Consider the following 55,655-nt stretch of genomic DNA (forward strand, 5'->3'; position numbering starts at 1 on the left):
TCTGCTCAGAGTGCGTGCAACCCTGGACGAATGGTTGCCGCCGGCCCCCGTGCGGCCTGGCCGCACCGATGACTTATTGCGGATGTTGCGGCCTACCGATAGGGCACCCAACACGACCTTCATAAGCTTCCAGGGCGCTGCGCCGGGCTTGACCCGTATTGACTTCCTGCCACCTGTGAGGCCGCCACGCACCCTGCGTCGCGGTGGCAAGGCAGTCGCGAGCGAAAGAAATACCGCCCAATATGCAGCGGTCAGTACGTTGCTTGAGGAACAGGGCTTCACCCTCAGGCATGTCAATGTGCGGCGTTACGGGACGATCCGGCGGGAGACGCTGGCCACCCACCCCAACTCACCATCTCGGCTTTATTACGTGTCATACCTGTGGGCGGAAAGGCCGTCTTTGCGCCTTTTTTCGACGTTAAGCGACAATTGGCTTGTGACCGGGCTCAGGACCTATACCAACGTGGCGTTAGCTGACGAAGTCAGCAGTGCCATGCGTCAACAGCGCCTGGTACGGATCCTGGCGGGTATTCAGTGGCCGACCGGGAGCGATGTCTCGCCCACGGTTTACTTCATCAAACTGAACCCCTGACCTTCATCAGCGAGGCCAGGCCGGCGCAACCGAACAGGGCCGCACTGACGCGGTTGAACCAGCTCTGGCCGGCGCCGCTGCGCAAATACCGCGCTGCGCCATGGGCGCCGAGGCCGTAAGCCAGCTTGCACAGCAGGTCGAGCACCGTCCAGGTGGCGATCATGATCAGCAGTTGCGGTAAAAAGGCTTGCTGGGCGCTGAGAAATTGCGGCAGGAAGGCGGCGAAAAACAGAATGTCCTTGGGGTTACTGGCGCCCAGTACAAAGGCACGGCCAAACAAGGCGCGAAAGCGCGGCACGGCCGGGGTCTGCGGTACTTGTGCACCCTGGCTTGGCTGGCGCGACTGTTGCCAGCTTTGCCAGGCGAGGTAGAACAGGTACAGCGCGCCGACGATCTTCAATGCGCTGAACAATTGCTCAGAAGCCAGCAACAGCGCGCCAAGGCCCAGGGCCGAGGCGCTCAACAGGCAGATCGAGGCGAACACGCCGCCCAGAAACGCAGGGTAGGAGCGGCGCAGGCCGTAGTTGAGGCTGTTGCTGATCATCAACAGCGACAGCGGGCCAGGAATCAGGATCACCACCAGTGCAGCGCCACTGAACAGCAGCCAGGTTTCCAAGGTCATTTACAGTCCTCCCTTCATGCAAAAGCCCCACCCGAAGGTGAGGCGGTTTTTCAGCCGTTCCCGAACTACAGGAAGATGAACTTGGCGATAAAGATCGCGCACAGTACCCACAGGCTGATGGAAATCTCGCGGTATTTACCGGTGCCGGCCTTCAACGCCACATACGTGATAAAGCCCAGGGCGATGCCGTCGGCGACCGAAAACGTCAGCGGCATCATGATCGCGGTGACGATCGCCGGAATGCTGTCGGTGGCCTCATCCCAATTGATATGGGCCATGCTCGCCATCATCAGCATCGCTACATAAATCAGCGCGCCCGCCGTTGCGTAGGCGGGAATCATGCCGGCCAGCGGCGCAAAAAACATCGCCGCCACGAACAGCACGCCCACGGTCACTGCGGTCAAACCCGTACGGCCGCCAGCAGCCACACCGGCGGCGCTTTCTACATAGCTGGTCACCGGCGGTACACCGACCATGGCGCCGAACACGCTGGACGCACTGTCAGCCTTCAACGCGCGAGACAGGTTGTCGATCTTGCCATCGGCATTCACCAGGCCTGCGCGTTGCGCAACGCCCATCAGTGTACCGGCAGTGTCGAACATGTGTACAAAAAGAAAGGCAAATACCACGCTGATCATGCTCACATTGAACACACCCATCACGTCCATTGCCATCCAGGTCGGTGCCAGGCTCGGTGGGGTGGCGAGAATGCCGTTGTAGTGCACTAGGCCCAGGCCCCAGCCGGCCAGGGTTACGGCGATGATGCTGATCAGGATGGCGCCGAAGACGCGGTGATAACTGAGGATGGCAATCAGCAGGAAACACACGGCCGCCAGCAGCGGTGCCGGCTCGTGCAGGGAACCGAGCTTGATCAGCGTGGCCGGGCTGTCGACGATGATGCCGGCGGTTTTCAGGCCGATCACCCCTAGGAACAAGCCCACGCCGGCGCCCATGGCATGGCGCAGGCTGACCGGAATGCTGTTGAGCAGCCATTCGCGGATGCGCGACAGCGTGAGGATCATGAACAGCACGCCGGAAATAAACACCGCGCCGAGGGCGGTCTCCCAGGTGTAGCCCATGGTGCCGACCACGGTGTAGGTGAAGAATGCGTTCAAGCCCATGCCCGGCGCCAGGCCCACGGGCCAGTTGGCGTACAGGCCCATCAGCAGGCAACCCAGCGCGGCCGCTATGCAGGTGGCGACGAAGGCCGCGCCGTGATCGATACCGGCATCGGCCATGATATTGGGGTTGACGAAGATGATGTAGGCCATGGTGATAAAGGTGGTGAGGCCGGCGATCAGCTCGGTCTTCACTGTGGTGCCATGCAAGCGCAGTTTGAACAGGCGTTCCAGCCAACTGCCTCGGGGCGCGGCCAGGTCCAACGTAGGGGCTTCGGTTTTGCGGCTATCCACAGCGATTACTCCTCAATCGTTTTATTGTTATTTCCAGCGCCGGTTACATGAGTGGGCAACGGCGCTTTGAGGTGCTGGCGGGTTTGTTGACCGAAAGGTCAGGAACTCGCACGAAGCGAATTATGCTTTTGTATACAAATAAAGCAAATAATGTTTTCGATTATCTGGGCGAAAAGGGATGAAAGGCCCACGCCAGGGGATTTATTCTGCGCGACGCCTTGAAACAAGCCCTCGATACCCGCACCTTGTGGGCGCAAGCATTCGGTCAGCGCGGCGAAAAGGGGAGCCCCATGTACAAGGTTTATGGCGATTACAAGTCGGGCAATTGCTACAAGGTCAAATTGATGCTCACTCTGTTGGGCATCCCGTATGAATGGATCGATATTGATATTCTCAAGGGCGATACCCAGACCCCTGAGTTCCTGGCCAAGAACCCCAATGGCAAGGTCCCGGTATTGGAGCTCGAAGACGGCACCTGCCTGTGGGAGTCCAACGCGATCCTCAACTTCCTCGCCGATGGCAGCGAATTCTTGCCCACCGAACCGCGCCTGCGTACCCAGGTATTGCAGTGGCAGTTTTTCGAGCAGTACAGCCATGAGCCTTACATTGCGGTGGCGCGGTTTATTCAGTTTTACCTGAACATGCCCGAGGATCGGCTGGAAGAATATAAAACCACCCATAAGGGCGGTTACAAGGCCTTGAAGGTGATGGAGCGTCAGCTTCAAGCCACGCCTTATTTAGTGGGCGAGCAGTTTTCAATTGCCGATATCGCATTGTATGCCTACACCCATGTGGCCCATGAAGGCGGCTTTGACCTGGCGCCGTATCCGGCGGTGCAGGCATGGTTGCAGCGGGTGGCCAGTCATCCTCGGTATGTGCCGATGCTCGACTGATTCACTCGGTCCAATGTGGGAGCTGGCTTGCCTGCGATAGCGTCACCCTGGTGCTCCGGCTAAACCGAGGTGTCTGCATCGCAGGCAAGCCAGTTCCCACATTCAGCGCGGCGGCGCGTCAGGCAGTGCTTTGTTGAGCAGTTCAAAGCAGCGCTGCGCCGCCGGGCTCAAGCCCATGCCGCTACGGCTGATCAAGCCGATCTCCCGATTCACGCCGGGATGATCGATGTTGATCCGCTGCAAACCCTTCAGGCTATCCGCCGCCGACTCCGGCAGCACACTGATGCCTAACCCCTGGCGCACCAGGGCCAATACGGTCGACATGTAGTTGGCCTCCATGCCGGCGTTCAACGTTAGCCGTGTCTCATCGAACAGCGTATCCACTTGCTCACGCACACTGCTGTCGCGCCCGGTCAGGATGATCGGCTGGTCTGCCAGTTGCTCCAGGGTCAATTGGCGGTGATGGGCGAGCGCATGACCCGATGGCACAAACGCGCACAGCCGATCATTGAGCACCGGCACGAAGTCCAGGCCGTGGCTCAGGCGGGCGCGCACGCCGATGCCGAAATCCACTTCGCCGTTGCGAACCTTTGCATGAATGCGCTGGGCCACCAGGTCATGCAGGCGCACTTCGATGCCGGCGAAGCGTTCGCGAAACAGGCGCAAGGCCGGGGGCAGGGCGCCGGCGCAGACTGAGGGCAGGGCGGCAATGGTCACCACGCCGCGGCGCAAGGCGGCGAGGTCGCGGGAGCCGGTGACGATGTTGTCCAGGTCCAACAGCAGTTTTTCCATAGGCCCGCGCGCGTCCTGGCCTGCGGCGGTAATGCTCACGTGGCGCGGGCTGCGGTCGAGCAGGGCGACGCCGAGCCAGTCTTCCAGTTGTTGCACCTGCACGGTGAGGGCTGACGGCGACAGATGCAATTCGTTGGCCGCCTTGGTGAAGCTGCCTGTGCGGGCAACCGCAAGGAAGGCTTGAATGTGCTGGATGCTGTTTTTCATAAGCGCCGCTTCATTTTGTTTTTCCGAACGCTGATGGCTGAATATTGCAATTTACAAAGCCTAGCGCGATTCCAATACTCCAGGGAAAACAATAACCGGCCAACGAGGCCGCCCTGGAGTAACCCATGCTCGCAACCCTGGGTGTCATCACCATCCTGTGCCTGCTCGCTGCCGTCATGAGCAAGCGCCTCTCGCCGCTGGTGGCCTTGATCGCCTTGCCGATCATTGCCGCGCTGATCGGTGGATTCGGCCTGCAAACCAGCGCCTTCATCATTACCGGTATCAAGAACGTCGCCCCTGTGGTGGGCATGTTTGTGTTCGCGATCCTGTTTTTCGGGATCATGACCGATGCGGGCATGCTCGATCCTATTATTGATCGCATCCTGCGTACGGTCGGGACGCGTCCTACACGAATTGTGGTGGGTACTGCGACCCTGGCGTTGCTGGTGCACCTGGACGGCTCTGGCGCGGTGACCTTTCTGGTGACGGTGCCGGCGATGCTGCCGCTGTATACGCGCCTCGGCATTGATAAACGCATCCTCGCCTGCGTGTGTGCGATGGCCGCCGGCGTCAACTTCCTGCCCTGGACCGGCCCGGTGCTGCGTTCGTCGGCGGCGCTGCATGTGCCGGTGGCCGACCTGTTCCAGCCGCTGATCCCGGTGCAGATCGTCGGGCTGATCTTTGTCTTCGCCTGCGCCTGGTGGCTGGGCCATCGCGAAGAAAAGCGCCTGGGCCTGGGCGCCGGTTCCAGCGTGGAGGCGGTGCCGCAACGAGTGCTCAGCGATGACGACATCACGCTGCGTCGTCCACGGTTGTTCTGGGTCAACCTGATGCTGACCGTGCTGGTGATGGTGGTGATGATCGCCGGCTGGGTCGACCCGGTGGTAATGTTCATGCTCGGCACCGTGGTTGCGTTGTGCATCAACTATCCCAACGTGGACGCCCAGCGTGCGCGCATCGACGCCCATGCGAAAACCGCCCTGACCATGGCCAGTATCCTGCTCGCCGCCGGGGTATTTACCGGCATCATGCAAGGCACCGGCATGCTCAAGGCCATCGCCGAAGTGGCGGTGGCGCAGATTCCGGCGGGCCACGGCAAGTTGATCCCGGCCGTCGTGGGCTTTTTGTCCATGCCCCTGAGCATGTTGTTTGACCCCGATTCCTACTATTTCGGCGTGATGCCGGTGATCGCCGAAGTCGGCAAGGCCTTGGGCGTCGACCCGCTTCAGGTGGCCCAGGCTTCGCTGCTGGGCGTGCACACCACCGGCTTCCCGGTCAGCCCGCTGACGCCTGCGACCTTCCTGCTGGTGGGCCTGTGCAAGATCGAACTGGCCGATCACCAGCGCTTCACCATTCCTTTCCTGTTTGCCGCCTCGGTGTTGATGACCCTGACGGCGTTGCTCCTGGGAGTGATTTGAGATGAACACCTTGCGCATCGGCTCCGGCGCCGGCTACTCCGGCGACCGTATAGAACCTGCCGTGGAACTGGCCGAACACGGCGACCTGGATTACCTGGTCTTCGAATGCCTGGCCGAACGCACCATCGCCCTGGCGCAACAGGCGCGTATCAGCAACCCGCAGGGCGGTTATGACCCGCTGCTGGCTGAGCGCATGCGCCGTGTCTTGCCCTTTGTGGGGCAGCGGGCGGGGCGTCGACGCCTGCGGGTGATCACCAATATGGGCGCGGCCAACCCGCTGGCGGCGGCCAGGGAAGTACGGCGTATTGCGGGCGAGCTGGGCCTGGGCCTCAAGGTTTTGGCCGTGGTCGGCGATGACGTGCTGCACGCCTTGCCTGCCGAGCAGTTGCTGGATAACGGCAAGACCGTGGGGGCATTGGGTGAGCGGCTGATTTCCGCGAATGCCTACTTGGGTGTGGAGGGCATTATTGAAGCGTTGCGTGCCGACGCCGATGTGGTGATCACCGGGCGCGTGGCCGACCCTTCGCTATTCCTGGCGCCGCAGATGTTCGAGTTCGGCTGGGCCTTCGATGATTGGCCGCGACTGGGCCGAGGCACGTTGGTGGGGCATTTACTTGAGTGCGCGGGGCAGGTCAGTGGCGGTTACTTCGCCGATCCCGGCTTCAAGGATGTTGAGGATCTGGCACGCCTGGGCTTTCCCCTGGCCGAGGTCGACGCCGACGGCAATGCAGTGATCACCAAGGTGGCAGGCTCCGGTGGACGGGTCAGCCGCGCGACCTGCGCCGAACAACTGATTTATGAAGTTCACGACCCGGCAGCCTACTTGACCCCGGATGTGACGGCCGACTTTTCCCAGGTGGGGTTTGTCGAGGAGGGCGTGGACCGGGTGCGTGCCCAGGGAGCTAGTGGGCGTGCCCGGCCTGATCAACTGAAGGTCAGCGTCGGTTATCTGGACGGTTGGATCGGTGAGGGGCAGATGTCCTACGGCGGTCCAGGTGCTGTCGCACGGGCCGAGTTGGCGCGGGACGTGGTACTCAAGCGTCTCGCGTTGATCGGCGTAAAGATGCAGGACCTGCGCGCCGAGTTGATTGGCATGGATTCACTGCACGGCCCACGCAGCAGCGTCGAGCCTTGGGAAGTGCGCCTGCGGGTCGCCGCCCGGTGTGAGGAGCGTGGCGACGCGGTGCGGATCGGCAATGAAGTGGAGACCCTCTACACCAACGGCCCGGCCGGCGGCGGTGGGGCGAGCAAGGGCGTACGCCAGGTGGTGGCGGTCGCGTCGTTGCTGTTGCCCCGTGAAGCGGTCAAACCGAGGATTGAAGAATGAAACTGCATACGCTGGCCCATTCCCGCACCGGGGATAAGGGCGACACGTCAAACATCTCGATCATTGCCTACCGCGCGCAGGACTACCCGTTGCTGTGTGAACAGCTGACGGCGGAGCGCGTGGCAGCGTTCTTCGCGGATTTACTGGAACCCGGTGCTGAGCCGGTTCGGCGTTATGAATTGCCGAATGTGCAGGCGCTGAACTTCGTGTTGCCGGGCATCCTGCGTGGCGGCGTGACCCGCTCACTGGCGCTGGATGCCCACGGCAAGTGCCTGGGCTCGGCACTGCTGGATCTTGAACTGGCAATACAGACTTAAGAACACCGCAGAGCAAATGTGGGAGCTGGCTTGCCTGCGATTGCATCACCTCGGTACATCTGCTGCACCGCGGTGCCCGTATCGCAGGCAAGCCAGCTCCTACATTGACCGCAGCGGGCTTCAGATTGCGGCGAAGCGCTTGTCCAGGTACTCGATGATCACCTTGGAGTCATACATCCAGGTGGTCTGGCCGTTCTCTTCGATGCGCAGGCACGGCACTTTGATCTTGCCGCCTTGCTCCAGCAGGGTCTGGCGGTCCTGTTCGTTGTTCTTCGCGTCCTTCAAGGCCACCGGCACATTCAGGCGGTGCAGGGTGCGGCGGGTCTTCACGCAGAACGGGCAGGCGTGGAACTGATACAGGGTCAGGTCTTTGGCGGCAGCATTGACCTTGGCCTGTTGCTCGGCAGGGCGTTGTTTTTTGCGTGGGCGGGTAAGAAAGTCGCCCGCGATGATGACGTGGCCGAGGCCCACTCTAAGTGCTTTGACGAACATGGCTGAAACCTCTTGCCCATGACTGAGGGGGCGCAGCTTACCTGATTTCTACAGGCGAAAAAAAACCGGCGATGAACGCCGGTTTTTTCCTGCCTGGCCGGTTACTTGATCAGGCTGAGAAATTCGCTGCGGGTAGCCGCGTTCTCACGGAACTCGCCCAGCATCACCGAGGTGATCATCGACGAATTCTGTTTCTCGACACCGCGCATCATCATGCACATGTGCTTGGCCTCGATCACCACGGCCACGCCCAGGGCGCCTGTCACTTCCAACACGGCGTCGGCGATCTGGCGGCTGAGGTTTTCCTGGATCTGCAGGCGGCGCGCATACATATCGACAATGCGGGCGACCTTCGACAGGCCCAGCACTTTGCCGCTCGGGATATACGCCACATGGGCCTTGCCGATAAACGGCAACAGGTGGTGCTCGCACAACGAGTACAGCTCGATGTCCTTGACCAGCACCATTTCGCTATTGTCAGAGCTGAACAAGGCACCATTGGTGACTTCTTCGAGTGTCTGTTCATAACCGCGGCAGAGGTACTGCATTGCCTTGGCGGCACGCTTTGGCGTGTCGAGCAGGCCCTCGCGGGACACGTCCTCGCCGAGTTGGCCGAGAATCTCTGTGTAATTCTGTTCCAGGGACATGAAACTACCTGTGGGATTTTCGCAAAGCGCAAGGTTACGGTGGCGGACACATCGCTGCAAGCCTGACGAAGGCACTTGTTACTCGTCGCGCCCTTCCATCATGGTGCGCTTGAGCATCACATACACCGCGCCGGCACCGCCGTGGCGGGCCTGGCAGGAGGTAAAACCGAGCACCTGGGCATGCTGGCGCAGCCAGGTGTTGACGTGGCTCTTGATCATCGGCCGCTTGCCGTCCAGCCGCACAGCCTTGCCATGGGTGACGCGCACGCAGCGAATTTCGAATTTGGTCGCTTCAGCCAGGAAAGCCCAGAGGGTTTCCCGGGCTTTTTCCACGGTCATACCGTGCAGGTCGAGGCTGCCTTCGAACGGGATCTGGCCGGCCTTGAGCTTGCGCATCTGGCTTTCCTGCACGCCGTCGCGGGCCCACATCAGCTCATCTTCGGGGCCGACGTCGATCACGAACTGGTCCGACAGGCCATCCACGGTGGTGGCATCGGTGCGCACGGTCGCGGCCTGGCGCAGCTTGGCGATCTGCGCCCGGTCGGTCTTGGGTTTGCCGGTGTCGGCGCGGTCGTGCTTGATCGGCTTGACGCCGCGCAGCTCGTTTTTGAACAGGGAAAAATCGTCGTCTTGCATGTCAGCCTCCGCGAAGGGCGGGCAGTTTACCTAAATCGCGGCGGCTAGGGCGCAGGAAACGCTATCCAAGCGCCATCAGTCGTGCTTTTTCATCAGGTGAGAGGCGATATTCAACGACAACGGTTGGCGCATTTTCCGACGGCTGCGACGCCACAGCCACACACCCAACCACAGCACCAGCAAGCCGACACCCAGCAGGAGTGCCGAGCCACCCGGGCTGGCATTCAGTTCGCCGAGTGCCGGCGAATGCCCAAACAGGCCGGCGCCACCAGCGCCCGCCAACAACAAACCTACTATCGCCAGTAACGCGGCAATGCACGCTACCAGGCGCAGACGCCAATTGCTCGGGCCTTTGGGGCGCAAGCGACGAGCATCAAAACCATCGGATATCTTCATTCCGACCTTTCCTCCAGGGTATCGGCCCTTCGACCGGAAGATACACAGGTTGTTCCGGGGGGAGGGGTAAATGCGCCAAATGAAAGGGCTTTGCGGATGAGCGGAGCAATAAACACGCCGCTCACCGCCAGCAGGGTCAGATCAGATCTTTGGCCAGCGCCAGGGTGGCGAAGTTGTCGGCCATGATGGCCATTTCGGTTTGCTGCACGTGCTCGGCGCTCAGGATGCCACCCTTGTACGGCAGGTCGCGGGTGGCGCAGGCGTCTTCCACCAGGGTGCAGCGAAAGCCCAGGTTCTTGGCCGCGCGCACGGTGGTGCTGACGCTGGAGTGGCTCATGAAACCGCAGACGATCAGGTCCAGGGAGCCCAGGTCTTGCAGGTGTTTTTCCAGGCCGGTGCCATGGAAGGCGCTGGGCAGCAGTTTGCCGATGATGGTTTCGTCACCTTCAGGCTCAAGGCCCGGAATGAATTCGCCGCGCTCGCCCTGGGGGTCAAACAGGCCGCCCACCGTGCCCAGGTGGCGCACGTGCACAATCGGGCGCCCGGCACTGCGCGCTGCGGTCACCAGTTGCTTGATGTTCTGCACCGCCGCGTCCATGCCCGAGAGGGCGAGCGGGCCGCTGAGGTATTCTTTCTGGGCGTCGATGATCACCAGGGTCGCATGATTGAGGTTGGCTGCTGCGTAACCGCGACCGCTGAGTTGAAACATCGTCTTTGGAACGGACATTCTGGGGCTCCTGTGAGTGGGGCTTTTGCGACATTGTCCACTGGCTGAGCGCTTCTGTGAATCGCTACTATCGTAAGGTACGCCGTTGCTGGCGTGCAGCCATGTCAAGAGGCAGGCCTGTTTAACACAATGCGGGCAAATTGGATGAAATCCGACGTACGGTGCCAGGTGTTTCGTACATCGTCGGTACAGGTGAAGGCTGTTAGAATCGCCAGTCGTTTTTTCCAGGAGCTTGCCCCGTGATCACTTCCCGCCTGCGCACCTTGCGCGACCATATCCGTTGGGCTGTCAGCCGTTTCCATGGGGAAGACCTGTTTTTTGGCCATGGCACCGACAATGCCTGGGACGAAGCCCGGCAATTGGTGCTGGGCGCCTTGCACCTGCCGTGGGAAATCGCCGACAGCTATTTGGATTGCAACCTGGAAGAAGAGGAAATCTCCCACGTGCAGCGCTTGCTGCATCGCCGTATCCATGAGCGAGTGCCTACCGCGTACCTGTTGAACGAAGCCTGGTTTTGCGGCATGTCGTTTATCGTCGATGAGCGCGTATTGATCCCGCGTTCACCCATAGGCGAGCTGATTGAAGACCGCTTCGAACCCTGGCTGGCCCAGCCGCCGGCACGCATCCTCGACCTGTGCACCGGCTCCGGTTGCATCGGCATCGCCTGTGCCTATGAATTCCCCGAGGCCGAAGTGGTGCTGGGAGACTTGTCCTTCGAAGCCCTGGAAGTGGCGAACCAGAACATCGAGCGCCATGGCGTCGACGAGCGCGTCTACACCGTGCAGGGCGATGGTTTTGACGGTTTGCCCGGCCAGCGTTTCGACCTCATTGTGTCGAACCCGCCCTACGTGGATGCCGAAGATTTCGCCGACATGCCCGACGAATACCAACACGAACCGGAACTGGGCCTGGCCTGCGGTGACGACGGCCTGAACCTGGTACGCCGGATGCTGGCTGAAGCGGCGGACCACCTGACCGAGAAGGGCTTGCTGATTGTCGAAGTGGGCAACAGCCAGGTGCATGTCGAGGCGCTGTATCCGGAAGTGGACTTTGCCTGGCTGGACTTCAAGCGCGGTGGGCATGGGGTGTTTATGTTGACGGCTGAGCAGTGCCGCCAACACCAGGCCGTTTTCGCTGCCCGGATATAACTGCAGAAACTCGGTCAATGTGGGAGCTGGCTTGCCTGCGATAGCGGTGGGTCAGCTTGCACTTGTGCTACTGATACATCGCTATCGCAGGCAAGCCAGCTCCCACATTTTGATTGCATTTCAATCTATCAGCGGTGCGTGGCAATCCAGATCAACAACCCCGCCTGAAACACCGTAAACGCCACCAGGCAGGTGATGGTAAAGCGCAGCCCACTGTCCTCACGCTTGAACTTGGTGACTTTCTCCTCTTCCTTGCGCAGTTTCACTTCCTGCTCCGCCAGGTTCTGGTCGGCCTGTTGCAGCATCTGCGCGGCTTCGAGGATCTCCACAAACTGCACTTTCTCGGTATTCCAGCTGTCCAGCACGTCGCCGACCTTGCCTGGTTGCACATTGCCTTTGAGGTGCTGCACATCGGCGTAGGCCACATCGAAACCCTGGATACGCAGGAAGTGATCGCGGCGCAGGCGCGTGGCTTCGTTGAGGGCGTCCTTGTTGGCCAGGTCCACGCCGTCGACGCGGTAGTGTGACCACTTCTTCTTCGCCCAGGCGGCGCCTTGGGCCACCAGGAAGCGCCCGATACCGCGGTTGGCCGGCTCGATTTCCAGGCTGTTGCCGGGGCCGAAGTGCACGCGGTGTTTATCGTGATCGACCCAGATATCCAGATGATTCTGCTCGCGCCGTACTCGCTGGCCCGGTAACTGGATGACCATGCGCAACAGGCTGTGGTGTTTGTCATGACGCTCGGCATAGCCGAACTGCACAAAGCGCAATGGCCGTGCGCCGGTGGCGCGGTCGGTGGCCAGTGGGGCCAGGCGCAGCATCTTGAAGTGTTCGGCGTGAACGTCGGCCCACGGCAGGGCTGCTGCCGCGGCAGCTTCGGTTGCGGCCGGGGTCTCGGCGGTAGATTCGGGTGTTGTTTCGGTGGTTGTCATGCGGCGCGATCCTGTCCAAGCCCTGCGAGCCGACAGTCTTTTTACTGTCGACTCTGGACTTATCGGCCGTTTTTTCCAGGACTGGAGGCCAATTGCCGCTTAACGGGGTTGAAGTCCTTCGATAAAGCTGACGATACGTTGGCCCAACTCCGCAGCCAGCGGTAGTTTCGGGTCGTTGTAGGAGGCCAGTTGCTGCTTCACGTTATTGGGCACGATGCGCATCACGTGGTTCATACCTTCGATTACCGTCAACTGCGCGTCGGGTTTGGCCTTCTTCAGTTGCTGGGCGTCGCCTACACCCACTTGGATATCGTTGGTGCCCTGGATAATCAGCGCCGGCATATCCAAGCGTGCAAAAGCGGCCGACGGATCGGCGCGGAACAGGCTGATCAGATACGGCTGCACGCTGGGCCGGAAAATACCCTCCAGCGGGCGCGGCACATCGGCGTCCACCTGGCCGGCCTTGAGGTGATCGAGGATTTCATTGCTGCGCAGCAACAGGGCAGGGGGCAAGTGATCGGCCAGTTGCTGACGGATAACTTGGTCCACCGGGCGGGCGCTGCCTGACAAGGAAATGACTCCGGCCGGTTCAAGTTGCGGCGCGGCGAGGGCGGCGACCAGCGCGCCCTCACTGTGGCCCAGCACAATCAGCGGGCCCATGCGCTTGTCGGCCTTGAGCAACTTGCCCCAGGCCACGGCGTCGGCCACATACGCCTCCAGGGTCAGGTTGCGCTCATCCGGCGTGGCCGCCAGGCTTGCAGCCACGCCGCGCTTGTCGTAGCGCACGCTGGCGATGTTATGCCGGGCCAGTACCCAGGCCAGGCGCTTGAGGCTGTCGTTGCGCGCGCCGTCGGCGCTGTTGCCGTTGCGGTCGGTGGGGCCGGAGCCGGCGATGATCAGCACCACCGGCACCGGTTTATCCGATTGCGGCAACAGCAGCGAGCCAAAGAGTTGGCCGCTGCCGGTGTCCAGGCTGATCGGGCGTTGCAAGACGACAGGGGAGGCGGCCTGGGCCACGGCGGTGAACAGGGTGAGGGTGAACAGCAGAACTCGCAGCATCATAGCGCCATCATTGGAGAGGTGCCGGTTGGACCAACGTCTACCGGTAAGGTTTCGAGGATGAACTAGTCGGTTAGCCTGCGTATACTGGCCGCCTTAAGTTATTACGGTTGACTTGATTCAACTGATTTCACGGAGCGCCCTGCATGTCCGGCAATACCTTCGGCAAGCTGTTCACTGTCACCACCGCGGGCGAAAGCCATGGGCCGGCGTTGGTCGCCATTGTCGACGGCTGCCCACCAGGCCTCGAGCTGAGCCTGGACGACCTGCAGCGCGACCTTGACCGCCGCAAGCCCGGCACCAGCCGCCATACCACTCAGCGCCAGGAACCGGACGAAGTCGAAATCCTCTCCGGAGTGTTCGAAGGCCGCACCACGGGCTGTGCCATTGGCCTGTTGATTCGCAACACCGACCAGAAGTCCAAGGACTACTCGGCGATCAAGGACCTGTTCCGCCCGGCCCATGCCGACTACACCTACCATCACAAATACGGCGAACGCGACTATCGTGGCGGTGGCCGCAGCTCGGCGCGTGAAACCGCCATGCGCGTGGCCGCCGGCGCCATCGCCAAGAAATACCTGGCCACCCAGGGCATCGTCATCCGTGGCTACATGAGCCAATTGGGCCCGATTGAAATCCCGTTCAAGACCTGGGACAGCGTCGAAGACAACGCCTTCTTCTGCCCCGACCCGGACAAGGTGCCGGAGCTGGAAGCCTACATGGACCAGTTGCGCCGCGACCAGGACTCGGTCGGCGCGAAGATCACCGTCGTGGCCGAAGGGGTGAAGCCGGGCCTGGGCGAGCCGATCTTTGATCGCCTCGACGCCGAACTGGCCCATGCGCTGATGAGCATCAACGCGGTGAAAGGCGTGGAAATCGGCGCTGGTTTCGCCTGCGTCTCCCAGCGCGGTACCGAGCATCGCGATGAGATGACCCCTGAAGGTTTCCTCAGCAACAACGCGGGCGGCATCCTTGGCGGTATTTCTTCCGGCCAGCCGATCGTGGCGCACCTGGCGCTCAAGGCCACGTCGAGCATCACCACACCAGGCCGTTCGATCGATGTGCACGGCAACCCGGTGGACGTGATCACCAAGGGCCGCCACGACCCGTGCGTCGGCATCCGCGCCACACCGATTGCCGAAGCCATGATGGCCATCGTGCTGATGGACCACCTCTTGCGTAACCGTGGGCAAAATGCCGATGTGCGCGTGAGTACCCCGATACTGGGCCAGCTGTGATCGCCTGGGGCAATGAGCGCGCTTGCTGTGGCGAGCGAGCTTGCTCGCGCTGGGCTGCGAAGCAGCCCCAATAGCATGCCCCAACCACTGCCATACTGGCGCCTCTCCAGCTTCTACCTCTTTTACTTCGCCCTGCTGGGGGCGACAGCGCCGTTCCTGGCGCTTTACTTCGATCACCTGGGTTTTTCCAGCGCACGCATCGGTGAACTGGTGGCCATCCCCATGCTGATGCGCTGCGTGGCCCCCAACCTGTGGGGCTGGATCGGCGATTACACCGGCCGGCGCCTGGCCATCGTGCGGTTCGGCGCGGTGTGCACCCTGGCCAGCTTCTGCCTGATTTTCGTCAGCAAGACCTACGCCTGGCTGGCGCTGGTGATGGCCCTGCACGCGTTCTTCTGGCACGCAGTGCTGCCGCAGTTCGAAGTCATCACCCTGGCCCACCTGCACACGCAAACCTCACGCTACAGCCAGATCCGTCTGTGGGGCTCCATTGGTTTTATCCTCACCGTGGTGGTCATGGGGCGGCTGTTCGATTGGCTGAGCCTGGATATTTACCCGGTGGCGGTCGTGGTGATCATGGCCGGCATCATCGGCGCCAGCCTTTGGGTACCGAACGCGCAGCCTGTCAGCCACGGCAACCGCTTGGCCGGTGAGGGTTTCCTCAAGCAATTGCGCAGCCCTGGCGTGCTGGCGTTTTATGCCTGCGTGGCGCTGATGCAAATGAGCCATGGCCCGTATTACACCTTCCTCACCTTGCACCTGGAGCACTTGGGCTACAGCCGTGGCGTGATTGGCCTGCTGTGGGCGCTGGGGGTGGTGGCGGAAGTGCTGATGTTCCTGGCCATGAGCCGTATCCTTGCGCGCTTTTCGGTGCGCCGGGTGCTGCTCGCCAGTTTCCTGCTGGCCGCGCTGCGCTGGTGGCTGCTGGGTTCATTTGCCGAGGTTTTCTGGCTGCTGCTGGTGGCGCAACTGATGCACGCCGCCACGTTTGGCAGCTTCCATGCAGCGGCGATTGCCTTTGTGCAACGCAGCTTCGGCGACCGCCAGCAAGGCCAGGGCCAGGCCCTTTATGCCGCGCTGGCCGGCACCGGCGGCGCGCTCGGCGCCCTGTATTCCGGCTACAGCTGGAACCTGCTGGGGCCAACCTTCACGTTCAGTATCGCCAGCCTCGCGGCCCTGGCCGCCGCCATTATCATTGGCCTTCGATTGCAAGAGCCGAACCAAGGAACCGTGCAATGAGCTATGTAGCCGTCTACTCCATCGCCACCCCGGACACCCCAAACAAAGTGTTGACCCATGCCGAGGATATCCAGTCGACCCTGGCCGAGCACGGTGTGCGGTTCGAACGCTGGCAGCCCGGCCCAATCGAAAAGGGCGCCACGGATGCTGAAATGATTGCCGCCTACCAGGCTCAGATCAAAGCCCTCGGCTACGCCGCTGTGGAAGTGGTGCGCGTGACCCAAGACCATCCACAGAAGGACGAGTTACGCGCACAGTTCCTGGATGAACGTACCTACAGTGAAGACGAGGTGCGTTTCTTCATCGCAGGCCAGGCGCTGTTTACGCTGCACATAGGCGACTATGTGTACAGCTTGCGCTGTGAGAAGAATGACTTGCTGATCATCCCTGCCGGTGTACCGCACTGGTTCGACATGGGCGAAAACCCGCACTGTGTGACACTGCGTTTGTTCAACACAGCCCAGGGCGCTGTGCCCTCGTTGACCTGTGATGCGATTGCCACACGCTTTCCAGGACTCGATGACTAAGCACAAATAACTGAATGTTCAACCCTGGCAAGTTGGAAGTTGCTGTGGGAAGAAGCTTAATTATTTGTAGGGCAAAGCTGTTTGTTCTGCACTGTGCGCTTTGATTCCACTCGTTATGTAACTCTCTGTTCAGCGCCAATGTTTATGCCATCTGTCAATAGGAGGAATCCGAAAGGTGGCAGCGCATCAGCAGACATAAAGGAGAGAACAATGAGTGGCCCCGAGGAGACGTATCGCCCGTTAGTTATTGTACCGACGGCTATCAGAAAACGCCTGAGCTTGTGCGGCAAGCCCCTGACTGCCACGGAGCTGGAAATCCTGCGATGGGCCTCCGAGGGCAAGACGGTCTGGGAAATCAGCCAGATTCGCGCCACCTCTGAAGCCACGGTGAAATTTCATCTGCGCAACATCTACGGCAAGTTGGATGTCACCAACCGCGTACAGGCAAAGAATGAGGCCGCCCGCCAGGGCTTATGTTAACGGCATGAAAAAGGGCCGCGACGCTGAGTAGCGTCGCGGCCCTTTTTCAGATTTCCAGCTTAGGCCGAGTGATAGGTCGGCAGTGCAAAGCGGTTCTGGCTTTGCAGCATCGAAATCTGCGGCAGTTCGCTGGCTTGTTCAGCCAAGTCACGACGAATGGCGCTGATGACCCAGGTCAGTTGGTCGGCAGTGTGCAGCTGCTGATAAGAGATCGAGCGCTTGACCTGCTTACCTTCGCTGTTGCGCAGGGTCAACAGGATGCCGCCGTCCGGACGTGGCTGGGTGGTGACGTCGTAGTTGGAGAATACCGAAGCGAATTTATCTTGGATCAGGCTCATGTCTATCAGCTCCATTGGCTCAAGTTGGCAAGCATGGAGTGATAGGTGCAGTGATTGTGCCAGTATTGGATTTTTTAGAAAATCGTTATAAATCAGCAACTTATAAATTTACAGGATTTTCATTTTCGTGCAATTTGCATGAAGGGCCATCGTGCATCCTGCATTTTGCGCTATCTGCTCGGTGATTTTTTCGGGAGGAGGGGGAGGGCTGTACTGATACTGACCGCCTTTTGCTCGGAAAAATCCCGCTCGGCTGGCAGGCTGTTATCGCAGCGATGCGGTGGCCCGACAAGCCAGCTCCCGCATTTGGAGGGTGGAGTGTCCGGGAGATAAGCATCGGCCGGCCGCCACGAGATACAAAACTTTTCAAATCCCGCGTGTACAGCCAAAGAACCGCTGACGTATTTTCCGCTACACCAGTCGATGTACCTGGACCAGACCAAGAATAAGAAAAGGGACGTCCCGCCATGACTCATCAGCAAGTCGACATGATCACCTGGCGCATGATGCTGCGAAAGGTGCCTGCCATCGTTCGGGCCCTCCCACGGGTGGTGCGCGGCATGCGCGCGGCCAACGTCACCGACCCGGGCCAACCCTGCGGCCTGGGCTGGCATTTCGAACAAGCCGCCTTGCGCAACCCGGACGGTGCTGCCCTGCTTTATGGGGACAGCGTGATCAGCTACCGCGACGCCAATCAGCGCGCCAACCGTCTTGCCCACCACCTGCAAGCCCAGGGCATCGGCAAGGGTGACGTGGTGGCGCTGTTTATCGAAAATCGCCCCGAGTTGCTGCTCAACGTGCTGGCCGTGGCCAAGCTGGGCGGCATCTGCGCCATGCTCAACACGGCGCAAACTCAAGGGGCGTTGGTACACAGCCTGACCCTAGTCAACCCGGTTGCCATTGTGGTCGGTGCCGAATTGCTGGGCGCTTACGCGGCGGTGCGCGAACACGTGCAGATCCCGGCCGAGCGCACCTGGTTCGTGGCCGATCAACCCGGCAGTGCAGTGCCCGATGGCTATATCGACCTGATGGCCGCCAGCGCCGAAAGCCCGGTGGACAACCCGGTGAGTTCCGCGCAGGTGTTCTTTAATGACCCCTGCTTCTATATCTACACCTCCGGCACCACCGGCTTGCCCAAGGCCGGCATCATGAAGCACGGGCGCTGGACCAAAACCGCCGTGAGCTTCGGCAGTATCGCCCTGGACATGGGCCCGCAGGACGTCCTCTATTGCACCTTGCCGCTGTACCACGCCACCGGGCTGTGCGTGTGCTGGGGGGCGGCGATTATCGGCGCGTCGGGCTTTGCCATCCGGCGCAAATTCAGTGCCAGCCAGTTCTGGGACGATGCACGCAAGTTCAAGGCGACCACCCTGGGTTATGTCGGTGAGCTGTGCCGCTATCTGCTCGACCAGCCTGCCAGTGCGCAGGACCGCGATAATCAGGTGACCAAGATGGTCGGCAACGGCTTGCGCCCTGGTGTGTGGGCGCAGTTCAAGCAGCGTTATGGTGTGGAGCATATCTGCGAGCTGTATGCCGCCAGCGACGGCAATATCGGCTTTACCAACATACTGAATTTTGACAACACCATCGGCTTTTGCCTGCAGCATTGGGCGCTGGTGGATTACGCCCATGACACTGGTGAACCGCTGCGCGGCAGCGATGGGTTCATGGTCAAGGTGCCCACCGGCGGGCAGGGCCTGTTATTGGCGCGCATTGATGATAAGTCGCCCTTCGACGGCTATACCGATCCGGAAAAAAACCGCAAGGTGGTACTGACCGACGTATTCGAAAAAGGCGATCGCTATTTCAACACCGGTGACCTGGTGCGCAGTATCGGTTTCGGCCATGCGCAATTTGTCGATCGCCTGGGGGATACCTATCGCTGGAAGGGCGAAAACGTCTCGACCACCGAGGTGGAAAACGTCCTGCTCAAACACCCGCAGATCGCTGAAGTGGTGGCCTATGGCGTCGAGATCGACAACACCAACGGCCGCGCCGGCATGGTCGCCATCACCCCCAGCGAATCCCTGGCCAGCCTGGACATGCGCGAACTGCTGCAATTTGCCCACGGCCAGCTGCCCCCTTATGCGGTGCCGTTGTTTTTGCGGATCAAGGTGAAGATGGAAACCACCGGCACGTTCAAGTACCAGAAAGTGAAGCTCAAGGAGCAAGGGTTCGACCCGGACAAGGCTGGCAATGACCCGGTCTACGCCTGGTTGCCGGGTTCGGACAGCTATGTGCCGGTGACCGGGCAATTGCTGGCGCAGATCCAGGGCGGCCAATTCCGTTATTGATTCTGGCTATGGCGGCTTTTGACAAAAAAGCCATGACACCGGGGAACTCCCTCGCGACACTGGGCGCCTTAAACAGTTATATCAGTCGCCTCAGCAAGGAGCCCCCATGTCAGAACAGCCTAAACAAATGACCGAAGACGAAGCCGCCGAATTTGCCGAGCAAGTCTTCGACGTGGCCCGTCGCGGCGATGCCGCGATGCTCGCCGCCCTGTTGGCCAAAGGCCTGCCGGCCAACTTTCGTAATCACAATGGCGACACCTTGTTGATGCTCGCGGCTTACCACGGCCATGCCGAGGCGGTTAAAGTGCTGCTGGAGTTCAAGGCTGACCCCCTGATCGCCAACGACAAGAACCAGTTGCCGATTGCCGGTGCGGCGTTCAAAGGCAACCTGCCGGTGGTCCAGGCGTTGATCGAAGGCGGCACGCCGATTGACGCGGCCTCCTCGGACGGGCGTACGGCGTTGATGATGGCGGCGATGTTCAACCGCGTTGACATGGTTGATTACCTGCTCGGTAAAGGCGCAAATCCCAAGGCCACCGATGCACAAGGCGCGACAGCGCTGGCGGCGGCGCAGACCATGGGCGCGGTGGATACGGCGGCGCAGTTGCAGAAACTGGTGTAGGCTACGCGCCCTTCAAAACTTGCCCGTTACAGGATCGCCCCATGAAAACCGCCCTCGTCGAACTCATCAGTAAAATCAGCGCCGGCGTCATGGGTGAGGACGAAGTAGCGCGTATCGCCGACGAAGCGGCCCAGGCCTACGCGGCCCCGGCGGCGTTCCTGGCGGCCAACCCGGATATCAACTACGACGACAGCTTCCCGATCCCGCTGGGGGAGTGGGTGGTAGTGGGTAGCCTACCGGACACGGTGTTGTTCCAGGCCGATACCTATGGCGACCTGTTTGCCCAGATCGTCGCGTCGTTCGGTCCGGGTGTGGCGTTCAACCTCAAGCCCAAGCAACTGGCCAAGACCGAAGACCTGACCGCGCTGAACCGCATCCAGATCCAGATGAGCGCCCTGAGCCCGGAAGACGGCGGTTATGTGCTGGTGAATTTCAGCCAGTTGCTGGACGACGAGATCCAGGCGGTGCTGGTGTTCGGCAACGACCTGCCGCGGGTGCTGGAACTGTGTGCCGAAGTCGGCATCAAGGCCGAGCCCTCGCTTGAAGCCTTGAAGATTGCCGTACACGTCTGAAATAAAACGGAACCCCAGCCAAGGCTGACTATCCTACAAGGGCATGCCCTCACTTAGGAGCGACACCATGGGTTCCACGTTTAATAGCCTGATTGGCCTGATTATCCTCGCGCTGGATATCTGGGCGATCATCAACGTGTTCAAAAGCGGCGCCAGCACCGGCGCCAAAGTGCTGTGGATCCTGTTGATCCTGCTGTTGCCCGTGCTGGGCCTGATCATCTGGGCTATCGCCGGGCCGCGCGGTAACGTGCGGATCTGACGACCTACTCGATTTGGAGTGGGCACAGTCAATGTGGGAGCTGGCTTGCCTGCGATTGCGGTGTGTCAATCAAAACGATGCAAGCTGACCCACCGCTATCGCAGGCAAGCCAGCTCCCACAGGGGGCACTGTATTAACCATATTTGTGTGTCGAAACTATTCGCCGCACGAAATTTTCACATCCCATCCAAGACAATTCGCCGGCTTTAACCGGCTGCCAGGGCTCTATCTCCAGTGCCCTTAAAGGCAGGGCCGTGCCTTACGTTCAGTAATTAATAGCCTTGCCGGCCTTGATCGGGCACCATTTGTGCCACCGCGTTAACCGCCTAACCCAGCCAGCCTGGGCGAGGGACGGACGCCACTGCATTATTTCGCAACTTAAACTTCCAATGGGTCCTAAAACGACATGGCAAACCCGGACGCCCTGAATCAGCAGCGAGCTTCAAATCGCCTGCTGCAACCGACCGTCAAATCCCATCTGGCGTACACGCTGCTCTGCGCACTGGTCATGATGGTGATGTTCTCCCTGCTGCGCCTGGCGTTGCTGGTCTACAACCGCGAGATGATCCTGGATACGCCGGCTTCGACGTTCCTGGAAGCGTTCGTCAACGGCACCCGCTTCGACATTCGTTTTGTGACATACGCGCTGATCCCGCTGCTGCTGGCTGTGTTCAGCGTACGGGCCATGGCGGCACGAGGCTTCTTCCGTTTGTGGCTGACCGTTGTGTCCAGCATTGCGCTGTTCCTCGGTCTTATGGAGATGGATTTCTACCGCGAATTCCACCAGCGCCTCAACGGCCTGGTCTTTCAGTATGTGAAGGAAGACCCGAAAACCGTGATGAGCATGCTGTGGTACGGTTTCCCGGTGGTGCGCTACCTGCTGGCCTGGGCCGTGGGCACGCTGATCCTGAGCATGGCCTTCAAGGGCGCTGACCGCGCAACGCGCCCCCGTGGCCCGTTCAGCGGCGGCACGATCAGCACGCGCCAGGTGGCGCCGTGGTACGGCCGCACCGCGGTGTTCATGGTCTGCCTGCTGGTTGCCGTGGTCGCCATCCGTGGCACCCTGCGCCAGGGGCCACCGCTGCGTTGGGGTGATGTCTACACCACCGATTCGAACTTCGCCAACCAGTTGGGCCTCAATGGCACCTTGTCGCTGATCGCGGCGGCCAAGGCGCGCTTCGGTGAAGACCGCGCCAACATCTGGAAGGCCACTCTGGAACAACCGCTGGCCACCCAGACCGTGCGCGACATGCTGGTGCTGCCGCAAGAGAAGCTGGTAGACACCGACACCGCTGCGGTACGCCGTGACTTCACGCCACCGGCCGAGAAAACCCTGCCGATCAAGAACGTCGTGGTCATCCTGATGGAAAGCTTCGCCGGTCACTCGGTGGGCGCATTGGGACGTCCGGGCAATATCACCCCGTACTTCGACAAGCTGACCCAAGAGGGCCTGCTGTTCGACCGCTTCTTCTCCAACGGCACCCACACCCACCAGGGTATGTTCGCCACCATGGCCTGCTTCCCGAACCTGCCGGGTTTCGAATACCTGATGCAGACCCCGGAAGGCAGCCACAAGCTGTCGGGCCTGCCGCAGCTGCTCAGTGCGCGTGATTTCGACGATGTGTATGTCTACAACGGCGATTTCGCCTGGGACAACCAATCGGGCTTCTTCAGCAACCAGGGCATGACCAACTTCATCGGCCGCAATGACTTCGTCAACCCGGTGTTCTCCGACCCGACCTGGGGCGTGTCCGACCAGGACATGTTCAACCGTGGCCTGGAAGAACTGAAGGCACGCGAAGGCGGCAAGCCGTTCTACGCGCTGCTGCAAACCCTGTCCAACCACACGCCGTACGCGTTGCCGACCCCATTGCCGGTCGAGAAAGTCACCGACCGTGGCAGCCTCAACGAGCATTTGACGGCCATGCGCTACTCCGACTGGGCCCTGGGCCAGTTCTTTGAAAAGGCCCGCAAGGAGCCGTACTTCAAGGAAACCCTGTTCGTGATTGTCGGTGACCACGGTTTCGGTAACGAGCAGCAGATCACCGAGATGGACCTGGGCCGCTTCAACGTGCCGATGCTGATGATTGCACCGGGCATGCGCGAGAAGTTCGGTGAGCGTGACCACACTGTGGGCACCCAGATCGACATCGTGCCCACCATCATGGGCCGCCTGGGCGGCGATACCTTGCACCAGTGCTGGGGCCGTGACCTGCTGAACCTGCCGGAAGGTGATAAAGGTTTCGGCGTGATCAAGCCATCGGGCAGCGACCAGACCGTGGCCTTGCTCACCGGCGACCGCGTACTGGTATTGCCCAAGGAAATGCCACCCAAGTTGTGGGAATACACCCTGGGCGCCGAGCCGAATGGCAAGGTGATTCCAGAGTCGCCGGACGAAGCCGCACTCAAGCAGAAACTCGAGTCGTTCCTGCAAACCGCGACCAAGAGCCTGCTGGATAACACCGCAGGTGTGGTGGACGGTAAGCCGGACTAACTGACCGGCAATAAAAAAGAGGCCTTCTAGAAGGCCTCTTTTTTTTGCTTCTCAATTGTAGGAGCGAGCTTGCTCGCGAAAAACATCAACGAAAACGCGTGCGTTCTGAATAAACGCGGCGCCTGTGAGTGTTTCGCGAGCAAGCTCGCTCCTACAAAAACGCGGCGTTTATATCTTGCCGAGCAACAACAGCACCAGCAGAACAACCAGTACCACACCCAGGATACCCGACGGTCCATAACCCCAGTTACGCGAGTGCGGGAACACCGGCAGGCCACCGACCAGCAGGAGGATCAGGATAATAATCAGAATGAGGCTCATGGTTTTATTCCTTATAGGTTCTTTGCAAAAACCGGCTGTTTAACCGTTGGTTCGTCCATGTACAGTGGGACGCCTTACCCATTCCGACTCTGCCACTTCGCAGAAAATTCATTGTTTTTATAAAACATTTTGATGGGTCGCTTATTTCTTTTAACGCGTGCGCAACTTGAACTAATCAGTTGAAAAAAATTGAACTTAGTCTATGCGCGCAGCTGCTACCGAGCCCGCGGTTTGCCTGGGGCATTCATCACCCTGATGGTGCGTGGGTGGAGCAAAAACCTTCGCTACACTGCCGGTCACTTCTTCGTGAACCACAAGGCTACCTCCTATGCAAAACCGCATGATGATCACTGGCGCCGGGTCTGGCCTGGGTCGCGAAATCGCTCTGCGCTGGGCTCGTGAAGGCTGGCAGTTGGGGTTGTCCGATGTCAGCGAGCCCGGTTTGCAGGAAACCCTCAAGCAGGTTCGCGAGGCGGGCGGTGATGGTTTTACCCAGCGTTGTGACGTGCGTGACTACAGCCAGCTAACGGCCTTTGCCCAGGCCTGTGAGGTGAAGCTCGGCGGCATCGATGTGATCGTCAACAACGCCGGTGTGGCCTCGGGCGGGTTCTTCGCTGAATTGTCCCTGGAGGATTGGGACTGGCAGATCGCAATCAACCTGATGGGCGTCGTCAAAGGCTGCAAGGCGTTCCTGCCGCTGCTGGAAAAGAGCAAGGGGCGCATCATCAACATCGCCTCAATGGCCGCGCTGATGCAAGGCCCGGCCATGAGCAACTACAACGTGGCCAAGGCGGGCGTGGTGGCGTTGTCCGAGAGCCTGCTGGTGGAGCTCAAGCAACAGGAAGTGGGCGTTCATGTGGTGTGCCCGTCGTTTTTCCAGACTAACCTGCTCGACTCCTTCCGTGGGCCAACCCCAGCCATGAAGGTCCAGGTGGGCAAACTGCTTGAGAGTTCGCCCATCTCGGCGGCGGATATCGCCGACTACATTTACCAGCGCGTGGCCGCAGGCGAGTTCATGATCCTGCCCCACGAGCAAGGCCGCATGGCTTGGGCGTTGAAACAGAAAAATCCGCAACTGCTGTATGACGAAATGACACTGATGGCCGACAAGATGCGCGCCAAGGCGCAGGCCGTGAAGGGCTGATTCGGCTGCGGTCTGTCAGACAAATTACCTGCCTGCGTAGGCAGTGCCTGATTTTCCCGCAAGCCATTGCCGGCCCAGCGCCAAGGGGGCATGGTCGGGGTCCTGCTACTGGAAAAGGACAACCGCCATGCTGGTCTTAAGCCGTGCCACAGGCGAAGCCATCGCCATTGGCGATGACATCACCGTGCATATCCTGGAAGTGAACGGTACTCATGTGAAATTCGGCATCGAGGCGCCGGTGGGCGTCAACGTGTACCGCGCCGAGGTGTACCGCAAGATACTCAAAGGCGAGGGCCAAGCTACCCATCCCGTGCCGGCGCCCAACCCTTAGGCGCCGCTGTTCAGTCGAACAGGTGCTTGGGCACATCGTGCTTGAGCATCAACTGGCATTGCTCGCTCTCGGGGTCGAAGACGATCAGCGCCTGGCCTTTGGTCAGCGCCTGGCGCACGCGCAGCACGCGGGTTTCCAAGGGCGTGTCGTCGCCATTGTCGGTACCGTCGCGGGTGACGAAGTCTTCGATGAGGCGGGTGAGGGTGTCGACTTCAAGTGCATCGTAGGGAATCAGCATACAAGCCTCAGGTATCAGGTCCCGGCGATGCTACTGCGCCGGGACCTTTGTTGCCAGTATCAACTCACACAGCGTCAGGACTTCTGGCCGACCAAGCTGTCCACCGACGGCACACGGGTGTCGCTCTCCATTTGCGTTTCATGCTCGATCTGATGACTGAACCGGTCCAGGGAACCCTGGGCCGGTTGCGCATCGCTGGCAAACACCGGCGGGCTGAGGATGTAAGCGCCCAGCAAGCGGCTCAGGGCGGCGAGGCTGTCGATGTGGGTACGCTCATAGCCATGGGTGGCATCGCAACCGAAGGCCAGCAGCGCGGTGCGAATATCATGGCCGGCGGTGACCGCCGAGTGGGCATCGCTGAAGTAATAGCGGAACAGATCGCGGCGCACCGGCAGCTCGTTGTCTGACGCCAGGCGCAGCAAGTGGCGGGACAGGTGATAGTCATAGGGGCCGCCGGAGTCCTGCATGGCCACGCTCACCGCATGTTCGCTGGACTGCTGGCCAGGGGCGACCGGGGCGATATCGATGCCGACAAACTCACTCACATCCCAGGGCAGGGCGGCCGCTGCGCCACTGCCGGTTTCCTCGGTGATGGTGAACAGCGGGTGGCAGTCGATCAGCAAGGGTTCGCCACTGTCAACGATGGCCTTGAGCGCAGCGAGCAGTGCGGCGACGCCGGCCTTGTCGTCCAAGTGGCGGGCGCTGATATGCCCGCTTTCGGTGAACTCGGGCAGCGGGTCGAACGCCACGTAGTCACCGACGCTGATTCCCAGGGAATCGCAGTCGGCGCGCGTGGCGCAGTAGGCGTCCAGGCGCAGTTCCACATGGTCCCAGCTCACCGGCATTTCATCCACGGCGGTGTTGAACGCGTGCCCGGAAGCCATCAGCGGCAACACGCTGCCGCGAATCACGCCGTTATCGGTGAACAGGCTGACACGGCTGCCTTCGGCAAAGCGGCTCGACCAGCAGCCCACTGGCGCCAGGGTCAGACGGCCGTTGTCCTTGATCGCGCGCACGGCGGCGCCGATGGTGTCCAGGTGCGCGGAGACGGCGCGGTCAGGGCTGTTTTTCTGGCCCTTGAGGGTGGCGCGAATCGTGCCGCGCCGGGTCATTTCAAACGGGATGCCGAGTTCTTCCAGGCGCTCGGCGACGTAGCGCACGATGGTGTCGGTAAAACCGGTGGGGCTGGGAATGGCGAGCATTTCCAGCAGCACTTTTTGCAGATACGCGAGATCGGGTTCGGGAATGGTTCGGGTCATGGAAACTCCTGATGAGTTGAGGGCGATCGACGCTCTGCGATCGTGTGGTCGTTCCCACGCTCTGCGTGGGAATGCCTCAGGGACGCTCTGCGTCCGCTGTGGTGACGCAGAGCGTCACAGGCTGCATTCCCACGCGGAGCGTGGGAACGATCGCGGAGCGTGGGAACGATCGGTAGTCAGGTAGCTGGCTGACTGTGTGGAAACAACAAATCCACAAACTTCTCAGCCGTAGGTTGCGGTTCATGGTTGGCCAAGCCGGCCCGTTCGTTGGCTTCGATAAAGACATACTCTGGCTGGTCGGCCGCAGGCACCATCAGGTCCAGGCCGACCATGGGAATATCCAGGGCACGGGCCGCGCGGACAGCCGCGTCCACCAGCGTCGGATGCAAGATCGCCGTGACATCTTCCAGGCAACCCCCGGTGTGCAGGTTGGCGGTGCGTCGCACGGCCAGTTGCACGCCACGGGGCAGGATGCTGTTGTAGTCGTAACCTGCGGCTTTGAGGGTGCGCTCGGTTTCTGCATCCAGCGGGATTTTGCTCTCGCCATCGGTGGCCGCCTGGCGACGACGGCTTTGTGCCTGGATCAACGCGCGAATCGAATGTTGACCGTCGCCGATCACTTCGGCAGGGCGGCGAATCGCAGCCGCGACCACTTCAAAACCGATCACCAGGATGCGCAGGTCCAGGCCTTCGTGGAAGCTTTCCAGCAACACGCGGCTGTCGAACTGGCGCGCCGCTTCAACCGCCTGCTGCACCTCCTCGATGCTCTGCAAATCCACGGCGACGCCATGGCCTTGCTCGCCGTCCAGCGGCTTGACCACGATGCGCTGGTGTTCGTCGAGAAACTCCAGGTTGTCGTCGGCACTGCCGGCCAACTGTTGCACCGGCACCTGCAGGCCTGCGGCCTTGAGCACCTTGTGGGTCAGGCTCTTGTCCTGGCACAGGGTCATGCTGATGGCGCTGGTCAGGTCGCTCAGGGATTCACGGCAACGCACCCGACGCCCGCCGTGGCTGAGGGTGAACAGGCCCGCATCGGCATCGTCCACTTGCACATCAATACCGCGCCGATGGGCTTCTTCGACAATGATGCGCGCGTAAGGGTTGAACTCCGCCTGGGGCCCCGGGCCCAGGAATAGCGGTTGATTGATGCCGTTCTTGCGCTTGATTGCAAAGGTGGTCAACGCCCGAAAGCCGAGCTTGGCGTAAAGGCTCTTGGCCTGGCGATTATCGTGCAGCACCGACAGGTCCAGGTAGCTCAAGCCTCGGCTCATGAAGTGCTCCACCAAGTGGCGCACCAACACTTCACCGACGCCAGGGCGCGTGCATTGAGGGTCGACGGCCAGGCACCAGAGGCTGCAACCATTCTCTGGGTCGTGGAAGGCCTTGTGATGGTTGAGGCCCATCACGCTGCCAATCACCGCGCCGCTGTCTTCATCTTCGGCCAGCCAGTACACCGGGCCGCCTTGATGGCGTGGGGTAAGGCGCTCCGGGTCGACGGGTAGCATCCCGCGCCCCTGGTACAAGTGGTTGACCGCTTGCCAGTCGGCCTCGCTCTGCACCCGGCGAATGCGGAAGCCGCGAAACACCCGGGTGGCCGGGCGGTAGTCGGTGAACCACAGGCGCAGGGTGTCGGACGGGTCGAGGAACAGTTGCTGCGGGTCAATGCCCAGGATCTGCTGGGGTGCGGCCACGTACAGTGCGATATCGCGCTCGCCGGGCTGCTCGTTGAGCAGTTCCTGGGCCAGGCTTGCCGGGTCGGGAAAGGTGTGGCCGATCAACAACCGGCCCCAGCCGCAATGCACGGCAATCGGGTCGGCGGCCAGCGCGCTGCCATCTTCGGCCAGGCGCGCTTGCAGGCGCTCGTAGGTCGGCGCCTGGCCTTTGAGTAAGCGTTGGCTGTAAGCCGCGGCATTCGGTTTCATCGATCAGATTCCTTGTTCGCTCAGCCACAGGTTCAGCGCCGCCAACTGCCACAATTTGGAGCCGCGCAGTGGGGTCAGTTGGCCTTGCGGGTCGGTGAGCAAGCGGTCGAGCATGGCCGGGTTGAACAGCCCGCGATCCTGGCTCGGGTCCAGCAGCAACTCGCGCACCCAGTTCAAGGTATCGCCCTGCAGGTGCTTGAGGCCGGGTACGGGGAAGTAGCCTTTCTTGCGGTCGATGACTTCGCTGGGGATCACCCGGCGCGCCGCCTCCTTGAGCACCTGTTTGCCGCCATCGGGTAGCTTGAACTGGGCCGGCACACGGGCCGAGAGTTCTACCAGGCGGTAATCGAGGAACGGCGTGCGCGCCTCCAGACCCCAGGCCATGGTCATGTTGTCGACGCGTTTGACCGGATCGTCTACCAGCATCACGGTGCTGTCCAGGCGTAGGGCCTTGTCCACGGCCGCGTCGGCGCCGGGCATTGCGAAATGCTCGCGCACGAAGTCGCCGGCAGCGTCGTTGGCGGTCAGCCATTTGGGCGCGACGGTGGCCGCGTAGTCGTCGTAGCTGCGGTCGAAAAACGCCTCGCGATAGGCCGCATAAGGGTCGCTGGCGCCGTCCACTTGCGGGTACCAGTGGTAACCGGCGAACAACTCATCGGCGCCCTGGCCGCTCTGTACCACTTTGCAATGCTTGGCCACTTCCCGCGACAGCAGGTAGAAGGCGATGCAGTCATGGCTGACCATCGGCTCGCTCATGGCGCGGAAGGCTGCCGGCAGCTGCTCGATGATCTCGCTTTCGGCGATGCGCAGTTGGTGGTGATGGGTGCCGTAGTGTTTGGCGATCAGGTCTGAATACTGAAACTCATCGCCACGCTCGCCGCCGGCGTCTTCAAAGCCGATGGAGAAGGTCGACAAATCCTCCACGCCCACTTCGCGCAGCAGGCCGACGAGCATGCTCGAGTCGACGCCGCCTGACAGCAACACACCCACATCCACCGCCGCACGTTGGCGGATGGCCACGGCTTCGCGGGTGCTGTCGAGCACGCGGTCGGTCCAGTCTTCCAGGGTCAGGTGTTTTTCATCTTCATGGGGGCCATAGGGCAGGGTCCACCAGGTTTTCTGTTCGGTTTTGCCGCTGGCGTCGATGCGCATCCAACTGGCAGGCGGCAGTTTTTCAATTCCCGCCAACAGCGTGCGCGGCGCGGGGACCACTGCGTGGAAATTCAGGTAGTGGTTGAGGGCGACCGGATCCAGGATCGGGTTGATATCCCCACCTTTGAGCAACGCTGGCAACGCCGAGGCAAAGCGCAGGCGTTGGCCGGTGCGCGACAGGTAAAGAGGTTTGACCCCCAGACGGTCGCGGGCGATGAACAGGCGCTGGGCATCACGCTCCCAAATGACAAAGGCGAACATACCGTTGAGCTTGGGCAGCAACGCTTCGCCCCAGGCGTGGTAGCCCTTGAGCAGCACTTCGGTGTCGCCGCCGGAATAGAAGGCGTAACCCAGGGCTTCCAGCTCTTGGCGCAGCTCCGGGAAATTATAGATAGCGCCATTGAAGGCCAGGGACAGCCCCAGATGGGCGTCGACCATCGGTTGGGCGGAGCCGTCCGACAGGTCCATGATTTTCAGGCGGCGGTGGCCCAGGGCAATCGGCCCTTGGGCATGAAAACCCCAGGCGTCGGGGCCTCGGGGGGCGAGGTGATGGGTGATGCGTTCTACGGCTGCCAGATCGGCAGGTTGAAGATCAAAGCGTAACTCGCCAGCTAGTCCACACATAAATTCCTTACCGGTTTTTCCGTTGGGGAGGGGTCAGCACTCAATACGCCCAAACGGGCGCGTACCCAGAAACTGACCCAGTGCTATGCGTGGAGTTTTAGACCGATAAGTTATAAGGCCGCTAACCACTTTGCCATCAATCGGTCTCTTTGCGGGGCGCGGCTTGGCCTCGAACCAGAGCCCGCAGGGCAAAGCGGTTGGGATGGCAAGCCTCGGCTACGCTGGTTGGCACTGGCAGGGGCTCATCACTCAGCCAAGCAGCCAGCAGTTCGCCGCACAACGGCGCAGTGATCAGGCCGCGCGAGCCATGGCCGCTGTTCAGATAGAGCCCCGGCAACCACGGGCATGGCGTTTGCGGCACTTGCCGGGCGTCTTTGCCCAGTACCGCATAAGCCTGCTCAAACGCCGCATGGTCAGCCAGTGGCCCAACGATGGGCAGATAGTCAGGGCTGGTACAACGAAACGCGGCACGGCCCTCCAGCTGTTCGGGCGCCAAGCGATCAGCACCCAGGCGCTGCAGCAGGTCGGTAGAAATCTCACCCAGCATCTGCAGGTTGCCGTGGTGTTCGGCGGGCGTGGGCGTGAGGTCCTGATTGGTGAAGTCAAAACTGGCGCCCAGGGTGTGTTCGCCAAGCCGAGCCGGTGCGACGTAGCCCTCGGCACAGACGACAGTGGCCAGGGCCTTACTTGCCGGGGTTTGCGCCAGCCGCGTGATCTGCCCACGGATGCGCTTGAGCGGCATGTCGGCACTGAAGGGGAAACGCTTGATCTCCGCAGCCCCGGCGAGCACCACGACACTGGCGCTGGCCAGCACGCGGTCACCGGCGCGGGCTTGCCACTGGTCGTCGAGCCGGTGCAGTTCCAGTGCCTCGTGGTGGGTGAGCACTTCAATCAGGGGATGTTTCGCCTGCCACTGGCACAGCGCGGGTGGATGCACCCAACCGCCCTGTGGAAAAAACAACCCGCCGTGGGCCAGTTCGATTCCCGCCTTTTGCTGCGCCTGCTCGCGGTCCAGCAGGTGCAGCAGGTCTGGAGCGAAGGCGTGTGCCAATTGAGCCTGACGCTGGCTCTCTTTGGCATCAAACGCCAGTTGCAACACGCCACAGCCGTCCCAATCGACGCCTCGGTGCAAGTGTTCCAGCAGACGCCGGGTGTGGCCAAAACCGCTGAGTATCAGTTGGGACAAGGCCGTGCCATGGGCCGAAAGCTTGAGGTACAACACACCCTGTGGGTTGCCCGAAGCTTCCTGTGCCAGGCCGGCGTGGCGCTCCAGCAGGCTGACACGCCAGCCACGGGCGGCGAGGCTGGCGGCGGTCGCACAGCCGGCCAAGCCGCCGCCGATGACCAGGGCGTGACGTTCACCCTCGATGGCGGGAGGCCGGGCGAACCAGGGTTTACGTGGGGCTGGCGCGGGAGCGTCCTCGGGCCAGCCGAGAAACTCCCCACGCAGGATCTCCCATTTATGCCCGATGCCCGGCGTGCGTTTCATCTTGAACCCGGCGGCATTGATCAACCGCCTTACCCAGCCGGTGCTGGTGAAGGTGCTGATGGTCGAACCTGGAGCCGCCAGGCGTGCCAGTTGGGCGAACAGCTCGGCGGTCCACATGTCGGGGTTTTTCGCCGGAGCGAACCCGTCGAGAAACCACGCATCGATTTGGGCGTCCAGTTGCGGCAATTGTTCCAGCGCATCGCCGATCAGCAGGGTCAGGGTCACGCGGCCGTTGTCCAGTACCAGGCGTTGGAAGCCCTGGTGGATGGCAATGTAGTGCGCCAGCAGTTGCTCGGCCAAGGGTTGCAGCTCGGGCCAGAGGGCGAGGGCGCGTTGCAGGTCGGCATGGCTGAGCGGGTATTTTTCCACGCTGACAAAGTGCAGTCGCGCACCGGCCACCGCGTGCTGTTGGAACAACTGCCAGGCGCAGAGGAAATTCAAGCCGGTGCCGAAGCCAGTCTCACCAATCACCAGGCGCCCACCTGCCGGCAAGGCGGCGAAGCGTTCCTGCAAGCGGTTCTGCTCCAGGAACACGTAGCGGGTTTCTTCCAGGCCCGACTGGTCGGAGAAATACACATCGTCGAACACCCGCGAATGCGGGCGGCCTTGATCATCCCAGTCGAGCTGGGCGTGGGTGATGGGGTTCATGGCGGCTCAGAAAAATGAAAGCGGGCAAAGGCAAGGCGGCCATTCTAGCCGATCAGGAGGCGTTGAATTGATCCATGGCAAGGCTGGGTTGTATTTCCTTGCGCGTGTCTTGGCCCAATCCGCTAGTCTTGAGCCATCTTGAAACGGAGCTGCCCATGTTCGAATCCGCCGAAATCGGTCACGCCATCGACAAAGACACCTACGACGCCGAAGTGCCGGCCCTGCGGGAAGCCTTGCTGGAGGTTCAGTATGAGCTGCAACAGCAGAAGCGCTTCCCGGTGATCATCCTGATCAACGGCATCGAGGGCGCGGGCAAGGGTGAAACCGTCAAGCTGCTCAATGAATGGATGGACCCGCGCCTGATCGAAGTGCGCACCTTCGACCAGCAGACCGACGAAGAACTGGCGCGCCCACCGGCCTGGCGCTACTGGCGGCAACTGCCGGCCAAGGGCCGCATGGGCATTTTCTTCGGCAACTGGTACAGCCAGATGCTGCAAGGCCGCGTGCATGGGCAGATCAAGGATGCGCGCCTGGACCAGGCCATCGCCGGCGCCGAGCGTCTGGAAAAGATGCTCTGCGATGAAGGTGCGCTGATCTTCAAGTTCTGGTTCCACCTGTCCAAAAAACAGATGAAGGCGCGCCTCAAGGCCCTGGCCGACGACCCGCTGCACAGCTGGCGCATCAGCCCATTGGACTGGCAGCAGTCCAAGACCTACGACAAGTTCGTGCATTTCGGTGAGCGCGTGCTGCGCCGTACCAGCCGCGATTACGCGCCGTGGCATGTGATCGAAGGTGTCGACCCGCATTACCGTGGGCTGACCGTGGGCAAGATCCTGCTGGATGGGCTGCAAAGTGCCCTGAAGCAGGCCAAGGTCAAGGCCAGCGGCATGAACCCGGCGCCGTTGCTGGCCTCGGTGGACCAAAAGAGCCTGCTCGACAGCCTCGACATGACCCTGCGCCTGGACAAGGACGATTACGAAGAACAACTGATTACCGAGCAGGCACGCTTCTCTGGCCTGATGCGCGACAAACGCATGCGCAAGCACGCCCTGGTGAGCGTGTTCGAGGGCAACGACGCGGCGGGCAAGGGCGGGGCGATCCGCCGTGTGGCGGCGGCGCTGGACCCGCGTCAGTACCATATCGTACCGATTGCCGCGCCCAGCGAAGACGAACGCGCCCAGCCTTATCTATGGCGGTTCTGGCAGAAGATCCCGGCGCGCGGCATGTTCACCGTGTTTGACCGCTCCTGGTACGGCCGCGTACTGGTGGAGCGTATCGAAGGCTTCTGCACCCCGGCGGACTGGATGCGCGCCTATGGGGAGATCAATGACTTCGAAGAGCAACTGCGCGATGCGGGGGTGATCGTGGTCAAGTTCTGGCTGGCCATCGACAAGGAGACGCAGCTGGAGCGCTTCCAGGCCCGTGAAGAAATCCCCTTCAAACGCTTCAAGATCACCGAAGACGACTGGCGCAACCGCGACAAGTGGGACGACTATCGCGCGGCGGTGGGCGACATGGTTGACCGCACCAGCACCGAGGTGGCGCCCTGGACGCTGGTGGAAGCCAACGACAAGCGCTGGGCGCGGGTCAAGGTGCTGCGCACCATCAACCGTGCGCTGGAAGAGGCGTTTGATAAAAGCGATAAGCACGACAAAAAGAAAAAGAAATAGCCCATGCTTTTGCATCCACGCAGTGAATGATCATCGCGGTCGGCCCGGCCCGGCTCTATCCTCGATCAACAACCACAAGATCGAGGTAGCCCATGCGTGAAGTAGTGATCGTCGACAGCGTGCGAACCGGCCTGGCCAAATCCTTTCGCGGCAAGTTCAACCAGACCCGTCCCGATGACATGGCGGCCCATTGTGTCAATGCGCTGCTGGCCCGCAACGGTATCGACCCGGCGACGGTGGAAGATTGCATTGTCGGTGCCGGCTCCAACGAAGGCGCCCAGGGCTATAACATCGGGCGTAACGTGGCGGTGCTTTCGCAACTGGGTACCGGTACGGCGGGCATGACCCTTAACCGTTTCTGTTCCTCGGGCTTGCAGGCGATTGCCATTGCCGCCAACCAGATCGCTTCGGGCTGCAGCGACATCATTGTCGCCGGTGGCGTGGAGTCCATCAGCCTGACCATGAAGAGCGTCAACACCGATAACCTGATCAATCCGCTGCTTAAAGAACAGGTGCCGGGCATTTACTTCCCCATGGGCCAGACCGCCGAAATCGTTGCGCGGCGCTATCACGTCAGCCGCGAAGACCAGGACCTTTACGCGCTGCAAAGCCAGCAGCGCACTGCCCAGGCCCAGGCTGATGGCTTGTTCAATGATGAAATCGTGCCGATGGCGGTCAAGTACAAGGTCGAGGATAAGAACACTGGCGCGGTGCAGATCCTGGACGGCGTGGTCGACCGGGATGACTGCAACCGCCCGGACACCACCCTGGCGAGCCTCAGCGGCTTGAAGCCGGTATTTGCCGAGGATGGCTCGGTAACGGCAGGTAACTCCTCGCAGCTTTCCGACGGTGCGTCGATGACCCTGGTGATGAGCCTGGAAAAAGCCTTGGAACTGGGGCTCAAGCCTAAGGCCTTTTTCCGGGGTTTTACCGTGGCCGGTTGCGAGCCGGATGAAATGGGCATTGGCCCGGTGTTCTCGGTGCCCAAGTTGCTCAAGGCCAAGGGCTTGCAGGTGGCGGACATCGACCTGTGGGAACTCAATGAGGCCTTTGCTTCTCAGTGCCTCTACGCGCGTAATCGCCTGGAGATTGATAATGCCAAGTACAACGTCAACGGTGGCTCGATTTCCATTGGGCATCCGTTTGGCATGACCGGTTCGCGGCAGGTGGGGCACCTGGTGCGCGAGTTGCAACGGCGCAATTTGCGTTATGGGATTGTCACCATGTGCGTGGGGGGCGGGATGGGGGCCACCGGGCTTTTCGAAGCCGTGCGCTGACTGCGGTTGGAACAGCGCCAGTGTGGGAGGGCCAATGTGGGAGCTGGCTTGCCTGCGATGACGGCCTACTAGCCGATACTTCTCTCCCTGACACCCCACAACCCAACTGTGGGAGCGGGCCTGCTCGAGAAGGCGGCCTGGCAGGCGACACTGTAATAGCGAGTACATATCCATTTCTGCGGTAACGGCCACCTAGGGTTCCGCCTGACGGCGGGTCACTTTGGAAAAGCCCCAAAGTAACCAAAGGGCTCTTGCCCCACCACTCGGCACCTCGCCTAGGCTCGGTGTGCCCGAACGCAGGCTTGAATCCGTGGGCCGCCGCCACGCGCCGTCCATGGCGCGGGGCGGCTAACCCGGCGTCCTGCCGGGTTACCCACGAATTCAAACCTGCGTTCGGCCAGCGTGGTTTAACGGGGCGCTTAAGATCAAAATCAAAAGCAGATCAAGAGCCAGATCAAGAGCGGCTCGCTTCGCATCGTGGTTACCGTTGGCTGCAACAACCTATGAAATTTATATAGATGCCTATGGCCATCGCTTGCAAGCCAGCTCCCCCATTCAAGACTGTGACGTATCCGAACTCAGTGACTTGCCCCTAGAATGCCTGCTCCACTTCCTCTGGCATCTGGGGCACTCATGCACATCTCTTCCGGCCGCTGGGTCTACGGTTTTTTCCTGACCCTGCTGACCGCGTTTCTGTGGGGCATTCTTCCGATCAAGCTCAAGCAAGTATTGCAGGTGATGGATCCGATCACTGTGACTTGGTTTCGCCTCATGGTAGCGGGCACGTGCCTGTTCGTTTACCTGGCCGCCACCAAACGCCTGCCCAGCCGCAAAGTGCTTGGCCCCAAGGGTGGGTGGCTGGTGGGCATGGCGGTGTGTGGCCTGGTGGGCAACTACGTGTTGTACCTGGTGGGCCTGAAAATGCTCAGCCCGGGCACGGCGCAGTTGGTGGTGCAGATGGGGCCGATCTTTCTGATGGTAGCCAGTGTGTTTGTGTTCAAGGAGCGCTTCAGCCTGGGGCAGGGGGTGGGGCTGGTGGTGCTGATCGCAGGCTTTGGCCTGTTCTTCAACCAACGTCTGGTGGAGTTGCTGACGTCCATGGGCACCTACACCGCCGGTGTGCTGACGATCCTGCTCGCCACCACCATTTGGGTGTTCTATGCACTGGGTCAGAAGCAGTTGCTGACGGTGTGGAATTCGCTGCAGGTGATGATGGTGATCTACCTGTCGTGTGCGCTGTTGCTCACGCCGTGGGCGCATCCGCTGGAGGCGTTGCAGTTGAGTCCGCTGCAAGGCTGGCTGTTGTTGGCGTGCTGCATGAATACCTTGGTGGCCTACGGGGCATTTGCCGAAGCCTTGGCGCATTGGGAGGCCTCGCGGGTCAGTGCGACGCTGGCGTTGACGCCCTTGGTGACTTTTGTGGCGGTGGCCGTGGCGGCGTGGTTATGGCCGGAGTATGTGCAGGCTGAGCAGATCAATGCCCTGGGGTATTTCGGCGCCTTTGTGGTAGTGCTGGGGTCGGCGACCGTGGCGCTGGCACCCTCGCTGCTCGCCGGGCTCAAGGCCCGGCGGCTGCGTACGGCGGTGTAGTCAGCTACCCAGCATGTTTTCCGGGCGTACCCACTGGTCGAACTCGGCATCCGTGAGGTAGCCCAGTTCCAGCGCGGCCTCGCGCAGTGTCAGCCCTTCGGCGTAAGCCTTCTTGGCGATCTCGGCCGACTTGTCGTAGCCGATATGCGGGTTGAGGGCGGTGACCAGCATCAGCCCGCGTTCCAAGTGTTGGGCCATTTGCTCGGCGTCGGGTTCGAGGCCAGCAATGCAATGCTCCTGGAAGTTGTTGCAGCCGTCGGCCAGCAGGCGGATCGACTCCAGCAGGTTGTGGATGATTACCGGCTTGTACACGTTCAACTGCAAGTGCCCCTGGCTGGCGGCCATGCCGATGGTCACGTCGTTGCCCAGCACCTGGCAGGCCAGCATCGACAGCGCTTCGCATTGGGTGGGGTTGACCTTGCCCGGCATGATCGAACTGCCCGGTTCGTTGGCCGGCAACTTGACTTCGGCCAGCCCGGCGCGAGGGCCGGAGCCCAGCAGGCGCAGGTCGTTGGCGATCTTCATCAGCGCCACGGCCAGGGTTTTCAGCGCGCCGTGCAGGGTCACCAGCGGCTCATGGCCGGAGAGGGCGGCGAATTTGTTCGGCGCGGTCACAAAAGGCAAGCCCGACAACGCCGCCAGTTCGGAGGCAATCGCCTCGCCAAAACCATGGGGCGCATTGAGGCCGGTGCCGACGGCGGTGCCGCCCTGAGCCAGCTCGCACACCGCGGGCAGGGCGCTGCGGATCGCACGCTCGGCATAATCGAGCTGGGCGATAAACGCCGACAGCTCCTGGCCGAAGGTGATCGGCGTGGCGTCCATCATGTGGGTGCGGCCGGTCTTGACCAGCTTCATATGCCGAGCGGCCAATTCCGCCAGGCCGCCGGACAAAGTGGCGATCGCCGGCAGCAGTTGCCTGTTCACCGCTTGCACCGCGGCAATGCTCATGGCGGTGGGGAAGCAGTCGTTGGAGCTCTGGGAACGGTTGACGTGATCGTTAGGGTGCACCGGGCTCTTGCCGCCGCGGTTGTTGCCAGCCAGTTCGTTGGCGCGGCCAGCGATCACTTCGTTGGCGTTCATGTTGCTTTGGGTGCCACTGCCGGTCTGCCAGACCACCAGCGGGAACTGGTCGTCATGCTGGCCGTCCAGGATCTCGTCGGCAGCCTGCTCGATCAGGCGGGCGATGTCGGCGGGCAGGTCGCCGTTACGGTCGTTGACCCGTGCCGCAGCCTTCTTGATCAAGGCCAGTGCATGCAATACCGCCAGCGGCATGCGCTGCTCGCCAATCGCGAAATTGACCAGCGAACGTTGGGTTTGCGCGCCCCAATAGGCGTCATCAGGGACCTGTACTTCCCCCAGGCTGTCGGTTTCGATACGGCTCATCGGTCACCCTCCTTATCCAGTCGTGATTGGTCAGTTTAGGCCCTGGCGGCCAGCGTGGGTTCCCTAAAAGCGCTTTTGTGTCACCGCGCCCCGTGAAACCGGGGCTTGCCATGGGGTGGGGTTGAGCCGCGAGGTTTTTTAGGCGCAGAATGGTCGCCCTTGGGGTCTTACCTCGCCTGCTAGAAAAGGAAACTCGATGACTCGTCTTCGTGCCATCTGTACCGCGGTTGCTCTGGTTTGCGCCAGCGGCCAGGTTCTTGCCGATACCGCCAGCCACAACGCCAGTGCCGAAGCCTTCCTTACCCTGGCCCATGCTGACAAGCTGGGGACCCCGGTGTACATGCAAGTGCAGCAAATGTTCGCCCAGCGTTTCGAACAGACCAAGGCACCTGCCGCCAAGCAGTCCGTACTGGACAGCTACCAGGCCAAGGCCAACGCCGCTCTGGACCAGGCCATCGGCTGGCCGAAGCTCAAGCCAGACATGGTCAAGCTCTACACCACCAACTTCAGCGAATCCGAGCTCAAGGACCTGGTAGCGTTCTACCAGTCGCCACTTGGCAAGAAAGTCCTGGAAAAAATGCCGCAGCTGACCCAGCAGTCGGCCCAGATGACCCAGGCCAAGCTGGAAAGCGCCGTACCGGTGGTGAACAAGCTGTTGGAAGACATGACCAACGAGCTGGCGCCAAAAGCCGCCGCACCGGCCAAGAAGAAGTAAGCAGGAATGACCATGCAACAGCGTATCGAAACTGCCCTTGCCGACCTGGCCCCGGAACATCTGAGCGTGCTGGATGAAAGCCACATGCACAGCCGTGGGTTGCAGACCCACTTCAAGGCCGTGCTGGTCAGCCAGCAGTTCGAGGGGCTTAATCGCGTCAAGCGCCACCAGAAGGTCTACGCCACCCTGGGTAGCCTGATGAGCGAATTTCATGCGCTTGCGCTGCATACCTATACGCCCGAAGAATGGGCGACAATCGACGCAGCCCCGGCCTCGCCGACCTGCGCCGGCGGACATTGACGGGGTAACCCTGATAGAATCCGCAACGCGCCGCTTAGCCGGCGCGTTTTTTTTGCATCCGGTTCACCCCTTACGAGGGTGGCCACCTGGAGAGAACACCCATGACTCAACCGATTGTCGTGGCGGCACTGTATAAGTTCGTCACCCTCGAAGATTACGTCGCCCTGCGCGAGCCCCTGTTGCAGGCGATGGTCGATAACGGCATCAAAGGCACCTTGCTGATCGCTGAAGAAGGCATCAACGGCACCGTTTCCGGCAGCCGCGAAGGCATTGACGGCCTGATGGCGTGGCTGAAAAAAGACCCGCGCATGGTCGATATCGACCACAAGGAATCCTACTGCGACGACCAGCCGTTCTATCGCACCAAGGTCAAACTCAAGAAAGAGATCGTGACCCTGGGCGTTGAAGGCGTCGACCCGAACAAAAAAGTCGGTACCTACGTCGACCCGCAGGATTGGAACGCGCTGATCAGCGACCCGGAAGTATTGTTGATCGACACCCGTAACGACTACGAAGTGTCCATTGGCACCTTTGAAGGCGCAATCGACCCGAAAACCACCAGTTTTCGCGAATTTCCCGACTATATCAAAGCCAACTTTGACCCGGCCAAGCACAAGAAGGTCGCCATGTTCTGCACCGGCGGCATCCGCTGTGAGAAGGCCTCGAGCTACATGCTCAGCGAAGGCTTCGATGAGGTCTACCACCTCAAGGGCGGTATCCTGAAGTACCTCGAAGAAGTGCCCCAGGAAGAAACCAAATGGCAGGGCGACTGCTTTGTGTTCGACAATCGCGTGACCGTGCGCCACGACTTGAGCGAAGGCGACTACGATCAATGTCATGCCTGCCGCACACCGGTGAGCGTAGAAGACCGCGCTTCCGAGCATTATGTGGCCGGCATCAGTTGCCCCCATTGCTGGGATAAGCTGCCGGAGAAGACCCGTCGCAGTGCGATCGACCGCCAGAAGCAGATCGAACTGGCCAAGGCCCGCAATATGCCGCACCCGATTGGTTACAACTACAAGCAAACCCCTTCCGAGGTCTGAGCCATGTCTGCGCGCCTGCTCTATGTAATGGACCCGATGTGTTCCTGGTGCTGGGGCTTTGCCCCGGTGGCACAAGCGCTGGTAGAGCAGGCCCAGGCGGCCGGCGTGGACGTGCACCTGGTGGTGGGCGGCTTGCGCACCGGCAGCGGCGCGGCGCTGGAGCCGACTACCCGGCGCTACATCCTTGAACACTGGCAAGCCGTCACCGACGCCACCGGCCAGCCGTTCAAGCGTGAGGGCGCGTTGCCCGACGGGTTTGTCTACGACACTGAGCCTGCGTGCCGCGCTATCGTCACCGCACGCAGCTTGGCGCCGGATTGCGCCTGGACGCTGCTGGGGCTGATCCAGCGCGCGTTCTATGTCGAAGGGCGGGACGTGACCCTCGCCCCTGTGCTGGTGGAACTGGCCGAGCAGGCCGGTATTCCACGCATCGAGTTTGCCGGCGAGTTCGACCGTGCCGATCAGCACGCGGCCACGGCGGCCGATTTTACTTGGGTGCAGGACCTGGGCATTGCCGGGTTCCCGACCCTGCTGGCCGAGCGCAATGGCCAGTTGGCCTTGCTGACCAATGGTTACCAGCCGCTGTCCGAGCTGTCGCCGTTACTGGGTCGATGGCTGGAGCGAGCTGCCTGTGTATGAACAGCCTCCACGCACCGACCGCCTGACCTGGGCAGAAATTCGCCGCCTGGCCCTGCGCCACAAGAAATCCCTGTGGGTCGCCAACGGCGTCGCCGTGCTCGCCACCCTGTGCAGCGTGCCTATCCCGCTGTTGTTGCCGTTGCTGGTGGACGAAGTGCTGCTGGGCCATGGCGATGCCGCCCTCAAGGTAATGAACCACGCGCTGCCCCTGGGTTGGCAAAAAGCCGCTGGCTATATCGGCCTGATGCTCTTGGTTACCCTGGCCCTGCGTTGCGGCGCGTTGGTGTTCAACGTGGTGCAGGCGCGGCTGTTTGCGCGCTTGGCCAAGGACATCGTGTACCGCATCCGCGTGCGCCTGATCGAGCGTCTCAAGCGTATCTCCCTGGGTGAGTACGAAAGCCTGGGCAGTGGTACGGTCACCACCCACCTGGTGACCGACCTGGACACCCTGGACAAATTCGTCGGCGAAACCCTCAGCCGTTTCCTGGTAGCGATGCTGACCCTGGTCGGCACCTCGGTGATCCTGGTGTGGATGCATTGGCAACTGGCGTTGTTGATCCTGTTGTTCAACCCGCTGGTGATCTACGCCACGGTGCAGTTGGGCAAGCGCGTCAAGCACCTCAAGAAGCTGGAAAACGACAGTACTTCGCGCTTTACCCAGGCGCTGACCGAAACCCTGGATGCCATCCAGGAAGTGCGCGCCGGCAACCGCCAAGGCTTTTTCCTCGGGCGCCTGGGCCAGCGTGCCCAGGAAGTGCGTGACTACGCCATCCATTCCCAGTGGAAAACCGACGCGTCGAGCCGCGCCAGTGGCTTGCTGTTCCAGTTTGGTATCGACATCTTCCGCGCTGCAGCCATGCTCACCGTGCTGTTTTCCGACCTGTCCATCGGCCAGATGCTCGCGGTATTCAGTTACCTGTGGTTCATGATCGGCCCGGTGGAACAACTGTTGAACCTGCAATACGCCTATTACGCGGCGGGGGGCGCGCTGTCGCGGATCAACGAGCTGTTGGCGCGTGCCGATGAACCGCAATACCCAGGCGGCGCAGACCCGTTCAGCGGGCGCGAGACCGTCGGCATCGAAGTGCGTGGCCTCGACTTTGGCTACGGCGAAGACCTGGTGCTCAACCAGTTGAACCTGGCCATCGCACCGGGTGAGAAGGTGGCGATTGTCGGTGCCAGCGGCGGCGGTAAAAGCACCCTGGTGCAACTGTTGCTGGGGCTCTATACGCCCCAGGCCGGCAGTATTCGTTTTGGCGCTGCCACCCAGCAGGAGATCGGCCTGGAAACCATCCGCGAGAACGTCGCGGTGGTGCTGCAACACCCGGCGCTGTTCAACGACACCGTGCGCGCCAACCTGACCATGGGCCGTACCCGCACCGATCAAGCCTGCTGGCAGGCGCTGGAAATCGCCCAACTGGATGCTACCGTCAAAGCACTGCCTTTTGGCCTGGACAGCGTGGTCGGGCGTTCGGGCGTGCGCTTTTCCGGTGGCCAGCGGCAACGCCTGGCCATTGCCCGCATGGTGCTCGCCGAGCCTAAAGTGGTGATTCTGGACGAGGCCACGTCTGCATTGGATGCAGCGACCGAGTACAACCTGCACCAGGCACTGGCGCGGTTTCTCAGCGGGCGTACTACACTGATCATCGCCCACCGGCTGTCTGCGGTGAAGCAGGCTGACCGAGTGTTGGTGTTCGATGGCGGGCACATTGCCGAAGATGGCGACCACCAGCAGTTAATTGCCGATGGCGGGCTGTACGCCAAACTGTACGGACACTTGCAACAAGTGCGTTGATTTAGCTTAGGCTGTGCTATCGGGAGCGGATTTTCGCGTGCGTATCAAGCTGTGCATGTGTAAGGGACTTCATGAAGCAAAAGCGGACTCTCGGAACGCCACGCCTGCTGGGTATTGTCTGGCCCTTTATCGCCGTCGTGTTGTTCCAGGCATTGTTAGGCTGCGTCAGTCTCTACGTGCTTTCGGCAGTGCGGGGCTATGTGGCGGGCGAAAGCCTGTGGTCCAAGGGCCAGAAAGACGCCATTTACTACCTGACCCTCTACGCCGATAACCGCAACGACGCCACCTACCTCAAATACCAGCAGGCCATTGCCGTGCCCCAGGGCGGGCATGAATTGCGCATTGCCCTGGACCGTCCCAATCCCGACATGGAGGCCGCGCGCCTGGGGATTCTCAAGGGCGGCAACCATCCGGATGACGTTTCCAGCCTGATCTGGCTGTACCTCAACTTCCGCCATTTCAGTTACCTGGAAAAAGCCATTGAGCTGTGGACAGTGGGCTACGGCTACCTGGTGCAGTTGGATGAGCTGGCCCAGGAGATGCACGGCGCCATTACCTCCGGCTACGTCAGCGATGATGATGTCCATAGTTGGAAGGCGCGCATCACGGCCATCAATGAAGGGGTGACACCCGCTGCCAAGGCGTTCAGCGATGCCCTGGGCGAAGGTTCGCGGATGATCCTGCGGCTGTTGTTGATCACCAACCTGGCGACCGCCCTGGGCCTGATCGTGTTGGCGTTGCTGCGCACCCACAAGCTGCTGGCCCAGCGTCATGCCTTTGCCGATGCGCTGCAAGCAGAGAAGGAGCGGGCGCAGATCACGTTGGAGTCGATTGGCGACGGCGTGATTACCACCGACGTCGACGGGGCCATTGCTTACATGAACCCTGCAGCCGAAGCTTTGACCCACTGGCGCTCGGAGCAGGCCCAGGGCCTGCCGCTGGCGGCGCTGTTCAAGCTGTTGGATGAAAACGCCGAGCCCGACGGCTTCACCCTGATTGAACACATCGTCAAGGGCCAGTTCAGCGGCGGCAGCGAGCATTCCAAGCTGATCCAGCGCCTGGACGGCAGCACGGTCTCGGTCACCCTGGTGGGCGCGCCGATCCGCAGCGCTGGCAAGATCAGCGGTGCGGTGCTGGTGTTGCACGACATGACCCAGGAACGTCAGTACATCGCCAACCTTTCCTGGCAGGCCACCCACGACGCCTTGACCGGCCTGGCCAACCGTCGTGAGTTCGAGTTCCGGCTTGAACAGGTGCTGCAACAGGTCGCGCGCCAGCAAAGCGGGCGACATGCCTTGATGTTCCTCGACCTCGACCAGTTCAAGCTGGTCAATGACACCTGTGGCCATGCGGCGGGGGATGAGCTGCTGCGCCACATCTGCGCGTTGCTGCAGTCGGACCTGCGCGAGGGCGACACCTTGGCTCGGTTGGGCGGCGACGAGTTTGGCATCCTGCTGGAGAACTGCCCGGCGCCGGTGGCGGAAAAAATCGCCGAGAGCCTGCGCCATACCGTGCAGAGCTTGCACTTCGTGTGGAAGGGGCGGCCCTTCATGACCACTGTCAGCATCGGCCTGGTGCATATCTCGCAAACCCCGACCACCCTGGAAACCTCCCTGCGCGCCGCCGACATGGCGTGCTACATGGCCAAGGAAAAAGGGCGCAACCGCGTGCAGGTCTACCACGTCGATGACTCGGAATTGTCTCTGCGGTTCGGCGAGATGGCCTGGGTACAGCGGCTGCATATTGCCCTTGAGGAAGACCGTTTTTGCCTCTACGCCCAGGAAATTGCGCCGTTGGGCCCTACCGACGCCGGCAATGGGCACATTGAAATTCTCTTGCGCCTGCATGACGAAGCGGGGCGGATCATTTTGCCCAACAGTTTTATTCCGGCGGCCGAACGTTACGGCTTGATGACGTCCTTGGACCGTTGGGTAGTGGAAAACGTATTCAAGATTATCGCCCGTTGCATGCATGAGCGTCCGGGCCGACCCATGGCCATGTGTGCGATTAATCTGTCAGGAATAACCATTGGCGACGATGACTTTTTAGGATTTTTACGTCAGAAATTCGATACTTACAACATTCCACCGGAAATGATTTGTTTTGAAATAACTGAAACCAGCGCTATAGCCAATTTGGGCAGCGCGATTCGATTTATTAATGAACTCAAAGCGTTAGGCTGCCATTTTTCCCTCGATGACTTTTGCGCCGGAATGTCCTCATTCGCATATTTGAAACATTTACCTGTAGACTTCCTGAAGATCGATGGAAGTTTCGTAAAGGATATGCTGGACGACCCGATTAACCGCGCCATGGTCGAAGTGATCAACCACATCGGCCACGTCATGGGTAAGCGCACAATTGCCGAGTTTGTTGAAACACCGCAGATCGAACAGGCTTTACTTGAGATAGGTGTGGATTACGCTCAGGGCTACCTGATTGAACGCCCGCAATTGTTTACCTTTGATAGCTTGCAGTGCCGACCTGAGCGGCCGCAGCCACTGTTATTCAAGGCGCCCGGCACTTTCCGCTGAAACATTTGCTGGTCTGTACAATCACACTTGAAAAGGAGCCCCACAGTGATCGACACATTCAACAGAACCGGCCCGCTTATGGAAGCCTCGAGTTACCCCGCCTGGGCGCAGCAATTGATCCGGGACTGTAGCGAGAGCAAGCGTCGGGTTGTCGAGCACGAACTGTATCAGCGCATGCGTGACAACGCCCTCAGCGCCAAGACCATGCGCCACTACCTCATTGGTGGTTGGCCGGTGGTGGAACAGTTTGCCTTGTACATGGCGCAGAACCTGACCAAGACCAAGTTTGCCCGTCATCCTGGGGAGGATATGGCGCGCCGTTGGCTGATGCGCAACATTCGTGTGGAGCTCAACCATGCCGACTACTGGGTCAATTGGGCACGGGCTCACGGCGTCAGCCTTGAAGAGCTGCAAGCGCAGGAGGTACCGCCCGAGTTGCACGCCCTGAGCCATTGGTGCTGGCACACCAGCTCGGCCGATGCATTGATCGTCGCGATTGCCGCCACCAACTACGCGATCGAGGGGGCGACGGGAGAGTGGTCCGCCGTGGTCTGCTCTACCGGTGTTTATGCTGCCGCCTTCCCGGAGGAAGATCGCAAGCGGGCGATGAAGTGGCTGAAGATGCACGCCCAGTACGACGACGCCCACCCTTGGGAAGCCCTGGAAATCATCTGCACCCTGGCCGGGACCAACCCGAGCAAGGCGCTGCAGGAAGAGTTACGCCAGGCGGTGTGCAAGAGCTACGACTACATGCACTTGTTCCTGGAAAGCTGCATGCGTCTAGAGAATGCGGAGAAAGACAAGGCGCCAGCCGTTCGCGAGCGCCCTGTGCGCATCGCCAGCGAGGCGTAGCGGTAACTGTGGAGAGGGAGCAAGCTCCCTCGCCACAACTGACTTTACCCCGCCATCGCCAAGCGGTTGCGACCTTCGCGCTTGGCCACGTACAACGCATTATCGGCCCGACGCAGCAGGCTTTCAGCCGACTCGGCCGCCAGCAGTGTCGAGCAACCGAGGCTCACGGTCAGTTCGATTCGCGTGCCCTCCACCCAGTAGTCCTGGGCTTGTGCCGCCTGGCGCAGGCGCTCTCCCACCATCCTCGCGGCATCGCGACCGGTATTGGACAGCAGGATCAAAAACTCTTCCCCGCCAAACCGGAACACCATGTCCACGTTACGCAATTGGCGTTTGATCGCCCCCGCCACGGCGCGCAGCACGCTATCGCCCGCGGCATGCCCATGGGTGTCGTTGATTTTCTTGAAATGGTCGATGTCCAGCATCAACAACGACAGCGGGTGCAGGTGCCGGCGTGCCATGTCGATTTCTCGCTGCAGCGTCTGGTCCATGGCCACACGGTTGCCGGTTTCGGTCAACGGGTCGCGCAGGGCGCTGCGGGTGGCGGCGCGGTAGAGCAGGGCGTTGCGCATCGGATAAAGCAAGGTCACCAGCAGCAGTTCAAGCTGGCTCAACTCCTCTTCAAGCAACCGCTGGTTGCGACGAAAGACCAGTTCCCCCAGGTGCTCGCCTTCATGGCTCAGGGTGTAGCTGACGGAGTGATGACCCCGGTGGCCAAACTCCAGGCGCAGGTCGCTGGCGGCGTGACGGTATTGCAGCGCGTCCAGCGGCACCAGGCGCTGTACCTCACGAAAGAACAGACCCAGGATGCGCTCCGGCTCCAGGCTGGTCTGCAACTGCTGGTTCAGTTGCTGGCGAAGTTCGGCGAGGGTGGCGGGGCGGCGTGGGCGTAAGGATGGCTGGCCAAATCCCAGGCGTTGCAATTTGGCACTGTCAAAGTCAATTGCGTTGGTCTGGGTGGGGGTTTTCATAAGCGGGTGGCCTCTAAGCACTGGGCTGTCTTACAGGCGGGATGAGAGTGGCGAGTGCCAAGCGTCTTACTGATCCGTCAGTTCCGTAAAACATTGGAAACAGTTTAAACCGCTTTTCCTTGGGTTATAACCCCGGGGCACTGCCGCACGTCTTGTCATCGCCGAACCTGCTTGAACAGTACTAGAGCGAGATTCATGCCAAGTGTATTTAGTTGGCAAAAATCCTTATAAATCAATTAACTAATTTTTAAGTAAGAAAAGTCCGTTAAAGCATGGCGTCAGTTATTTGGCTGATTGGGGCCAGCGTTGCCGCCAGCCCGGTTGACGTAACTGTTTCGGTGGGGCGAGTTGCTTGTCGCAAATAAACAACGCTTCGGTTATTCGTGAACAAAGTACACCGCACCCATCACCACTAGACCAGGGTGGTACGGTCGATCTGCGCGATGGAGGTGACCCCGGTCAGGGTCATGGCCACGCGCATTTCCTTGGCAAAGATATCCAAAAGGTTCTCCACCCCATGCTGGCCCTCGGCGGCCAGCGCATAGGCGGTGGCACGCCCCAGCAGACACGCCTTGGCACCCAGGGCGAGCATGCGCACCACGTCGAGCCCGGAGCGAATGCCCGAATCCACCAGCACGGTCAGGTCATCGCCCACCGCTTCGGCAATCGGCGGCAACGCCTTGGCCGTGGAGAGCACCCCGTCGAGCTGGCGGCCGCCATGGTTGGAGACCACGATGCCGTCGGCACCGAAACTCACCGCATCCTTGGCATCCTGCGGGTCGAGGATGCCCTTGATGATCATCGGGCCTTTCCAGAACTCGCGGATCCACTCCAGATCTTTCCAACTGATCGACGGGTCGAAGTTATTGGCCAGCCAGCCAATGTAGTCTTCCAGGTGGGTGGGTTTGCCCAGGTATTTGGAGATATTGCCCAGGTCGTGGGGCCGGCCCATCAAGCCCACATCGAAGGCCCATTGCGGCTTGGTCACCGCCTGCAACATGCGCCGCTGCGCCGCATAGGGGCCGGACATGCCCGAGTGAGCGTCGCGGTAGCGTGCGCCGGGTGTGGGCATATCTACGGTAAACACCAGCGTGGTCACCCCGGCGGCCTGCGCCCGCTCCAGGGCGTTGCGCATGAAGCCGCGATCCTTGAGCACATACAGCTGGAACCAGATCGACTGCGGGCTCTGAGAAGCCACTTCCTCAATCGAACACACCGACACCGTCGACAGGCAAAAGGGGATGTGTTTGTTGGCCGCCGCTTTGGCCGCTTGCACTTCACCGCGTCGCGCATACATGCCGGTCAGGCCGACCGGGCTGAGGATCACCGGCATCGCCAGTTCGGTGCCGAACAGCTGGGTGGTAAGGCTCAGGTCGTCGACATTGCGCAGGATGCGTTGACGCAGGCTGATCTCGGCCAGGTCCGAACTGTTGGCGCGCAACGTGTGCTCAGCGTAAGCGCCGCCGTCGATGTAATCGAACAGAAAGCGCGGCAACTTGCGCTTGGCCGCAGCGCGGTAGTCGGAAGCGGACGAGATGATCATCGACGGTGTCTCCACAGGGCAAAGTGCTACACCCTAAGCAAAGTTATGCCATGATGAAAACAACTTTTATCACTGCTATCCAGTCGCCAAAGGAATACTGATGAACTTGCGAACCTTGCGTGCGTTTGTCGAAGTGGTGCGCCAAGGCGGGTTCTCCCAGGCGGCCGAAGTGGTTGCCCTCACTCAGTCCACCGTCAGCAAAGCAGTCAAGACTCTGGAGGACGAATTGGGCATGCCACTGCTCAATCGTCTCGGCCACAAGAACGAACTCACCGCCGCCGGTGAAATTGCCTACCGCCGCGCCTTGGTAATGCTCGCCGAACGCACCGACCTGATGGCCGAAATCAACGACCTGCGCGGCCTCAGGGGCGGGGTGCTGCGCATCGGCCTGCCGCCGGTAGGGTGCGGCGTGCTGTTCGCGGCCATGTTTGCCACTTACCGCAGCCGCTACCCAGGCATCGACATCGAACTGACCGAGTACGGCAGTAAAAGGCTGCGCGAATGCCTGGAAGCGGGAGAAGTCGATCTGGCCGCACTGCTGCTGCCGGTGGACGAAGGCTTCGACTACCAGCCAGTACGCAACGAACCTCTGATCGCAGTGCTGCCCGTCAGCCACCCATTGGCCCGCCGCAAGCGCATCGACTTCACCGACCTGGCGGACTCGCCGTTCATCCTGTTCGAAGCGGGTTTTGCCCTCAACGCGAAGATCCTCAGTGCGTGCGAGCGTAAAGGCGTAACCCCCAAAGTCACTGCTCGTAGCGGGCAGATCGACTTTATCGTCGATCTGGTCACCGCCGGCCTGGGCGTCGCCTTCCTGCCCCGGATGCTGGCGCACAAACACCAACATCCCGGCATCGCCTTGATCCCCCTGGACGAACCCCACACCGATTGGCATATCGCCCTGGCCTGGCGCGCCAGCGCCCACCTGCCACCGGCGGCACGGGCCTGGTTGGATCTTGCCAAGGAGCCGTCGTATTCAAGCGGGCAGGGGGGCGATTTACGGAAAGTGTCAGAGGATGCTTGACTTCTTCTTTTTAATCAGTAACATACGGCGCATTCCGCGATAGCTCAGTTGGTAGAGCAAATGACTGTTAATCATTGGGTCCCTGGTTCGAGTCCAGGTCGTGGAGCCAGATAGAGAAAAGCCTGTAGAGATACAGGCTTTTTTTGCTTGGGATTTGACCCAGCAATCCAAACGCTTAGCGCGCTTAGCATGACGCCATCTCTAATCCTTCGATTCAGAGGTAAGGCCAATGAAAGTCGCTGCAGTCGTTTCAACCAAAGGCGGGCCGGGGGAAACCACGGTTGGCGCCAATCTAGGCGCGTTCTGCGCCGACGCGGGTCTTCGGACCTGATCCATTCGAATGATCCGATAAATCAGCTTGGAAGTTTGTTGCTTCATGCTGCTGATGGACGCTTTCGCCTGAAGAATTTGATATCGGCGTTCGCTCAGGATTTCGATTTGATCCTTGTCGACACCGGAGGGAAAAGGCATGTATAGGCAGCTTCGAGGGTGTCGCCTAAGCGGCTGCCCAAGTCGCCGAAGCTCGCAGGTTGCTCTAGGTAGGCAGCCTCATACCAAGCGCACTCTGTGAAGACGACTGGCAGTTTGAACAGCTGGGTTTGCAACGATGTGAGGTTTTCGAGTTTCATGTGTCTCTCCGCAAAAAGCCCAAAACGGCGAGACACGTCGCCCATACGGCGAGTGTTCCCCGCATGGCTGAATAGCTACAAATCAGGACACGGACAAGGCCGGCGTCTTAAAGCTAATAGGCCACCGGTTGGTTACTGATGGCTGAGGGTGTCGCGATGGATCAAGAAGTGACGACTTTCCCGTAAACCTCGTAAAGGCTCTTCAAAATGGGGAAGCCAAAACAGAGAACCAGGAGCCAGAATTGCCAACGAAGCACCGTTATGTTTGATTCTAGTTTTGACACTGAGCTTTGAAATTGACTGGCTTGGCGTTCGACCAGTGTTCGCAAATCCGCGCCTTGCTCCTTAATCAAGGCGGTGAGGTCAGTACGTAATGCAGTGATCGAACCCTGAAGGTGCGACTCGGTACGCTCTAAGTCGGATATTGAAGCGAAATCTTTCACATCGTCCTCCCATGCATCTACAACAGCTTTAGCTTTGTTATTTGGCACACTGATGGATGTCAGCGCGTCATATAAGGCAAGCGATAGTTTCATCATGTCTCCTGCGATTGGCAAGTGACGTAAAGACCCCACCTGACGGCAGGCTCCCGTCACAGTGAGGGTTGGTGCATTCGGTCGGCGAGAATGTCGACGACTGTCCGCGCTACCGAATATTTTGCGAACTACAGCTGATCAACACGGATAGCGTGGTGACCTTCAAGATCCATGTCACCTCGGCAAGTGCTGTCTACGACAGCGAACCAGTCCAGATAATCGACTTAAACGTTATGGCGATCCAGTCAGACGTTTCTTGGAATCTTGTAGGGAATGTGCGGCATCTAGTGAACTGCGCGTTCTGGACCCGTTGGAGGGAGCTAATGACAGCCAAATTGATCCGATTTGCCTGTGGCTCCGCCTTAGATTTATGACTGGTGTTCTGTAAGTCTATCGCTGTAATTACTCTTACAAGGCTTTGCGGCATCCCCCCTCGTGAAAATCGGCGTGACAAACACCGAAGTCACCCGCAACGGCGATACAGATAAGGGGGCTGCAGCCCACGCAATGGAGTGCACCTGACTGACAGTCAGGCATGGCCCGGTCATCGCTTCACGGCCTTCACCCGACTCAGGATCTCGCGGCGCCGGTTTCGTCAGCCAATGCAGTCTCCACCCGCCCGCTTCTGCGCAAGTGAGCCACCGGCATGCGGCTGCGCGAGGCCATTTTTTGGCCGGCTTAACGCGCTTAAAACGTGAGGCCGAGCACTACGGCAAGATCAACATCCAAGATGGCACTTACAGGCTCAGGCACTGCTGTTACGGAAACTGCCCGGTGTAATGCCGACTACTTTTTTGAAGGCCCGGGTCATGTGGCTTTGATCGAAGAAGCCGCAAGTGAATGACGCTTCTGCGAGACTGGACCCGGTGCGCAGCAGTTTTTGGACATGGGCGATTCTTTTCTGGATTTGATAGCTGTGGGGGGAGATGCCAACGCTTTTTTTGAACACCCGGATCAGGTAAAGAGGGTCGAGGTTCACCAGTTGCGCCAGATCTTCCAGCAACAGATGTTTGTCGAACTCGTCTTCGAGCTTCTTCTTGATCTTTTGCACGGCGTGCTGCTCAGCCGCACTGACTGGTTCGATGGGCGCTCCGCTGCGCTCGAAAAGCTCTGTCACCAGATCCAGAAGGATAGTTTCCCGCTCAAGGCTGGGTGGGGATTTTTCAATGAGTTGATGCTGATGCAAAAAGATGCGGGCGAAGTCGGGGGCCTGGCTCAGAGCTGTTTGAAAAAGATGAATATGATCCTCTGAAAAGCGCCCTTGAAACACTACGCGATTGACCCATTCGGGGTCGATATAGAGCATTCGATACATCCAGCCCTCATCGTGGCCTGGCAAGCCGTCGTGGATCTCCCCAGGGGTAATGGTGACCACACTGCCAGCGACACCCATGTAGTAACTGCCGCGATAAAATAGCTTTTCAACACCGCTACTTATAACGCCGATAGCGTATCTGTCATGTGAATGTCGGCCGAAAGATTGGGTGCTATAACGCGCAGATAGCAACTCGCAGTCGCCTTCGGGTATACGCCAGAATTGAACAAAATCCGTATCTTTTTGAGGGGCTTTTTCACTGCGAATCCCGTCCATCCATTGTCCAGTTTTGTGCAATACGTATGAAAAAAAGGTCGCTAAATTTAGCACCTATTTCATAAAACAAGCTAGGGGATGCGATGTCTACAAAACTGGTAATTGGGGATTTTAATAAGTCGTCATGGTCATTTCGTGCGTGGCTGGTTCTTGTGACAGCCGACGTTTCGTTTGAAACCCTTCAGCTGAAACTGGAACAGAGCGACACCCGCCAGCAAATCCTCGAACACTCGCCTTCTGGCCGAGTCCCGGCACTGTTACTCAATGGCATAGTGATCAACGACAGCCTGGCCATCAGCGAATACGTTGCCGACGCCTATCCTGGCGCCAACCTCTGGCCCCAGGACCCGCAGGTCAAAGCACTCGCGCGCGCCGCAGCGGCGGAGATGCACTCCGGCTTCACGCACCTGCGCACACAGATGTCGTTCGGCCTGAACACCGGTGATACCCCTGAAACGCTTACCGCCCAGACGCGTGAAGAAGTCATGCGCGTGTTCGATATCTGGAACAACCTGCGCGCGCTGAGCGGTTCGAAGCAGTTCCTCTGCGGCGACTTCGGCATTGTCGATGCCATGTTTGTTCCGGTGGTATTTCGTTTCCGTCGTTATGGCATTGCCATACCGGCACAACTGCAGGGATATGTCGACAACATCCTGGCGTATGCACCGGTACAACAATGGTTGAAGCTGGCGGCACAAGAAGTTTAAAGAACAGCACTACCGATATCGATTAAAGATAACGACAAACAACTTTTGTTGACCGCATGCAGGAAAGACCTCAGGGGCTTTTCTGCTTTGCTGAGTCTGACTTTTGTAATAAATGGGGATAAAGCTGTGAGCGTTCATAACGTTAATACCAGTGATTCAGGGCGTGACGGGCAAGTCTACGATGTCATCGGTATAGGTTTTGGGCCCGCGAACATCGCCTTGGCCATTGCCTTGGAAGAATTAGGCTTTGCCGGAACACGCCTGTTCCTGGAGCGCCAGGGCAGTACGAAATGGCAACCGCAGATGATGCTGTCGGGCAGCGATATCCAGAATCATCCGAGCCGCGATCTGGTGACGCCACGCAACCCGCGCAGCCGCTACACCTTCACCAACTTCCTGTTCGAAAATGATCGGCTTTTCGAGCACCTCAATCTTGGTTTGGAGTTTCCGCTGCGCAGCGAATTCGCCGAGTACGTGCGCTGGGTCGCGGGTTTCTTTGCCAAAGACGTGGTTTACAACCAGGCCGTGACATCGATTCAGGCAGACCCTGTCAGCAACCTGTATTGCGTGACTACGCAAACCGGGAGCAAGTTTTTTGCCCGCTCGCTGGTCGTCGCACCCGGGCGGACACCCGTGATCCCGCAGGCATTCACCGACTGCGCCGCCGACCAGGTTTTCCATTTGACCCAGTACCTCGGGCGGTTGGCGCAACTAGCGCAACAGCGCGAGTTGAAGCGGGTCGCGGTAGTAGGCGGCAGCCAGAGTGCGATCGAGATCATGCTGCACCTGCGCCATAGCTACCCACACCTCGAGATCATCAACATCCAGCGCGGCTACGGTTTCCGCCTCAAGGACACCAGCCAGTTCAGCGAGCATGTGTACTTCCCGTCCTTTGTTGACCAGTACTACAACAGTTCCGCCGAAGCGAAGAAGAACATCAACCGCCACTTGCATTACACCAACTACTCCGCTGCCGACGCCGACGTGATCTCGGAGTTGTATGTAGGCATGTATGAAGACAAGTTGCAGGGTAAAAACAGAACCACCATCAAGAGTTTCAGTGACATCCAGGCTTGCACAGCCACCGGCCACAGCTACTCGCTGACGCTACTCGACACCCAGGCCGGGACCACCGAACAACTGCCTGAGTTGGACGCTGTCGTGCTGGCTACCGGATTCCGCAACCTGGGCACCGGCGCCCAAGACGAACGTTTCCCCTCCATTCTGCGCGACCTGGCCGAAAGCCTGGACTGTGATGCCCAGGGCGTGATTCGCATCGGACGTGATTATCGCCTGTCCGCGCGCGCAGGCTGCAACTTGCCGGCGCTTTACCTCAACGGTTTGTGCGAGTCGTCCCACGGCTACGGCGATGCAGGCTCCTTCAGCCTGTTGTCGCTGCGGGCCCGGGAAATTTTCACGTCGTTGAGCGAACAACTGGGGCTGGAAGACGCCGCAGAAAAAATCGCCTGAGTCGCCTTTTGATCGCACGCACCTCGACCCCTTATATGAGTAGGCCGTAAATGGAAATTTCAGGAATGGATGAGTTGGGTATATTTGCCGAGGTCGAGTCCCAGGCGCGAAGTTATTGCCGCAGTTTCCCCGTGGTCTTCGACCAGGCTCAGGGCAGCTATCTGTACGACCTCAAGGGGCAGGCCTACATCGACTTTCTAAGTTGCGCCGGCTCGGTCAACTATGGTCACAACCCTAAACCGGTCAAGGCAGCGGTAATCGACTACTTGCAACGTGACGGGATCCAGGCGGCGCTGGACATGCACAGCCGGGCCAAGCAGGAGTTTCTCTTCAACTTGCGCAAGATCATTCTTGAGCCACGGGCGCTGTCTTACAAAATGCAGTTCACCTCGCCCACGGGCACCAGCGTGGTGGAGTCGGCCATCAAACTGGCGCGCAAGGTCACCGGGCGGCAGCACATCGTCGCGTTCACCAATGGCTTTCACGGGATGTCGAACACCTCGCTGGGGCTGACCGGAAACCGCGATAATCGCCAACCTGGCGTCGATCCCTATGTGTTCCGCATGCCCTACGACGGC

General features: G+C 60.4%; 54 protein-coding genes, 1 tRNA gene and 2 pseudogenes (2 of these 57 only partly in view). 34 read left to right on the forward strand and 23 right to left on the reverse strand.

Annotation, left to right across the window (positions count from 1 at the left end):
- On the forward strand, positions 1 to 592 hold the 3' portion of the coding sequence (locus TX24_RS04915; protein ID WP_244175813.1) for a dermonecrotic toxin domain-containing protein. 4,598 nt of this gene lie to the left of the window's left edge; only the last 592 of its 5,190 coding nucleotides appear in the window; its start codon lies beyond the left edge, outside the window; it ends in the stop codon at positions 590 to 592.
- Here TX24_RS04915 and TX24_RS04920 read toward each other — a convergent pair.
- Together TX24_RS04920 and TX24_RS04925 are read right to left on the reverse strand one after the other, a co-directional pair.
- On the reverse strand, positions 576 to 1,214 hold the full coding sequence (locus TX24_RS04920) for a LysE family translocator (RefSeq protein WP_003192811.1): 639 nt from the start codon (positions 1,212 to 1,214) through the stop codon (positions 576 to 578). The two genes, TX24_RS04915 and TX24_RS04920, sit on opposite strands and share 17 nt — an antisense overlap.
- A gap of 65 nt (positions 1,215 to 1,279) precedes the next feature.
- Positions 1,280 to 2,626 (reverse strand): NCS2 family permease, encoded by a 1,347-nt coding sequence (locus tag TX24_RS04925; protein WP_057709804.1) that lies wholly within the window; start codon positions 2,624 to 2,626, stop codon positions 1,280 to 1,282.
- Positions 2,627 to 2,916: 290 nt separating this feature from the next.
- Here TX24_RS04925 and TX24_RS04930 point away from each other — a divergent pair, with 290 nt between their 5' ends.
- On the forward strand, positions 2,917 to 3,519 hold the full coding sequence (locus TX24_RS04930) for a glutathione S-transferase family protein (RefSeq protein WP_003192808.1): 603 nt from the start codon (positions 2,917 to 2,919) through the stop codon (positions 3,517 to 3,519).
- 102 nt (positions 3,520 to 3,621) lie between these two features.
- Here the strand turns inward: TX24_RS04930 and TX24_RS04935 are convergent, their stop codons facing one another.
- Complete coding sequence (locus tag TX24_RS04935; RefSeq protein WP_057709805.1) at positions 3,622 to 4,518, reverse strand: LysR family transcriptional regulator; 897 nt, start codon at positions 4,516 to 4,518, stop codon at positions 3,622 to 3,624.
- A gap of 125 nt (positions 4,519 to 4,643) precedes the next feature.
- On the opposite strand from TX24_RS04935, the gene TX24_RS04940 reads away from it, so the two are divergent.
- From TX24_RS04940 to TX24_RS04950, 3 genes are read left to right on the forward strand one after another with little or no spacing between them, the layout of a single operon-like run.
- Entirely contained in the window at positions 4,644 to 5,936 is a 1,293-nt protein-coding gene (locus TX24_RS04940) for a CitMHS family transporter (protein WP_003192804.1), read from the forward strand.
- Between the two features lies 1 nt (position 5,937).
- Complete coding sequence (locus tag TX24_RS04945) at positions 5,938 to 7,263, forward strand: acyclic terpene utilization AtuA family protein (protein WP_057709806.1); 1,326 nt, start codon at positions 5,938 to 5,940, stop codon at positions 7,261 to 7,263.
- Positions 7,260 to 7,580 carry an AtuA-related protein gene (locus TX24_RS04950; RefSeq protein ID WP_003192800.1) on the forward strand — a complete coding sequence of 107 codons (321 nt, stop codon included), beginning with the start codon at positions 7,260 to 7,262 and terminating at the stop codon, positions 7,578 to 7,580. The genes TX24_RS04945 and TX24_RS04950 overlap by 4 nt, the downstream gene beginning before the upstream one ends.
- Before the next feature lie 120 nt (positions 7,581 to 7,700).
- Here the strand turns inward: TX24_RS04950 and TX24_RS04955 are convergent, their stop codons facing one another.
- The 5 genes from TX24_RS04955 to TX24_RS04975 all read right to left on the reverse strand — a co-directional run bounded on the left by TX24_RS04955 (position 7,701) and on the right by TX24_RS04975 (position 10,478).
- On the reverse strand, positions 7,701 to 8,072 hold the full coding sequence (locus TX24_RS04955; protein ID WP_003192799.1) for a glutathione S-transferase N-terminal domain-containing protein: 372 nt from the start codon (positions 8,070 to 8,072) through the stop codon (positions 7,701 to 7,703).
- A gap of 101 nt (positions 8,073 to 8,173) precedes the next feature.
- Positions 8,174 to 8,719 carry a GTP cyclohydrolase I FolE gene (gene folE, locus TX24_RS04960; RefSeq protein WP_003192797.1) on the reverse strand — a complete coding sequence of 182 codons (546 nt, stop codon included), beginning with the start codon at positions 8,717 to 8,719 and terminating at the stop codon, positions 8,174 to 8,176.
- 78 nt (positions 8,720 to 8,797) lie between these two features.
- Entirely contained in the window at positions 8,798 to 9,355 is a 558-nt protein-coding gene (locus TX24_RS04965) for a Smr/MutS family protein (RefSeq protein ID WP_003192796.1), read from the reverse strand.
- 75 nt (positions 9,356 to 9,430) lie between these two features.
- Positions 9,431 to 9,751 carry a hypothetical protein gene (locus TX24_RS04970; RefSeq protein WP_003192794.1) on the reverse strand — a complete coding sequence of 107 codons (321 nt, stop codon included), beginning with the start codon at positions 9,749 to 9,751 and terminating at the stop codon, positions 9,431 to 9,433.
- 136 nt (positions 9,752 to 9,887) lie between these two features.
- Complete coding sequence (locus TX24_RS04975; protein WP_003192792.1) at positions 9,888 to 10,478, reverse strand: cysteine hydrolase family protein; 591 nt, start codon at positions 10,476 to 10,478, stop codon at positions 9,888 to 9,890.
- A gap of 239 nt (positions 10,479 to 10,717) precedes the next feature.
- Here TX24_RS04975 and prmB point away from each other — a divergent pair, with 239 nt between their 5' ends.
- Positions 10,718 to 11,626, forward strand: coding sequence for a 50S ribosomal protein L3 N(5)-glutamine methyltransferase (prmB, locus tag TX24_RS04980; RefSeq protein ID WP_057709807.1), 909 nt, complete (start codon positions 10,718 to 10,720; stop codon positions 11,624 to 11,626).
- Positions 11,627 to 11,754: 128 nt separating this feature from the next.
- Here the strand turns inward: prmB and TX24_RS04985 are convergent, their stop codons facing one another.
- Positions 11,755 to 12,558: a hypothetical protein gene (locus TX24_RS04985; RefSeq protein ID WP_003192788.1), complete on the reverse strand. Its 804-nt coding sequence runs from the start codon at positions 12,556 to 12,558 to the stop codon at positions 11,755 to 11,757.
- 99 nt (positions 12,559 to 12,657) lie between these two features.
- The gene (locus TX24_RS04990; protein WP_003192787.1) at positions 12,658 to 13,620 is read right to left on the reverse strand and encodes an alpha/beta hydrolase; all 963 of its coding nucleotides are present in this window, start codon (positions 13,618 to 13,620) and stop codon (positions 12,658 to 12,660) included.
- Between the two features lie 143 nt (positions 13,621 to 13,763).
- On the opposite strand from TX24_RS04990, the gene aroC reads away from it, so the two are divergent.
- From aroC to TX24_RS05010, 4 genes are all read left to right on the forward strand, one after another.
- Entirely contained in the window at positions 13,764 to 14,855 is a 1,092-nt protein-coding gene (aroC, locus tag TX24_RS04995) for a chorismate synthase (protein WP_003192786.1), read from the forward strand.
- 75 nt (positions 14,856 to 14,930) lie between these two features.
- The gene (locus tag TX24_RS05000; protein ID WP_003192784.1) at positions 14,931 to 16,094 is read left to right on the forward strand and encodes an MFS transporter; all 1,164 of its coding nucleotides are present in this window, start codon (positions 14,931 to 14,933) and stop codon (positions 16,092 to 16,094) included.
- Positions 16,091 to 16,621, forward strand: a complete 531-nt coding sequence (locus TX24_RS05005) for a 1,2-dihydroxy-3-keto-5-methylthiopentene dioxygenase (RefSeq protein ID WP_057709808.1) — start codon at positions 16,091 to 16,093, stop codon at positions 16,619 to 16,621. The genes TX24_RS05000 and TX24_RS05005 overlap by 4 nt, the downstream gene beginning before the upstream one ends.
- 210 nt (positions 16,622 to 16,831) lie before the next feature.
- A complete protein-coding gene (locus tag TX24_RS05010) occupies positions 16,832 to 17,101 on the forward strand; it encodes a response regulator transcription factor (protein WP_003192780.1) in 270 nt (89 codons plus the stop codon).
- A gap of 59 nt (positions 17,102 to 17,160) precedes the next feature.
- On the opposite strand, the gene TX24_RS05015 is transcribed toward TX24_RS05010, so the two are convergent.
- Positions 17,161 to 17,439 (reverse strand): DUF3509 domain-containing protein, encoded by a 279-nt coding sequence (locus TX24_RS05015; protein ID WP_003172952.1) that lies wholly within the window; start codon positions 17,437 to 17,439, stop codon positions 17,161 to 17,163.
- 467 nt (positions 17,440 to 17,906) lie between these two features.
- Between TX24_RS05015 and TX24_RS05020 the strand changes: the two genes are divergently transcribed.
- The 5 genes from TX24_RS05020 (at position 17,907) to TX24_RS05040 (ending at position 23,680) form a co-directional block, all read left to right on the forward strand.
- A complete protein-coding gene (locus TX24_RS05020; protein WP_057709809.1) occupies positions 17,907 to 19,733 on the forward strand; it encodes a long-chain-acyl-CoA synthetase in 1,827 nt (608 codons plus the stop codon).
- 106 nt (positions 19,734 to 19,839) lie between these two features.
- Entirely contained in the window at positions 19,840 to 20,355 is a 516-nt protein-coding gene (locus tag TX24_RS05025) for an ankyrin repeat domain-containing protein (protein WP_003192775.1), read from the forward strand.
- 41 nt (positions 20,356 to 20,396) lie between these two features.
- Complete coding sequence (locus TX24_RS05030; protein ID WP_034136074.1) at positions 20,397 to 20,927, forward strand: hypothetical protein; 531 nt, start codon at positions 20,397 to 20,399, stop codon at positions 20,925 to 20,927.
- A gap of 67 nt (positions 20,928 to 20,994) precedes the next feature.
- Entirely contained in the window at positions 20,995 to 21,186 is a 192-nt protein-coding gene (locus TX24_RS05035; RefSeq protein WP_003192770.1) for a PLDc N-terminal domain-containing protein, read from the forward strand.
- Between the two features lie 406 nt (positions 21,187 to 21,592).
- Positions 21,593 to 23,680 carry an LTA synthase family protein gene (locus TX24_RS05040; RefSeq protein ID WP_003192769.1) on the forward strand — a complete coding sequence of 696 codons (2,088 nt, stop codon included), beginning with the start codon at positions 21,593 to 21,595 and terminating at the stop codon, positions 23,678 to 23,680.
- Positions 23,681 to 23,848: 168 nt separating this feature from the next.
- Here the strand turns inward: TX24_RS05040 and TX24_RS30320 are convergent, their stop codons facing one another.
- Positions 23,849 to 24,001 carry a DUF3309 family protein gene (locus TX24_RS30320; protein WP_003192767.1) on the reverse strand — a complete coding sequence of 51 codons (153 nt, stop codon included), beginning with the start codon at positions 23,999 to 24,001 and terminating at the stop codon, positions 23,849 to 23,851.
- A gap of 328 nt (positions 24,002 to 24,329) precedes the next feature.
- Here TX24_RS30320 and TX24_RS05045 point away from each other — a divergent pair, with 328 nt between their 5' ends.
- The gene (locus TX24_RS05045) at positions 24,330 to 25,145 is read left to right on the forward strand and encodes an SDR family oxidoreductase (protein ID WP_057709810.1); all 816 of its coding nucleotides are present in this window, start codon (positions 24,330 to 24,332) and stop codon (positions 25,143 to 25,145) included.
- A 127-nt stretch (positions 25,146 to 25,272) separates the two neighbouring features.
- Positions 25,273 to 25,476 carry a carbon storage regulator CsrA gene (gene csrA, locus TX24_RS05050; protein WP_003192762.1) on the forward strand — a complete coding sequence of 68 codons (204 nt, stop codon included), beginning with the start codon at positions 25,273 to 25,275 and terminating at the stop codon, positions 25,474 to 25,476.
- 10 nt (positions 25,477 to 25,486) lie between these two features.
- Here the strand turns inward: csrA and TX24_RS05055 are convergent, their stop codons facing one another.
- From TX24_RS05055 to mnmC, 5 genes are all read right to left on the reverse strand, one after another.
- A complete protein-coding gene (locus TX24_RS05055; RefSeq protein WP_003192759.1) occupies positions 25,487 to 25,714 on the reverse strand; it encodes a YheU family protein in 228 nt (75 codons plus the stop codon).
- Between the two features lie 74 nt (positions 25,715 to 25,788).
- Positions 25,789 to 26,973 (reverse strand): osmoprotectant NAGGN system M42 family peptidase, encoded by a 1,185-nt coding sequence (locus TX24_RS05060; RefSeq protein ID WP_003192754.1) that lies wholly within the window; start codon positions 26,971 to 26,973, stop codon positions 25,789 to 25,791.
- A 176-nt stretch (positions 26,974 to 27,149) separates the two neighbouring features.
- A complete protein-coding gene (gene ngg / locus TX24_RS05065; RefSeq protein ID WP_003192752.1) occupies positions 27,150 to 28,895 on the reverse strand; it encodes an N-acetylglutaminylglutamine synthetase in 1,746 nt (581 codons plus the stop codon).
- A gap of 3 nt (positions 28,896 to 28,898) precedes the next feature.
- Complete coding sequence (locus tag TX24_RS05070) at positions 28,899 to 30,671, reverse strand: N-acetylglutaminylglutamine amidotransferase (RefSeq protein WP_057709811.1); 1,773 nt, start codon at positions 30,669 to 30,671, stop codon at positions 28,899 to 28,901.
- 136 nt (positions 30,672 to 30,807) lie between these two features.
- Complete coding sequence (gene mnmC, locus TX24_RS05075; RefSeq protein ID WP_057709812.1) at positions 30,808 to 32,808, reverse strand: bifunctional tRNA (5-methylaminomethyl-2-thiouridine)(34)-methyltransferase MnmC2/FAD-dependent 5-carboxymethylaminomethyl-2-thiouridine(34) oxidoreductase MnmC1; 2,001 nt, start codon at positions 32,806 to 32,808, stop codon at positions 30,808 to 30,810.
- A gap of 155 nt (positions 32,809 to 32,963) precedes the next feature.
- Between mnmC and pap the strand changes: the two genes are divergently transcribed.
- From pap to TX24_RS05090, 3 genes are all read left to right on the forward strand, one after another.
- A complete protein-coding gene (pap, locus tag TX24_RS05080; protein WP_014719262.1) occupies positions 32,964 to 34,478 on the forward strand; it encodes a polyphosphate:AMP phosphotransferase in 1,515 nt (504 codons plus the stop codon).
- Positions 34,479 to 34,570: 92 nt separating this feature from the next.
- Positions 34,571 to 35,755 (forward strand): thiolase family protein, encoded by a 1,185-nt coding sequence (locus TX24_RS05085; protein ID WP_003192745.1) that lies wholly within the window; start codon positions 34,571 to 34,573, stop codon positions 35,753 to 35,755.
- A 633-nt stretch (positions 35,756 to 36,388) separates the two neighbouring features.
- Entirely contained in the window at positions 36,389 to 37,345 is a 957-nt protein-coding gene (locus TX24_RS05090; RefSeq protein ID WP_057709813.1) for a DMT family transporter, read from the forward strand.
- On the opposite strand, the gene TX24_RS05095 is transcribed toward TX24_RS05090, so the two are convergent.
- On the reverse strand, positions 37,346 to 38,728 hold the full coding sequence (locus tag TX24_RS05095; protein ID WP_003192738.1) for a class II fumarate hydratase: 1,383 nt from the start codon (positions 38,726 to 38,728) through the stop codon (positions 37,346 to 37,348).
- Positions 38,729 to 38,924: 196 nt separating this feature from the next.
- Here TX24_RS05095 and TX24_RS05100 point away from each other — a divergent pair, with 196 nt between their 5' ends.
- The 7 genes from TX24_RS05100 to TX24_RS05130 all read left to right on the forward strand — a co-directional run bounded on the left by TX24_RS05100 (position 38,925) and on the right by TX24_RS05130 (position 46,606).
- Entirely contained in the window at positions 38,925 to 39,443 is a 519-nt protein-coding gene (locus TX24_RS05100; protein WP_014719258.1) for a DUF2059 domain-containing protein, read from the forward strand.
- Positions 39,444 to 39,449: 6 nt separating this feature from the next.
- Positions 39,450 to 39,743, forward strand: coding sequence for a BolA family protein (locus TX24_RS05105; RefSeq protein WP_003192734.1), 294 nt, complete (start codon positions 39,450 to 39,452; stop codon positions 39,741 to 39,743).
- A 101-nt stretch (positions 39,744 to 39,844) separates the two neighbouring features.
- Positions 39,845 to 40,786 carry an oxygen-dependent tRNA uridine(34) hydroxylase TrhO gene (gene trhO / locus TX24_RS05110; RefSeq protein WP_003192733.1) on the forward strand — a complete coding sequence of 314 codons (942 nt, stop codon included), beginning with the start codon at positions 39,845 to 39,847 and terminating at the stop codon, positions 40,784 to 40,786.
- A gap of 3 nt (positions 40,787 to 40,789) precedes the next feature.
- Positions 40,790 to 41,425, forward strand: coding sequence for a DsbA family protein (locus TX24_RS05115; RefSeq protein ID WP_003192732.1), 636 nt, complete (start codon positions 40,790 to 40,792; stop codon positions 41,423 to 41,425).
- Complete coding sequence (locus TX24_RS05120; protein WP_057709814.1) at positions 41,418 to 43,220, forward strand: ABC transporter ATP-binding protein; 1,803 nt, start codon at positions 41,418 to 41,420, stop codon at positions 43,218 to 43,220. Before TX24_RS05115 ends, TX24_RS05120 begins: the two co-directional genes overlap by 8 nt.
- 71 nt (positions 43,221 to 43,291) lie before the next feature.
- Complete coding sequence (locus TX24_RS05125) at positions 43,292 to 45,754, forward strand: EAL domain-containing protein (protein WP_057709815.1); 2,463 nt, start codon at positions 43,292 to 43,294, stop codon at positions 45,752 to 45,754.
- Positions 45,755 to 45,832: 78 nt separating this feature from the next.
- Positions 45,833 to 46,606 carry an iron-containing redox enzyme family protein gene (locus TX24_RS05130; RefSeq protein WP_186354238.1) on the forward strand — a complete coding sequence of 258 codons (774 nt, stop codon included), beginning with the start codon at positions 45,833 to 45,835 and terminating at the stop codon, positions 46,604 to 46,606.
- 44 nt (positions 46,607 to 46,650) lie between these two features.
- Here the strand turns inward: TX24_RS05130 and TX24_RS05135 are convergent, their stop codons facing one another.
- Positions 46,651 to 47,577: a GGDEF domain-containing protein gene (locus TX24_RS05135; protein WP_014719251.1), complete on the reverse strand. Its 927-nt coding sequence runs from the start codon at positions 47,575 to 47,577 to the stop codon at positions 46,651 to 46,653.
- A 412-nt stretch (positions 47,578 to 47,989) separates the two neighbouring features.
- The gene (lldD, locus tag TX24_RS05140; RefSeq protein WP_003192725.1) at positions 47,990 to 49,120 is read right to left on the reverse strand and encodes an FMN-dependent L-lactate dehydrogenase LldD; all 1,131 of its coding nucleotides are present in this window, start codon (positions 49,118 to 49,120) and stop codon (positions 47,990 to 47,992) included.
- A 100-nt stretch (positions 49,121 to 49,220) separates the two neighbouring features.
- On the opposite strand from lldD, the gene TX24_RS05145 reads away from it, so the two are divergent.
- The 3 genes and pseudogenes from TX24_RS05145 to TX24_RS32405 form a co-directional block, all read left to right on the forward strand.
- Positions 49,221 to 50,144: a LysR family transcriptional regulator gene (locus TX24_RS05145; RefSeq protein WP_057709816.1), complete on the forward strand. Its 924-nt coding sequence runs from the start codon at positions 49,221 to 49,223 to the stop codon at positions 50,142 to 50,144.
- Between the two features lie 33 nt (positions 50,145 to 50,177).
- Positions 50,178 to 50,253 (forward strand) — tRNA-Asn (locus tag TX24_RS05150).
- Positions 50,254 to 50,373: 120 nt separating this feature from the next.
- Positions 50,374 to 50,618: pseudogene (locus TX24_RS32405) on the forward strand (ParA family protein); the annotation flags it as partial.
- On the opposite strand, the gene TX24_RS31765 reads toward TX24_RS32405, so the two are convergent.
- Positions 50,570 to 50,773, reverse strand: coding sequence for a hypothetical protein (locus TX24_RS31765; protein ID WP_157255540.1), 204 nt, complete (start codon positions 50,771 to 50,773; stop codon positions 50,570 to 50,572). The pseudogene TX24_RS32405 and the gene TX24_RS31765 overlap by 49 nt on opposite strands.
- A 161-nt stretch (positions 50,774 to 50,934) precedes the next feature.
- On the reverse strand, positions 50,935 to 51,309 hold the full coding sequence (locus tag TX24_RS05160; RefSeq protein ID WP_032896053.1) for a hypothetical protein: 375 nt from the start codon (positions 51,307 to 51,309) through the stop codon (positions 50,935 to 50,937).
- A gap of 637 nt (positions 51,310 to 51,946) precedes the next feature.
- On the opposite strand from TX24_RS05160, the pseudogene TX24_RS32410 reads away from it, so the two are divergent.
- Positions 51,947 to 52,047, forward strand: a pseudogene (locus tag TX24_RS32410) (integrase domain-containing protein); the annotation flags it as partial.
- 7 nt (positions 52,048 to 52,054) lie between these two features.
- Here TX24_RS32410 and TX24_RS05170 read toward each other — a convergent pair.
- Positions 52,055 to 52,900, reverse strand: a complete 846-nt coding sequence (locus TX24_RS05170; RefSeq protein ID WP_057709818.1) for a helix-turn-helix domain-containing protein — start codon at positions 52,898 to 52,900, stop codon at positions 52,055 to 52,057.
- Positions 52,901 to 52,983: 83 nt separating this feature from the next.
- On the opposite strand from TX24_RS05170, the gene TX24_RS05175 reads away from it, so the two are divergent.
- The 3 genes from TX24_RS05175 to ectB all read left to right on the forward strand — a co-directional run.
- Complete coding sequence (locus TX24_RS05175; RefSeq protein WP_032896056.1) at positions 52,984 to 53,607, forward strand: glutathione S-transferase family protein; 624 nt, start codon at positions 52,984 to 52,986, stop codon at positions 53,605 to 53,607.
- Positions 53,608 to 53,733: 126 nt separating this feature from the next.
- Positions 53,734 to 55,077, forward strand: a complete 1,344-nt coding sequence (locus TX24_RS05180) for a SidA/IucD/PvdA family monooxygenase (RefSeq protein ID WP_034136062.1) — start codon at positions 53,734 to 53,736, stop codon at positions 55,075 to 55,077.
- Between the two features lie 50 nt (positions 55,078 to 55,127).
- A protein-coding gene (ectB, locus tag TX24_RS05185; RefSeq protein ID WP_244175814.1) for a diaminobutyrate--2-oxoglutarate transaminase crosses the window boundary here: on the forward strand, positions 55,128 to 55,655 show its 5' portion. Its footprint extends 810 nt past the window's final position; the window shows 528 of its 1,338 coding nt (coding positions 1-528); its start codon is at positions 55,128 to 55,130; its stop codon lies beyond the right edge, outside the window.

The sequence above is a fragment of the Pseudomonas lactis genome, from assembly GCF_001439845.1.
In the GTDB taxonomy this organism is placed as follows: Bacteria; Pseudomonadota; Gammaproteobacteria; order Pseudomonadales; family Pseudomonadaceae; genus Aquipseudomonas; species Aquipseudomonas lactis.

Bases quoted from the DNA above. Each gene is read 5' to 3' on its own strand.
- aroC (WP_003192786.1), top strand. From the start codon at position 13,764: ATGTCCGGCAATACCTTCGGCAAGCTGTTCACTGTCACCACCGCGGGC.
- TX24_RS05175 (WP_032896056.1), top strand. From the start codon at position 52,984: ATGTCTACAAAACTGGTAATTGGGGATTTTAATAAGTCGTCATGGTCA.
- TX24_RS05045 (WP_057709810.1), top strand. From the start codon at position 24,330: ATGCAAAACCGCATGATGATCACTGGCGCCGGGTCTGGCCTGGGTCGC.
- TX24_RS04930 (WP_003192808.1), top strand. From the start codon at position 2,917: ATGTACAAGGTTTATGGCGATTACAAGTCGGGCAATTGCTACAAGGTC.
- TX24_RS05085 (WP_003192745.1), top strand. From the start codon at position 34,571: ATGCGTGAAGTAGTGATCGTCGACAGCGTGCGAACCGGCCTGGCCAAA.
- TX24_RS04935 (WP_057709805.1), bottom strand. From the start codon at position 4,518: ATGAAAAACAGCATCCAGCACATTCAAGCCTTCCTTGCGGTTGCCCGC.
- TX24_RS04945 (WP_057709806.1), top strand. From the start codon at position 5,938: ATGAACACCTTGCGCATCGGCTCCGGCGCCGGCTACTCCGGCGACCGT.
- TX24_RS05025 (WP_003192775.1), top strand. From the start codon at position 19,840: ATGTCAGAACAGCCTAAACAAATGACCGAAGACGAAGCCGCCGAATTT.
- TX24_RS04955 (WP_003192799.1), bottom strand. From the start codon at position 8,072: ATGTTCGTCAAAGCACTTAGAGTGGGCCTCGGCCACGTCATCATCGCG.
- TX24_RS05070 (WP_057709811.1), bottom strand. From the start codon at position 30,671: ATGTGTGGACTAGCTGGCGAGTTACGCTTTGATCTTCAACCTGCCGAT.
- TX24_RS30320 (WP_003192767.1), bottom strand. From the start codon at position 24,001: ATGAGCCTCATTCTGATTATTATCCTGATCCTCCTGCTGGTCGGTGGC.
- TX24_RS05035 (WP_003192770.1), top strand. From the start codon at position 20,995: ATGGGTTCCACGTTTAATAGCCTGATTGGCCTGATTATCCTCGCGCTG.
- TX24_RS05005 (WP_057709808.1), top strand. From the start codon at position 16,091: ATGAGCTATGTAGCCGTCTACTCCATCGCCACCCCGGACACCCCAAAC.
- TX24_RS05055 (WP_003192759.1), bottom strand. From the start codon at position 25,714: ATGCTGATTCCCTACGATGCACTTGAAGTCGACACCCTCACCCGCCTC.
- TX24_RS05000 (WP_003192784.1), top strand. From the start codon at position 14,931: ATGCCCCAACCACTGCCATACTGGCGCCTCTCCAGCTTCTACCTCTTT.
- TX24_RS04985 (WP_003192788.1), bottom strand. From the start codon at position 12,558: ATGACAACCACCGAAACAACACCCGAATCTACCGCCGAGACCCCGGCC.
- folE (WP_003192797.1), bottom strand. From the start codon at position 8,719: ATGTCCCTGGAACAGAATTACACAGAGATTCTCGGCCAACTCGGCGAG.
- pap (WP_014719262.1), top strand. From the start codon at position 32,964: ATGTTCGAATCCGCCGAAATCGGTCACGCCATCGACAAAGACACCTAC.
- TX24_RS05015 (WP_003172952.1), bottom strand. From the start codon at position 17,439: ATGAGCCTGATCCAAGATAAATTCGCTTCGGTATTCTCCAACTACGAC.
- TX24_RS05160 (WP_032896053.1), bottom strand. From the start codon at position 51,309: ATGAAACTATCGCTTGCCTTATATGACGCGCTGACATCCATCAGTGTG.
- TX24_RS04970 (WP_003192794.1), bottom strand. From the start codon at position 9,751: ATGAAGATATCCGATGGTTTTGATGCTCGTCGCTTGCGCCCCAAAGGC.
- TX24_RS04965 (WP_003192796.1), bottom strand. From the start codon at position 9,355: ATGCAAGACGACGATTTTTCCCTGTTCAAAAACGAGCTGCGCGGCGTC.
- trhO (WP_003192733.1), top strand. From the start codon at position 39,845: ATGACTCAACCGATTGTCGTGGCGGCACTGTATAAGTTCGTCACCCTC.
- TX24_RS05020 (WP_057709809.1), top strand. From the start codon at position 17,907: ATGACTCATCAGCAAGTCGACATGATCACCTGGCGCATGATGCTGCGA.
- TX24_RS05010 (WP_003192780.1), top strand. From the start codon at position 16,832: ATGAGTGGCCCCGAGGAGACGTATCGCCCGTTAGTTATTGTACCGACG.
- TX24_RS04975 (WP_003192792.1), bottom strand. From the start codon at position 10,478: ATGTCCGTTCCAAAGACGATGTTTCAACTCAGCGGTCGCGGTTACGCA.
- TX24_RS04990 (WP_003192787.1), bottom strand. From the start codon at position 13,620: ATGATGCTGCGAGTTCTGCTGTTCACCCTCACCCTGTTCACCGCCGTG.
- TX24_RS05130 (WP_186354238.1), top strand. From the start codon at position 45,833: ATGGAAGCCTCGAGTTACCCCGCCTGGGCGCAGCAATTGATCCGGGAC.
- TX24_RS04920 (WP_003192811.1), bottom strand. From the start codon at position 1,214: ATGACCTTGGAAACCTGGCTGCTGTTCAGTGGCGCTGCACTGGTGGTG.
- TX24_RS05030 (WP_034136074.1), top strand. From the start codon at position 20,397: ATGAAAACCGCCCTCGTCGAACTCATCAGTAAAATCAGCGCCGGCGTC.
- TX24_RS05170 (WP_057709818.1), bottom strand. From the start codon at position 52,900: ATGGACGGGATTCGCAGTGAAAAAGCCCCTCAAAAAGATACGGATTTT.
- csrA (WP_003192762.1), top strand. From the start codon at position 25,273: ATGCTGGTCTTAAGCCGTGCCACAGGCGAAGCCATCGCCATTGGCGAT.
- TX24_RS05100 (WP_014719258.1), top strand. From the start codon at position 38,925: ATGACTCGTCTTCGTGCCATCTGTACCGCGGTTGCTCTGGTTTGCGCC.
- TX24_RS31765 (WP_157255540.1), bottom strand. From the start codon at position 50,773: ATGAAACTCGAAAACCTCACATCGTTGCAAACCCAGCTGTTCAAACTG.
- TX24_RS05145 (WP_057709816.1), top strand. From the start codon at position 49,221: ATGAACTTGCGAACCTTGCGTGCGTTTGTCGAAGTGGTGCGCCAAGGC.
- mnmC (WP_057709812.1), bottom strand. From the start codon at position 32,808: ATGAACCCCATCACCCACGCCCAGCTCGACTGGGATGATCAAGGCCGC.
- ngg (WP_003192752.1), bottom strand. From the start codon at position 28,895: ATGAAACCGAATGCCGCGGCTTACAGCCAACGCTTACTCAAAGGCCAG.
- TX24_RS04940 (WP_003192804.1), top strand. From the start codon at position 4,644: ATGCTCGCAACCCTGGGTGTCATCACCATCCTGTGCCTGCTCGCTGCC.
- TX24_RS05060 (WP_003192754.1), bottom strand. From the start codon at position 26,973: ATGACCCGAACCATTCCCGAACCCGATCTCGCGTATCTGCAAAAAGTG.
- TX24_RS05125 (WP_057709815.1), top strand. From the start codon at position 43,292: ATGAAGCAAAAGCGGACTCTCGGAACGCCACGCCTGCTGGGTATTGTC.
- TX24_RS05090 (WP_057709813.1), top strand. From the start codon at position 36,389: ATGCACATCTCTTCCGGCCGCTGGGTCTACGGTTTTTTCCTGACCCTG.
- TX24_RS04950 (WP_003192800.1), top strand. From the start codon at position 7,260: ATGAAACTGCATACGCTGGCCCATTCCCGCACCGGGGATAAGGGCGAC.
- TX24_RS05040 (WP_003192769.1), top strand. From the start codon at position 21,593: ATGGCAAACCCGGACGCCCTGAATCAGCAGCGAGCTTCAAATCGCCTG.
- TX24_RS05095 (WP_003192738.1), bottom strand. From the start codon at position 38,728: ATGAGCCGTATCGAAACCGACAGCCTGGGGGAAGTACAGGTCCCTGAT.
- TX24_RS05105 (WP_003192734.1), top strand. From the start codon at position 39,450: ATGACCATGCAACAGCGTATCGAAACTGCCCTTGCCGACCTGGCCCCG.
- lldD (WP_003192725.1), bottom strand. From the start codon at position 49,120: ATGATCATCTCGTCCGCTTCCGACTACCGCGCTGCGGCCAAGCGCAAG.
- TX24_RS05135 (WP_014719251.1), bottom strand. From the start codon at position 47,577: ATGAAAACCCCCACCCAGACCAACGCAATTGACTTTGACAGTGCCAAA.
- TX24_RS05115 (WP_003192732.1), top strand. From the start codon at position 40,790: ATGTCTGCGCGCCTGCTCTATGTAATGGACCCGATGTGTTCCTGGTGC.